This window comes from Actinoplanes sp. GCM10030250 (genome assembly GCF_042666575.1).
GTDB lineage: Bacteria > Actinomycetota > Actinomycetes > Mycobacteriales > Micromonosporaceae > Actinoplanes.
This window is the reverse complement of record NZ_JBHTDO010000052.1, coordinates 1-56634: the sequence shown is the minus strand read 5'-3', so window position 1 is coordinate 56634 and position 56634 is coordinate 1. Positions and strand designations below refer to the sequence as shown.

The 56634-nt window shown below is 69.8% G+C and carries 51 protein-coding genes and 1 pseudogene (1 of these 52 only partly in view); 22 read left to right on the top strand and 30 right to left on the bottom strand.

The window, feature by feature from the left end; translation table 11 throughout:
- Both ACFQV6_RS40700 and ACFQV6_RS40695 read left to right on the top strand, forming a co-directional pair.
- Positions 1–647, top strand: the end of a protein-coding gene (locus tag ACFQV6_RS40700; RefSeq protein WP_378033070.1) for a cellulase family glycosylhydrolase. Its footprint begins 862 nt before the window's first position; only the last 647 of its 1509 coding nucleotides appear in the window; the start codon falls outside the window, past its left edge; the stop codon is at positions 645–647.
- A 163-nt stretch (positions 648–810) separates the two neighbouring features.
- Positions 811–2340: a M1 family metallopeptidase gene (locus ACFQV6_RS40695; RefSeq protein ID WP_378033069.1), complete on the top strand. Its 1530-nt coding sequence runs from the start codon at positions 811–813 to the stop codon at positions 2338–2340.
- Positions 2341–2378: 38 nt separating this feature from the next.
- On the opposite strand, the gene ACFQV6_RS40690 is transcribed toward ACFQV6_RS40695, so the two are convergent.
- Together ACFQV6_RS40690 and glpK (ACFQV6_RS40685) are read right to left on the bottom strand one after the other, a co-directional pair.
- Complete coding sequence (locus tag ACFQV6_RS40690; protein WP_378033068.1) at positions 2379–4085, bottom strand: glycerol-3-phosphate dehydrogenase/oxidase; 1707 nt, start codon at positions 4083–4085, stop codon at positions 2379–2381.
- A gap of 28 nt (positions 4086–4113) precedes the next feature.
- A complete protein-coding gene (gene glpK / locus ACFQV6_RS40685; protein WP_378033074.1) occupies positions 4114–5595 on the bottom strand; it encodes a glycerol kinase GlpK in 1482 nt (493 codons plus the stop codon).
- A gap of 70 nt (positions 5596–5665) precedes the next feature.
- Here glpK (ACFQV6_RS40685) and ACFQV6_RS40680 point away from each other — a divergent pair, with 70 nt between their 5' ends.
- Positions 5666–6448, top strand: a complete 783-nt coding sequence (locus tag ACFQV6_RS40680) for an IclR family transcriptional regulator (protein ID WP_378033067.1) — start codon at positions 5666–5668, stop codon at positions 6446–6448.
- A complete protein-coding gene (gene glpK, locus ACFQV6_RS40675; protein ID WP_378033066.1) occupies positions 6445–7920 on the top strand; it encodes a glycerol kinase GlpK in 1476 nt (491 codons plus the stop codon). The genes ACFQV6_RS40680 and glpK (ACFQV6_RS40675) overlap by 4 nt, the downstream gene beginning before the upstream one ends.
- Positions 7921–7936: 16 nt before the next feature.
- On the opposite strand, the gene ACFQV6_RS40670 is transcribed toward glpK (ACFQV6_RS40675), so the two are convergent.
- Both ACFQV6_RS40670 and ACFQV6_RS40665 read right to left on the bottom strand, forming a co-directional pair.
- Positions 7937–9691 (bottom strand): alpha/beta hydrolase-fold protein, encoded by a 1755-nt coding sequence (locus ACFQV6_RS40670; protein ID WP_378033065.1) that lies wholly within the window; start codon positions 9689–9691, stop codon positions 7937–7939.
- Between the two features lie 79 nt (positions 9692–9770).
- Complete coding sequence (locus tag ACFQV6_RS40665; protein WP_378033064.1) at positions 9771–10031, bottom strand: hypothetical protein; 261 nt, start codon at positions 10029–10031, stop codon at positions 9771–9773.
- Positions 10032–10124: 93 nt separating this feature from the next.
- Here ACFQV6_RS40665 and ACFQV6_RS40660 point away from each other — a divergent pair, with 93 nt between their 5' ends.
- From ACFQV6_RS40660 to ACFQV6_RS40635, 6 genes are all read left to right on the top strand, one after another.
- Entirely contained in the window at positions 10125–11063 is a 939-nt protein-coding gene (locus ACFQV6_RS40660; protein WP_378033063.1) for a ParA family protein, read from the top strand.
- Positions 11060–11578: a hypothetical protein gene (locus ACFQV6_RS40655; protein ID WP_378033062.1), complete on the top strand. Its 519-nt coding sequence runs from the start codon at positions 11060–11062 to the stop codon at positions 11576–11578. Before ACFQV6_RS40660 ends, ACFQV6_RS40655 begins: the two co-directional genes overlap by 4 nt.
- A 2-nt stretch (positions 11579–11580) precedes the next feature.
- Positions 11581–12951 carry a hypothetical protein gene (locus tag ACFQV6_RS40650; protein ID WP_378033061.1) on the top strand — a complete coding sequence of 457 codons (1371 nt, stop codon included), beginning with the start codon at positions 11581–11583 and terminating at the stop codon, positions 12949–12951.
- 121 nt (positions 12952–13072) lie between these two features.
- Positions 13073–13933: a GDSL-type esterase/lipase family protein gene (locus tag ACFQV6_RS40645; RefSeq protein WP_378033060.1), complete on the top strand. Its 861-nt coding sequence runs from the start codon at positions 13073–13075 to the stop codon at positions 13931–13933.
- Positions 13934–14158: 225 nt separating this feature from the next.
- Positions 14159–14851 (top strand): hypothetical protein, encoded by a 693-nt coding sequence (locus ACFQV6_RS40640; protein ID WP_378033059.1) that lies wholly within the window; start codon positions 14159–14161, stop codon positions 14849–14851.
- Positions 14852–14995: 144 nt separating this feature from the next.
- Positions 14996–17878 (top strand): hypothetical protein, encoded by a 2883-nt coding sequence (locus ACFQV6_RS40635; RefSeq protein ID WP_378033058.1) that lies wholly within the window; start codon positions 14996–14998, stop codon positions 17876–17878.
- A gap of 63 nt (positions 17879–17941) precedes the next feature.
- Here ACFQV6_RS40635 and urtE read toward each other — a convergent pair whose 3' ends face one another.
- From urtE to urtA, 5 genes are read right to left on the bottom strand one after another with little or no spacing between them, the layout of a single operon-like run.
- A complete protein-coding gene (urtE, locus tag ACFQV6_RS40630; RefSeq protein WP_378033057.1) occupies positions 17942–18634 on the bottom strand; it encodes an urea ABC transporter ATP-binding subunit UrtE in 693 nt (230 codons plus the stop codon).
- Positions 18634–19377, bottom strand: a complete 744-nt coding sequence (gene urtD, locus ACFQV6_RS40625; RefSeq protein WP_378033056.1) for an urea ABC transporter ATP-binding protein UrtD — start codon at positions 19375–19377, stop codon at positions 18634–18636. The genes urtE and urtD overlap by 1 nt, the downstream gene beginning before the upstream one ends.
- Positions 19374–20480 carry an urea ABC transporter permease subunit UrtC gene (gene urtC / locus ACFQV6_RS40620; protein ID WP_378033055.1) on the bottom strand — a complete coding sequence of 369 codons (1107 nt, stop codon included), beginning with the start codon at positions 20478–20480 and terminating at the stop codon, positions 19374–19376. Before urtC ends, urtD begins: the two co-directional genes overlap by 4 nt.
- A complete protein-coding gene (gene urtB / locus ACFQV6_RS40615) occupies positions 20477–21364 on the bottom strand; it encodes an urea ABC transporter permease subunit UrtB (RefSeq protein ID WP_378033054.1) in 888 nt (295 codons plus the stop codon). Before urtB ends, urtC begins: the two co-directional genes overlap by 4 nt.
- 54 nt (positions 21365–21418) lie before the next feature.
- A complete protein-coding gene (gene urtA / locus ACFQV6_RS40610) occupies positions 21419–22666 on the bottom strand; it encodes an urea ABC transporter substrate-binding protein (protein WP_378033053.1) in 1248 nt (415 codons plus the stop codon).
- On the opposite strand from urtA, the gene ACFQV6_RS40605 reads away from it, so the two are divergent.
- The 3 genes from ACFQV6_RS40605 to ACFQV6_RS40595 all read left to right on the top strand — a co-directional run bounded on the left by ACFQV6_RS40605 (position 22641) and on the right by ACFQV6_RS40595 (position 24687).
- Complete coding sequence (locus ACFQV6_RS40605) at positions 22641–22895, top strand: hypothetical protein (RefSeq protein ID WP_378033052.1); 255 nt, start codon at positions 22641–22643, stop codon at positions 22893–22895. The two genes, urtA and ACFQV6_RS40605, sit on opposite strands and share 26 nt — an antisense overlap.
- Positions 22896–23029: 134 nt before the next feature.
- Positions 23030–24217 (top strand): ABC transporter-binding protein, encoded by a 1188-nt coding sequence (locus ACFQV6_RS40600; protein WP_378033051.1) that lies wholly within the window; start codon positions 23030–23032, stop codon positions 24215–24217.
- A complete protein-coding gene (locus tag ACFQV6_RS40595; protein ID WP_378033050.1) occupies positions 24214–24687 on the top strand; it encodes a hypothetical protein in 474 nt (157 codons plus the stop codon). The genes ACFQV6_RS40600 and ACFQV6_RS40595 overlap by 4 nt, the downstream gene beginning before the upstream one ends.
- Here ACFQV6_RS40595 and ACFQV6_RS40590 read toward each other — a convergent pair.
- Positions 24660–25097, bottom strand: coding sequence for a protein phosphatase (locus ACFQV6_RS40590; RefSeq protein WP_378033049.1), 438 nt, complete (start codon positions 25095–25097; stop codon positions 24660–24662). The genes ACFQV6_RS40595 and ACFQV6_RS40590 overlap by 28 nt on opposite strands.
- Before the next feature lie 50 nt (positions 25098–25147).
- On the opposite strand from ACFQV6_RS40590, the gene ACFQV6_RS40585 reads away from it, so the two are divergent.
- From ACFQV6_RS40585 to ACFQV6_RS40575, 3 genes are all read left to right on the top strand, one after another.
- Positions 25148–26383, top strand: coding sequence for an MFS transporter (locus ACFQV6_RS40585; protein WP_378033048.1), 1236 nt, complete (start codon positions 25148–25150; stop codon positions 26381–26383).
- Positions 26384–26529: 146 nt separating this feature from the next.
- Positions 26530–28167, top strand: coding sequence for an arginine--tRNA ligase (gene argS / locus ACFQV6_RS40580; protein WP_378033047.1), 1638 nt, complete (start codon positions 26530–26532; stop codon positions 28165–28167).
- A 60-nt stretch (positions 28168–28227) separates the two neighbouring features.
- Positions 28228–30021 carry a bifunctional metallophosphatase/5'-nucleotidase gene (locus ACFQV6_RS40575; protein ID WP_378033046.1) on the top strand — a complete coding sequence of 598 codons (1794 nt, stop codon included), beginning with the start codon at positions 28228–28230 and terminating at the stop codon, positions 30019–30021.
- A 51-nt stretch (positions 30022–30072) separates the two neighbouring features.
- On the opposite strand, the gene ACFQV6_RS40570 is transcribed toward ACFQV6_RS40575, so the two are convergent.
- The 4 genes from ACFQV6_RS40570 to ACFQV6_RS40555 form a co-directional block, all read right to left on the bottom strand.
- Positions 30073–30696, bottom strand: a complete 624-nt coding sequence (locus ACFQV6_RS40570) for a hypothetical protein (protein WP_378033045.1) — start codon at positions 30694–30696, stop codon at positions 30073–30075.
- Positions 30697–30775: 79 nt separating this feature from the next.
- The gene (locus tag ACFQV6_RS40565) at positions 30776–31636 is read right to left on the bottom strand and encodes a MerR family transcriptional regulator (RefSeq protein ID WP_378033044.1); all 861 of its coding nucleotides are present in this window, start codon (positions 31634–31636) and stop codon (positions 30776–30778) included.
- Positions 31637–31714: 78 nt separating this feature from the next.
- Positions 31715–33157 (bottom strand): serine/threonine-protein kinase, encoded by a 1443-nt coding sequence (locus ACFQV6_RS40560; protein ID WP_378033043.1) that lies wholly within the window; start codon positions 33155–33157, stop codon positions 31715–31717.
- Positions 33158–33411: 254 nt separating this feature from the next.
- Positions 33412–33837 (bottom strand): hypothetical protein, encoded by a 426-nt coding sequence (locus ACFQV6_RS40555; RefSeq protein ID WP_378033042.1) that lies wholly within the window; start codon positions 33835–33837, stop codon positions 33412–33414.
- Between the two features lie 292 nt (positions 33838–34129).
- Here ACFQV6_RS40555 and ACFQV6_RS40550 point away from each other — a divergent pair, with 292 nt between their 5' ends.
- On the top strand, positions 34130–34480 hold the full coding sequence (locus ACFQV6_RS40550) for an STAS domain-containing protein (protein ID WP_378033041.1): 351 nt from the start codon (positions 34130–34132) through the stop codon (positions 34478–34480).
- 160 nt (positions 34481–34640) lie between these two features.
- Here the strand turns inward: ACFQV6_RS40550 and surE are convergent, their stop codons facing one another.
- From surE to ACFQV6_RS40520, 6 genes are all read right to left on the bottom strand, one after another.
- Positions 34641–35477: a 5'/3'-nucleotidase SurE gene (gene surE, locus ACFQV6_RS40545; RefSeq protein WP_378033040.1), complete on the bottom strand. Its 837-nt coding sequence runs from the start codon at positions 35475–35477 to the stop codon at positions 34641–34643.
- A 26-nt stretch (positions 35478–35503) separates the two neighbouring features.
- A complete protein-coding gene (locus ACFQV6_RS40540; protein WP_378033039.1) occupies positions 35504–36445 on the bottom strand; it encodes a 1-phosphofructokinase family hexose kinase in 942 nt (313 codons plus the stop codon).
- A gap of 56 nt (positions 36446–36501) precedes the next feature.
- Positions 36502–36813: a hypothetical protein gene (locus ACFQV6_RS40535; RefSeq protein ID WP_378033038.1), complete on the bottom strand. Its 312-nt coding sequence runs from the start codon at positions 36811–36813 to the stop codon at positions 36502–36504.
- A 55-nt stretch (positions 36814–36868) separates the two neighbouring features.
- On the bottom strand, positions 36869–37783 hold the full coding sequence (locus ACFQV6_RS40530) for a cation diffusion facilitator family transporter (RefSeq protein WP_378033037.1): 915 nt from the start codon (positions 37781–37783) through the stop codon (positions 36869–36871).
- A 280-nt stretch (positions 37784–38063) separates the two neighbouring features.
- A complete protein-coding gene (locus tag ACFQV6_RS40525; protein WP_378033036.1) occupies positions 38064–40187 on the bottom strand; it encodes a HelD family protein in 2124 nt (707 codons plus the stop codon).
- Between the two features lie 328 nt (positions 40188–40515).
- The gene (locus tag ACFQV6_RS40520; protein WP_378033035.1) at positions 40516–41490 is read right to left on the bottom strand and encodes an alpha/beta fold hydrolase; all 975 of its coding nucleotides are present in this window, start codon (positions 41488–41490) and stop codon (positions 40516–40518) included.
- A gap of 170 nt (positions 41491–41660) precedes the next feature.
- Here ACFQV6_RS40520 and ACFQV6_RS40515 point away from each other — a divergent pair, with 170 nt between their 5' ends.
- Positions 41661–42293 (top strand): carbonic anhydrase, encoded by a 633-nt coding sequence (locus ACFQV6_RS40515; RefSeq protein WP_378033034.1) that lies wholly within the window; start codon positions 41661–41663, stop codon positions 42291–42293.
- 214 nt (positions 42294–42507) lie between these two features.
- Here ACFQV6_RS40515 and ACFQV6_RS40510 read toward each other — a convergent pair whose 3' ends face one another.
- Positions 42508–42834 (bottom strand): hypothetical protein, encoded by a 327-nt coding sequence (locus ACFQV6_RS40510; protein ID WP_378033033.1) that lies wholly within the window; start codon positions 42832–42834, stop codon positions 42508–42510.
- Between the two features lie 243 nt (positions 42835–43077).
- On the opposite strand from ACFQV6_RS40510, the gene ACFQV6_RS40505 reads away from it, so the two are divergent.
- Complete coding sequence (locus ACFQV6_RS40505) at positions 43078–43569, top strand: DUF3145 domain-containing protein (protein WP_378033032.1); 492 nt, start codon at positions 43078–43080, stop codon at positions 43567–43569.
- Positions 43570–43766: 197 nt separating this feature from the next.
- Complete coding sequence (locus ACFQV6_RS40500) at positions 43767–45500, top strand: glycoside hydrolase family 3 protein (protein WP_378033031.1); 1734 nt, start codon at positions 43767–43769, stop codon at positions 45498–45500.
- A 95-nt stretch (positions 45501–45595) separates the two neighbouring features.
- Here ACFQV6_RS40500 and fabF read toward each other — a convergent pair whose 3' ends face one another.
- From fabF to ACFQV6_RS40475, 5 genes are all read right to left on the bottom strand, one after another.
- On the bottom strand, positions 45596–46822 hold the full coding sequence (gene fabF / locus ACFQV6_RS40495) for a beta-ketoacyl-ACP synthase II (protein ID WP_378033030.1): 1227 nt from the start codon (positions 46820–46822) through the stop codon (positions 45596–45598).
- Between the two features lies 1 nt (position 46823).
- Positions 46824–47066 (bottom strand): acyl carrier protein, encoded by a 243-nt coding sequence (locus ACFQV6_RS40490; RefSeq protein WP_196417498.1) that lies wholly within the window; start codon positions 47064–47066, stop codon positions 46824–46826.
- 53 nt (positions 47067–47119) lie between these two features.
- The gene (locus ACFQV6_RS40485; protein ID WP_378033029.1) at positions 47120–48070 is read right to left on the bottom strand and encodes a beta-ketoacyl-ACP synthase III; all 951 of its coding nucleotides are present in this window, start codon (positions 48068–48070) and stop codon (positions 47120–47122) included.
- The gene (locus tag ACFQV6_RS40480; protein WP_378033028.1) at positions 48067–49026 is read right to left on the bottom strand and encodes an ACP S-malonyltransferase; all 960 of its coding nucleotides are present in this window, start codon (positions 49024–49026) and stop codon (positions 48067–48069) included. Before ACFQV6_RS40480 ends, ACFQV6_RS40485 begins: the two co-directional genes overlap by 4 nt.
- Positions 49027–49192: 166 nt before the next feature.
- A complete protein-coding gene (locus tag ACFQV6_RS40475) occupies positions 49193–50449 on the bottom strand; it encodes a PucR family transcriptional regulator (RefSeq protein ID WP_378033027.1) in 1257 nt (418 codons plus the stop codon).
- Between the two features lie 273 nt (positions 50450–50722).
- Here ACFQV6_RS40475 and ACFQV6_RS40470 point away from each other — a divergent pair, with 273 nt between their 5' ends.
- The gene (locus ACFQV6_RS40470) at positions 50723–50947 is read left to right on the top strand and encodes a hypothetical protein (RefSeq protein ID WP_378033026.1); all 225 of its coding nucleotides are present in this window, start codon (positions 50723–50725) and stop codon (positions 50945–50947) included.
- Between the two features lie 167 nt (positions 50948–51114).
- Entirely contained in the window at positions 51115–51753 is a 639-nt protein-coding gene (locus ACFQV6_RS40465) for a TetR/AcrR family transcriptional regulator (RefSeq protein ID WP_378033025.1), read from the top strand.
- Positions 51754–51836: 83 nt separating this feature from the next.
- Here ACFQV6_RS40465 and ACFQV6_RS40460 read toward each other — a convergent pair whose 3' ends face one another.
- The 4 genes and pseudogenes from ACFQV6_RS40460 to ACFQV6_RS40445 form a co-directional block, all read right to left on the bottom strand.
- Positions 51837–52502 (bottom strand): hypothetical protein, encoded by a 666-nt coding sequence (locus ACFQV6_RS40460; RefSeq protein WP_378033024.1) that lies wholly within the window; start codon positions 52500–52502, stop codon positions 51837–51839.
- 301 nt (positions 52503–52803) lie between these two features.
- Entirely contained in the window at positions 52804–54210 is a 1407-nt protein-coding gene (gltX, locus tag ACFQV6_RS40455; protein ID WP_378033023.1) for a glutamate--tRNA ligase, read from the bottom strand.
- A complete protein-coding gene (locus ACFQV6_RS40450; RefSeq protein ID WP_378033022.1) occupies positions 54207–55190 on the bottom strand; it encodes a DNA glycosylase AlkZ-like family protein in 984 nt (327 codons plus the stop codon). Before ACFQV6_RS40450 ends, gltX begins: the two co-directional genes overlap by 4 nt.
- A 64-nt stretch (positions 55191–55254) precedes the next feature.
- Positions 55255–56634 (bottom strand): annotated as a pseudogene (locus ACFQV6_RS40445) (pyruvate dehydrogenase (acetyl-transferring), homodimeric type); the annotation flags it as partial.

The following is a 56634-nucleotide window of genomic DNA, read 5'->3' as shown; positions in this document are numbered from 1 at the left end:
CGGCCAAGGAGGCGGGTGTCGGCTCGGTGGCGCCGTGGACGCTCAACGACTTCTCCGAGGGTGCCATCCCGAGCAACTCGGCGGTCTCCACGATGCCCGCCCAGTACAGGTTCGGGCTCTACCGCGCCGACGGCACACCGAAGCTCTCCGCCTCCGTGGCGCGTACGGCCTGGACGACCGGGACGATGCCGAACAGCTTCCTGAACCTGGGCTTCGAGGCGGCGGCGATCGACTCGCCGTGGCGGCAGAACGTTCCGGCGGCCGGCACCGCCGTGATCACCACCGGGATGGCGCGCTCCGGGTCGTACTCGGCCCGGTTCTCCGACACCACCCGCACGTCGGCCGGGCTGCCCTCGCTCGTCATCTCGCCGATCACACCGGTGCAGGCCGGCTATCGGTGGCGTGCCGAGGCGTTCGCTCGCGGCATCAACGCCACCGGCACCACCGAGATGGCTCTGAGCTGGTTCGACGTCAACGGCAAGTGGATCAGCCAGGATCTGTCCAACCGGCTGCCGGTCGGCAACACCAGCTGGACGAAGCTCGTCGTGGAGGCGATCGCCCCGGCCGGCGCGACAGCCGTGCAACTGCACCTGAAGTCAGGCGACAACACCGGCTCGGTGTGGTTCGACGACGTCGCGATGTCATAAAGGTCGCGACGTAATAAAAAGCTATGTCGTGGATCGGACGCACCGAACAAGGGAAAACCCTGCACGACGGGACACATTTTGTTAGACATCCTTCGATAGGTTGGCGGTGAATCTCGCCAACGTCGGATCGGGACCCGATCCGCCGACGGAAGGAAGTCCAACCGTGCGACGACTGCTAGTGGCGCTGACCGCCACAGCGTTGACCCTCGCCGGATCGGGCGTGGCCGCCGAGGCCACGCCCGCTCGCGTTTCCGCGCTGCCGCACCGTGCCGCCCCGGCGCCGGGCGGCCCGGGTGTGGGGGACGAGTACTACCCGGACTACGGCAACAGTGGATACGACGTTTCCCACTACGACATTCGGGTGCGTTACACGCCGGCGACCGACCGGCTCACCGGTACGACGACGATCCTGGCCACCGCGACGCAGGACCTCAGCCGGTTCAACCTCGACTTCCTGCTCGACGTCTCGTCGGTGCGGGTGAACAACCGCCCCGCCACGTTCACGCGTGTCGGTGAGCACGAGCTCGTCGTCACGCCGGCCCGCCCGGTGGCCGACGGTGGTGCGATGACCGTCGTCGTGCAGTACGCCGGTGTGCCGTCGACCGAGGTCGCCGCCGGCTTCACCGCGTGGATCAAGACGCCGGACGGCGCCATGGCCATCGGCGAGCCGGAGATCGCCTGGTGGTGGTACCCGAGCAACGACCACCCGTCCGACAAGGCCACCTTCGACGTCTCGGTCTCCGTGCCGGACGGCGTCGAGGCGATCAGCAACGGCGTCATGCCCCGCCCGCCGGTGCGTGAGACGCTCGGTTACACCCGGTGGAGCTGGCGCTCGCTCAAACCGCAGGCGACCTACCTGACGTTCATCACCATCGGCCAGTACGACGTCACGACCGACACCACCGAGGGCGGGGTGCCGGTTTACAACGCCTACTCCCAGCTGCTCAGCCAGGACTTCCGGGACGCCGCGCAGTCGAGCGTGGAGCGGACGGCCGAGGTCATCGAGTGGGAGAGCACGGTGTTCGGCCCGTACCCGTTCGAGGCGGTCGGTGGCATCGTGGCAGCGCCCGACACGCTCGGGTTCGCCCTGGAGAACCAGACCAGGCCGAACTACGCGGCGGGCTTCTTCCGCCGTGGCTCCAACACCTCGGTGGTCGTCCACGAGCTGGCTCACCAGTGGTTCGGTGACTCGCTGTCGGTGGAGCAGTGGAAGCACATCTGGCTGAACGAGGGCTTCGCCAGCTACGCCGAGTGGCTGTGGTCGGAGAAGAACGGTGAGGGCACGGCGCAGGAGATCTTCGACTTCCTGTACGCGACCAACCCCGACGACGCGCTGATCTGGACCACCGCACCGGCTGACCCGGGTGTCGCGCAGCTGTTCGGCGACGCCGTCTACGACCGTGGTGCGATGACCCTGCACCAGCTGCGGCTGGCGGTCGGCGACGACGACTTCTACGAGATCCTTCAGACGTGGACGGCCGACAACCGCTACGGCAACGTGACGACCGACGAGTTCATCGCGCTCGCCGAGAAGATCTCCGGCAAGGACCTCGGCGCGCTGTTCGACGCGTGGGTCTTCACCCCGGAGAAGCCGGTTGTCGCGGCCACCGCGGCTCTGGCCCGCAAGGCTCCGGTCGCCCCGAAGTCGTGGGCGAAGATCAGCGAGACGCACGAGCTGCTGCACCAGCACTGACGATGTGGTCCGGGGCGGGTGGACCCGCCCCGGACCGTTCAGGCAGCGAGGGGGACGGCCTCGCGTCGGGTCGCGTCCGCGCTCTCGTCGTCGGGTTGCTGTTGCGCCGCGAGCTCCGCGTCGATTCTCGCCCGGTATGCCGCGATCTCGCGCTCGGCTTCCGCCTCGCTCCACCCCAGGTGAGCCGCGACGATCTGGGCGGTGGTCCGGGCCGCGGCGACGCCCCGGTCGGTCGTTTCGAAAGATATCCGGGTACGCCGGACGAGCACATCCTCAAGATGGCGAGCCCCCTCATGGGTCACCGCGTAGAGGACCTCCGCCCGCAGGTAGTCCGGGGCACCCTCGAGCGGCTTGCCCAGTGACGGGTCTGCGTCGATCAGCGCGAGCACCTCGTCGATCAGGGTGCCGTACCGGCGGAGCAGGTGCTCGACCTTGCCGACGTGCAGACCGGCCCGGCGCGCGAGCAGGGCACGCCGGTTCCAGGCGGCCCGGAATCCGCCGGCGCCCAGCAGCGGAACCTGGTCGGTGCAGGACACCGGCACCCGGGACGTGAGTTCGCGGGCCGCCGCGTCCACCGCGTCCTTGGCCATCACCCGGTACGTCGTGTACTTACCGCCGGCCACCACGACCAGGCCGGGAACCGGGGTGCCGACCGCGTGCTCCCGGGACAGCTTCGCGGTGCCGGTCGCCGCCGCGGACAGCAGCGGGCGCAACCCGGCGTAGACGCCCTGCACGTCGTCGCGGGTGAGCGGGGTCGCCAGGGTCTTGTTGACCTCGTCGAGCAGGTAGTCGACGTCACCGCTGGAAACCGCCGGTTCCTCCTTGTCGAGGTCCCACCTGGTGTCGGTGGTTCCGATGATCCAGTGCCGCTCCCACGGAATCACGAAGAGGACACTGGTAGCCGTACGCAGAATGATGCCGGTGCGGCCCGCGATGCGGTCGCGTGGCACCACCAGATGGATCCCCTTGCTCGCGGTGATCGTGAACTGGCCGCGCTCGCCGGCCAGCAGCGCCTGGCTGTCACCGGTCCACACGCCGGTCGCGTTGATCACCGTGCGGGCACGGATCTCCAGCTCGGCGCCGGTCTCGGTGTCGCGGGCACGGACACCGACCACGCGACTGCCCTCACGCAGGAAGCCGACCACCTCGGTGCGGGCGGCCACGTGCGCGCCGTGCGCCATGGCGGTGCGCACCAGGAACATGGTGTGCCGCGCGTCGTCGACCTGGGCGTCGTAGTAGCGGATCGCACCGACCAGCGAGTCCGGGCGCAGCGACGGGAACGCCTTCAGCGCCTGGCCGCGGCTCAGGTGGCGGTGCCGCGGCAGGCCGGCCCCGTCGGCGGAGAGCGCGAGGGTGTCGTAGAGGGCGACGCCGGCTCCCACGTAGAACCGTTCCCAGGCCCGGTGCTGGAGCGGGTAGAGGAACGGAACCGGCCGGACCAGGTGCGGCGCGAGCCGCTGCAGGAGCAGGCCGCGTTCCCGCAGCGCCTCACGGACCAGGCCGAAGTCGAGCATCTCGAGGTAGCGCAGGCCGCCGTGGATCAGCTTGCTCGACCGGCTGGAGGTGCCGCTGGCGAAGTCGCGGGCCTCGAGCAGGCCGACGGCGAGCCCGCGGGTGGCCGCGTCGAGCGCCGCACCGGCACCGACCACGCCGGCACCGACGACCAGGACGTCCAGTTCGTCGCCGGTGGACATGGCGGCCAGCGCCGCCGCCCGCGTCTCTGGGGAGATCACTCCGGTGTTCATCAAAGTCCTCTTCTCCGGGCGGAAACGGTCAGCCGACGCTGACCCAGTCGAGGGTGCGGTCGATCGCCGCTCTCCAGCGGGTGGTGCCTTCGGTACGCCTGGCCGCGCTCCAGGCCGGCTGCCAGCGCCGGTCCTCGTGCCAGTTGGTACGCAGGTCGTCGACGGATTTCCAGAAGCCGACCGCCAGCCCGGCGGCGTACGCGGCACCCAGCGCCGTCGTCTCGGCAACGGCCGGACGACTCACCGGCACGCCGAGGATGTCCGCCTGGAGCTGCATGCACAGCGCGTTCGCGGTCACCCCGCCGTCCACCTGGAGGCAGTCGAGTGTGGTGCCGGAGTCCTGCGCCATGGCCTCGACCACGTCGCGGGTCTGGTAGCAGATCGCCTCGAGCGCGGCCCGGGTGATGTGCGCCGCGGTGTGGAAACGGGACATGCCGACGATGGCCGCCCGCGCGTCCGGCCGCCAGTACGGCGCGTACAGCCCGGAGAAGGCGGGGACGAAGCAGACGCCGGCGCTGTCCTCGACCTGTCCGGCGAGGGTCTCGCTCTCGGCCGCCGAGCCGAGGATGCCGAGCTGGTCGCGCAACCACTGCACCGCGGCACCGGCGGCGGCGATCGAGCCTTCCAGGGCGAACACCGGCGGCTGGTCGCCGAACTGGTACGCCACCGTCGTGAGAAGCCCGTGGCTGGAGCGGACCGGCGTGGTGCCGGTGTTCATCAGCAGGAAGCCGCCGGTGCCGTACGTGCATTTGGTCTTGCCGGGGTCGAAGCACGTCTGGCCGAAGAGCGCCGCCTGCTGATCCCCGATGGCCGCGGCGATCGGCACTCCCGGGAGGACCGCCTCCGCCGTGCCGTAGATCTCCGCCGACGACCTGATCTCCGGCAGCATGACCCGCGGTATGCCGAAGAGCTCGAGCAGCTCGGGGGCCCAGTCCAGGGTGGACAGGCTCATCAGCATGGTGCGGCTGGCGTTGGTGACGTCGGTCAGATGCCGCCCGGTGAGGTTCCAGATCAGCCAGCTGTCCATCGTCCCGAACAGGATCTCGCCGCGCTCCGCACGATCCCGCAGGCCGCCGTCCAGCAACCACTGGATCTTGGTGGCTGAGAAGTAGGTGGCCGGCGTCAGGCCGGTCCTCTCCCGGATCAGGGCCGCGTCCAGGCCGGCGACCAGGTGCTCGGTACGGGTGTCCTGCCACACGATCGCCGGAGCCACCGGCACCCCGGTCGCTCGGTCCCAGAGCACCACGGTCTCCCGCTGGTTGGTGATCCCCACGGCGGCCAGGTCGGACGGCACGAGACCGGCACCGGCCAGCGCGACGTCGATCGTCTTGAGGGTGTTCTCCCAGATCTCCACCGCGTCGTGCTCGACCCATCCGGACGCCGGCAGGATCTGCCGGTGCTCGATCTGGTGCCGGGCGATCTCCGCACCGGACCGGTCGAAGATCATGAATCGGGTGCTCGTGGTGCCCTGATCGATCGCGCCGACGAAGCCCACACGTACCTCCCGAATCCGTCTCCGGGCTCGGACGTTATGCAGCGCCGACCCTCGGGACAACGGTCGGCGTGCGACAATGTCGCACGTGCCCGGCTTGATCCAGTCCATCGAGCGGTCCTCGGCCGTGCTGCGGTTGCTCGCCGCGGTGCCGGACCGGCTGCGGGTCAAGGAGATCGCCGACGCTCTGGACCTGCCCAAGTCGACGGCGCACGGCATCCTGCGCACCCTCGAGCACGTCGGCTTCGTCGAGCAGGACCCGCTGACCAGCCGATACCGGCTCGGCAGTGGGCTGCTCGACCTCGGCGGGAACGAGCGGGGCGAGGGCGTCCTCGACGTCAACGAGCTGCGCGGGCGGGCGCTGACCTGGGCGGACGCGCTGGCGGCGCGCAGCGGCGAGGAGGTACGCATCGGAGCGCTCCGGGACGACCGGGTTCTCGTCGTCCACCACGTGTTCCGGCCGGACGACTCGGCCCAGTCGATGGAGACCGGGCGGCTGCTGCCGGCGCACGCCACCGCGCTCGGCAAGGTGCTGCTGGCGTACGACGTGACGGCGACACGATCCGTCATGGCGGCCGGGCTCGAGCCGTACACAAGAAGGTCTTTGACCACCCGCCCGGATCTCGCCCGATCCCTCACCGAGACCCGCGCCCGAGGCTGGGGTCTCTCCGTCGAGGAGCGTGAGCCGGGTCGTGCGGGGATCGCCGCGCCGGTGCGTGCCATCGGCGGCCTGGTCGTCGGGGCGATCGGCATCTCCGGTCCGGTCGAGCGGCTGTGTGACACCAGACGGCAGGCCCGGCCCGCGCTCGTCGAGCACGTGACCGCTGCCGCCCGCTCGATCTCCCGCGACCTGGCCGGGCCCCGCCGATGACCGAGCGTTACGTCCTGGCGATCGATCAGGGCACCACCTCGACCCGCTGCATCCTGTTCGACAGGCGCGCCACGGTGGTGTCGGCGGTCCGCAGCGAGCATCCGCAGTCCTACCCGAAGCCCGGCTGGGTGGAGCACGACGCCGCACGGATCTGGCGGGACGTGCGGCGGCTGATTCCGCTGGCGCTGCGGGAGGCCGGAATCGGTGCGGAGCAGGTGGCCGCGATCGGCATCGCCAACCAGCGGGAGACGGTCGTGGTGTGGGACCGGGTGACCGGCCGGCCGGTCGCACCCGCGATCGTCTGGCAGGACACTCGGACCGAGCACCTGGTCAGTGGCCTGGACAGCGCGGACATCTCGGAGCGGACGGGTTTGCGGCCGGCCACCTACTTCTCCGCCACCAAGATCCAGTGGCTGCTGGCGAACGGGCTAGGCGGCCGCGGTGATCTGCTGGTCGGGACGATGGACAGCTGGCTGATCTGGAACTTGACCGGTGGCCGGCACCTGACCGACGTCACCAACGCCAGCCGGACCATGCTGATGAACCTGTCCACGCTGGACTGGGATGCCGACCTGCTGCGGCTCTTCGGGATACCGCGGGACATGCTGCCGGAAATCCGGTCGTCGGCGGAGATCTACGGCACGGCGGAGGCGGTGCTGCCCGGTGTGCCGATCGCGGCGGCCATCGGGGATCAGCAGGCGGCGCTGTTCGGGCAGACGTGCTTCGAGCCCGGCGAGGCGAAGTGCACGTACGGGACCGGCGGCTTCCTGCTGATGAACACCGGCACCGAGCTGGTGCGCTCCAGCCACGGACTGATCACCACTGTCGGTTACCGGATCGGGGACGAGGAACCGGTCTTCGCCCTGGAGGGATCGATCGCCATCGCCGGTTCGCTGGTGCAGTGGGTCCGTGATGGACTGGGACTGATCAGCACCGCGTCGGAGATCGAGACGCTCGCCGGTACCGTGGCGGACAACGGCGGCTGCTACATCGTGCCCGCCTTCTCCGGCCTCTACGCGCCGTACTGGCACAGCGAGGCGCGTGGCGTCATCGTGGGCCTGACGTCGTACATCACCAAGGGCCACCTGGCCAGGGCGGTCCTGGAGGCGACCGGTTTCCAGACCCGCGACGTGGTCGACGCGATGAACGCCGACTCCGGCCTCAACCTCACCGGGCTCAACGTCGACGGCGGAATGACCGCCGACAACCTGCTCATGCAGATCGTCGCGGACGTCCTTCAGGTGCCGGTGACCCGCCCGATGGTCGCCGAGACGGTGTCGCTCGGTGCCGCGTACGCCGCCGGGCTGGCCGTCGGCTACTGGTCGGACCTGCGGGATCTGCGCGCCAACCGGCACCGGGCCGGCCGGTGGATGCCGGCCCTGGACGGGGAACGGCGCGCTGCCGAGTACGCGAACTGGCAACGCGCCGTGGATTCCGCCGTCTACTTCAGCTCGTCACGGCCAGGTGTCTGACGAACGCGGAAGCTCGTCACGGCCAGGTGTATGACGACCGTGGCGGCTTCGGCTCCCTCGGCTGCTTGACCGGGTGCGCCCGGAACTGCTCGGTGTGCAGCCCGAACGACCGGTCCAGCTTCGGCATCCAGTAGGCGTCTTCGTGCCGGCCGGCGCCGAGCTGGTAGTCGTGCCGGACACCCTTCGCAGCCAGCGCCGTGCTCATCTGCTGCGCCGCCGCACCGAACCGGTACTCGTCGGAGTCGCCGCCGTCGAAGTAGTACCGGTGCCGGCTCAGGTCGGCCACCGTCATCCCGGCGACCAGGGTGAGCGGCCGCAGCCCGGCGTTGGCGGCCCGCTCCTCGGCGGTGCCGATCAGCGGTGCCAGGCTCAGCGCGCCCATGTGGCTGGCGATCGAGCTGAACAGCGCCGGGTTCTTCAGGCCGAGCGTGAAGGCGCCCTGCCCGCCCATCGACACCCCGCTGATCCCGCGGTGGTCGCGGTCCGGGATCGTCCGGTAGACCCGGTCGACCATCGGCACGATCTCGTTCACGATCATCGAGCGGTAGTTACCCTCGGAGGTGTCCACATACCAGCCGCTGCCACCGTCCGGGAACACCACGATCGTCTCCTCGAGGCCCTTCTCCCTGATCAGCCTGTCGAGGACGGTGTCGATGTCGCGGGCTTCCCACTCGATGTTGCTGCCGTTGAAGCCGTTCAACATGTAGACCACCGGGAAGCGCTCGGCGGTCGTGCGGGTGTAGCTCTGCGGCAGGTAGACGTTGAACTGCGCCCTGCGCTTCATCGCGGCGGAGTCGTAGTCGTCGCGGAAGAACCGGGCGTGGTCACCGAGCTCGACGCCCTTGCGCGGGTCGATGTAGAGCAGTTCCCGGGTCGCCGGCAGGCCGGTCCAGGTGCGGATCGTGTCCACGACCAGCCGGCCCTGACTGTCGACGAAAACCTCGGCCTGCGCGTCGGTGAGCGTCACCTTTCCGGCCCTGAGCAGCGCCTTCACCTCGGTCAGCCGCCGGTCAGCGGTGTCGCCCTGGTGGAAGAAGCCAGGTGCGAGGGTCGCGGCATAACCGCGCAGATCTCCGGAGGCCACCGCGCGATGCTGCCGGCTGATCACCGCACAGGCAGAAGCCAATTGGGTACGGGAAGCCGCGGTACCGGTGATACCGGACAGTGCCCGCAGCCTGGCCTTCGAGAACAGGCCGACGGGCCCCTGATAGAAGCCGCCGCCACCGGTCCCGTCGTACACCCGCACCGCGAGAACGTTCGTGGCGCCCCACCGGAGCAGCCCGTCAGCGGGGTAGTACTCCCGCGGAACCTCCCACGTGGAGTCGAAGGTCGGCGGGAACCCGCCGGTGCGCCCGATCTGCTGTCCGTTGAGGAACGCCTGGTCAGCGTCGTCGATCTTGCCGAGGGCGGCGACAACCGCGGAGTCGGTGACGCCGGCGGGCCGCTCGGGCAGCGTGAAGGTCTTGCGGTACCAGGCGTACCCGTCGTAGGCGGACAGGTCGGGGTGATTGCCCCAGTTGTCCGGGACGCTCCAGTCGCGCCAGGCGGTGTCGGCGAACGCCGGGTCCGACCAGGCGGCGTCGTCGCCGGTCGTGAACTTCCAGCCGTCCCCGGCCAGATCAACGCCGAAATCGACGGACCCGGTGGTGGCGCACGAGGTGTCGGCGGGCGTCTTCGGTACTGCTGACGCGGATGTGGGAACGTTCACACACGCCAGCGAAATAAGTAGGGTGCCCAGCAGGGCACTGCTTTTGCGGAAGGTGGGTGACATCGAGCCCTCCTGGAGGACATGTTCACAAGATCACACAAGAAACGTGGTGGACGCACACTCGCAACATTCCCGAACGATGTCAATGGGTCTTGACCTCCTGGCCGGACCCCGATGGGCCATGTCGGAAAATGTGCGGATCGACTTCCACCTGCCGCTGGCAACCCCACGAAGGTGCTGGAATTTCCGGCCGATCATCCATGGTCGCCGAGCGAGGTTCCGCGATGCGATGATGGGCGATTTCGTACGCCGCCGACGGCGTTTCCGACACCTGTTTCAAGGTCCTGTTCACCGTTGCGGCCGTCGTGTCGAGCGCCGTCGAAAATGCGAGCACCAATTGCACGAACGGGGCATGTCGCCAAGCTGACACGCATTTTGCGCTGGTCGCACTGCCGTTAATGTCGCGATGTCCGGCTGCGACAGGTAGGGGCGCGAGATGCAGGTCATCGCTGTCATGAACTACAAAGGTGGCGTCGGCAAGACGACGCTGACCGCGAATCTGGGCGCCGCGGTCGCCGCCCGGGGTCATCGGGTCCTGCTGATAGACCTCGACCCACAGGCCAACCTGACATTCTCCTTCTACACCGTCGAGCAGTGGCGCGAGGAGTTGCGCAAAGACACCACGATAATGCGCTGGTACGAGGGTGACGCCCCCGGTCGCGAGGTCGACCTGCACCGCCTTGTCGTCACTCCTCCGCTGGTCAACCACCATCTCGCGGACACCGGTGGCCGCCTCGACCTGATCTCGTCGCACCTCAAGCTCATCGACATCGATCTTCGGCTCGCGGCGCGGCTGGGTGGTGGCACCACGCTCGGGGAGTCCAAGCGCAAATTCCTGGATCTGCACGGCTGCCTGGCGCGTGCCCTGCGGCACGAGTCATTCCAGGAATACGATCTTGTATTGATCGACTGTGCGCCGAACTTCGGCCTCGTCACCAAGACCGCGATCGTCGCGAGCGATCATGTGCTGGTGCCGGCGAAAGCCGATTATCTGTCAACGCTGGGCATTCACTACCTGGCCGGAAACTGCGACGACCTGGTCGCCGAGTACAACGACTACGTGAATCACGGCGGCCGGGACGGTGCCGATCAACCGATCCAGACGCGATTCCTCGGCGTCGTGTTCACCATGGTCAAGATTTATGCGGGCAAGCCGATCGGCACCCAGCAGTACTACATGCAGGACGTCCGCCTCAACGCCCAGATCGGCGTGCTGAACGGCATGGTCCGGGACAGCCCCCGGCACTTCGGCGACGCGGGGGAGGGCGGAGTTCCGGCGATGCTGCGCGCGCCGCTCACCGACGAGGTGGCGGTGGAGTTCGGGCGCCTCACCACCGAGATTCTCGATGCGGTCGAGGCGGGTGCCAAGCAGTGAGCGATCTGGCACTGATGCTGCGATTGCAGGCATGCGTGACCGTGTTCCTCGCGGACCTGTCACGGGATCGGCTGGTCGCGCTGATCGAGGGGCGCGCTCGTCTGAGCGTCGTCGACGGTGCCGCTTCCGCCGCTGCAGCTCCGGCAGCCGCTGCGGCTCCGGCAGCTGCTTCAGCTCCGGCAGCTGCTTCAGCTCCGGCAGCTGCTTCAGCTCCGGTTGTCGCGGGTGGGCCGGTTGTCGCGGCGGCCGCGCCGGTTGTCTCGCAGGGCCGCAGGAGGGCGCCGGCCGCCGCGCCGTTCGACGCGGACGCGGTCGCGGCCCGGCTGCGCGCCTGCGAGAACCTGGCCGAGGGCACCGAACTGCTGGCGGCTCTCAAGCTCAGCTCGGCGAACGTGAAGTTGCTGGCCAAGGTGCTGGAGATCCGGCCGGAGAGCCGGATGGCCGACACCACCAGGAAGATCCTCAACCTGACGCTCGCGTCCCGTACCAAGCACGCCGTCCTGCGGCAAGGCTGACCATGGGCGACGAGAGCAAGCGCTCCATGTATCTGCTGGGTGGCCGCCGGGTGCAGATTCGCGACCTCTTGGACGCTGGGCTGCTGAATCCCGGTGCGAAACTGCGGTTCCGCAGGCGCCGGGTCGGTGTCACCCACCACGCCGAGATCACTGTGACCGGCCGGGTCCGGTTGATCCCGGACGGCCAGGAGTTTCCGACGCCGTCGCGAGCCGCGATGGTGGCGGCCGGTATGCGGGCCGTGGACGGGTGGCTGGCATGGGTCGTTGTCGAGCTCGGCCGGCCGCTTGACGCCCTGCGGCAGGACCTGCTCGACCGCGCCGTGGCAACCGCCGCCGACGATCCGCGTGAGGAGCCGCTCGACGTGCGGGTTCACGAGCGGCTGCGGGAGGCGCGCAAGCGAGCCGACGGGAACCACCCGGAGGAGTTCTCGGTGCGGGAGCTGCTCAAACTGTGGGGCGCCAAGGATCGCGGCGACCAGATCAGCCGGATCGAGGCCGATCTCGCGAACCACGGCCTGGTCACCTCGCCGAGCTTCCGCAAGGTGACTCTCGACGCGACGGTCCGTCTGATCGTCGGCTCCAGCGGGGCCGAAGAACCGCCGGCGGCGGCCCCCGGCCGGGCACCCGCGGTGACCGACGACGAGGAGTCGGCAGAGGACCCGGTCGGCCTCACCGTGGGCAACCTGCGCTCGGCGCTGGGTGGCCTGACCTCTGTGGCGCCCAACGCGAGCTTCGACGAGGCCGTCACCAAGATGCTGCTCAACGATTTCTCGCAGCTGGCGGTGCTGAACGGTCCTCGCAACCTGCGCGGAGCGATCACCTGGCGCTCCATCGCGCACGCCCGGCACGCCGCCGCGGACGCGAAGCTGACGGATGCCATCGAGCCGGATGTTGTCGCGGTCCGTTACGACAAGGAACTGATAGACGTCCTGCCCGACCTTCAGCGGACCGGGTTCGTCTTCGTGCGCGACCTGGAGAACGTGGTGGCGGGCATCGTCACCACCGCCGACGTGGTCCAGGCGTACGGCGAGATGGCCATGCCGTTCTTCCAGATCGGCGAGCTTGACCGCAGCCTGCGCCGGGTCATCGCGCGAAACCTTGGACTCGACCAGGTGGTGGCACTCTGCCGAAGGCCGGTGCGATCGTTCGACGAGCTGTCGATGGGCGACTACCAGCGGGTGCTCGGCGATGCTCAGACCTGGACCGACCTCGGATGGCCGCTGGACCGATCGACCTTCATCGAACGCCTCGACGAGATCCGCAACATCCGCAACGACGTCATGCACTTCAAGCCCGACCCGCCGCCGGTCGGCACCATCGACCGGCTCCGCAAGCTCAACAGCCTCCTCCGCCAGTACGGGGAGCTTTCCTGATCTTCAACGCGGAATGGTCAACCGCAGGAGAGCGATTCGCGTGCGGTGATCGTTTTGTTGGTGGTGGGCGCACGATGACATATCGTGCCGGGATCGGTGCTCACCGTAATCGGGGAGGATGATGTTTCGCCGCTGGCACCTCGTCGTTCTGGCTTTGCTCGCCGTTTTCGCCATTGCCTGTGAGGGTGCCGGCGCGACGCCGGAGCCGACCGATGACGTGCCCACCGGCAAGCCGCCGGCCGGGCTGCCGTCGTCGATGGCGGCGCTGGGTGACTCGATAACCGCCGGTTTCGGCAGCTGCCTGGCCTTCGTCGCGTGCAGCCGCAACTCCTGGTCGACCGGGAGCGGATCCGCTGTGGACAGCCATTACCAGCGGATTCTCGAGGCCAACCCCAAGATCAAGGGGAAGGCCCGCAACTTCGCCGAGCCCGGCGCCGAGTCCGGGGCTCTCGCCGGCCAGGCGGCGCAGGCGGTCGAGATGAAGGCGCAGTACGTGACGATCCTGATCGGCGCGAACGACGCCTGCTCCCGGTCCGTGGCGGCCATGACGGGTGTGTCCGCCTTCCGCGGCGAGATCGACCGGGGCCTGGCCCGGCTGAAGAAGGGGCTGCCCAAGGCGCGGGTGCTGGTCGTGAGCATCCCCGACCTCTACCGGCTGTGGGAGCTCGGGCACGGCGACGAGCGTGCGGTGCGGGTCTGGGGTCAGGGCGGGATCTGCCCGTCGATGCTGGCCGAGCCGGCCTCCACCGACGAGGCGGACGATCAGCGGCGCAAGCGGGTGCGGGACCGGATCGACGCGTACAACGAGCAGTTGCGGAAGGCCTGCAAGGCGTACGGCAAGCGGTGCCGGTGGGACGGTGGCCGGGCGCACGGGATCCGCTTCTCCCTGGACCTGGTGAACCAGATCGACTACTTCCACCCCAACGTCGAGGGCCAGAGCGAGCTCGCCGAGGTGGTGTACCCCGACCGGTTCGGGTGGTGACCGCCGTCACATTCACCGAAATTGGCACATCCGCTGAATCTTGCGCGGACCAGGGCATTCACGTTTCTCTTCACCGTGGGTAGTGAAACCGCCCCCATTCGGACAGTGGAGATGGCGTTTTATTGGGCCGCACGGGCGGTATGGAATGGATGTGTCTCCCGCCGTCGGGACTTGCGGGAATCAACCGTGCAGTCAACCGAAGAGAGCGCTGAGAGGACCCCGCGAATGGCCAATTGGGTTCTGGTGCCGTGCCTCGTGCAGTTACGGACCGAGCTGAACCGCATAGCTCCGGGCCGCGACCGCACCAGCGACGGCACCATCGGTGACGCGGCACATCAGTCGTCGGTGTCCGATCACAACGACGACGAGGTCGGGCGGGTGCCGATCCACGACGCGGACAGCAAGCACGAGGTGCACGCGTTCGACGCCGACGCCGACCTGCGCACACCGAATCTGACGATGGAGATGGTGGTCCAGCACATCCTCGCCCGCTGCCGCAGTGGCGCCGAGGTGCGGTTGCGGTACATCATCTACAACCGCCGGATCTGGGAGGCCTCGAACAGCTGGAAACAGCGCACCTACACCGGCGCCAGCCCGCACACCGAACACGCGCACTTCTCCTCCTCGTACGTGACCGCGCGCGAGGCCAACACCGCATCCTGGCATCTGGAGGACATTCCTGTGGCACTCACCGACGCCGACAAGACGTGGCTCTCCGCCCAGATCGACGCCGCGGCGACCCGTGCCGCCGAACGGGTCTGGAAGCAGAAGCTGAACATCGCCGTTCAGCCCGGCGCCGCCCCGAACCTGCAGGAGGCCGGCTCCATCCTGCGGTACACGTCGAGCGAGCACTACCGCATCGAGAGCAAGGTCGACGACCTCAGCACCGAGGTGGAGAAGGCCCTCGCCGAGGGCTGATCATCGGCTCGGCACAGCCCCGGAGAGGAGAGCCTCGCCGGGGCTGTGCACTGTGGAAAACGCGACTCCGCCAACGCATCGACGCTGTTAAGATCGTGCGACCTTGCCCGGACGTCCACTCCCGGGCGAGCTTCGGGGAGAATCATGCGTCTGTTCCGCAAATCCATGCTGTCCGCAACCGTCCTCGCCCTGAGCACCGCCGCGGTCGTCACCGTCACCGCGCAACCGGCTCAGGCGCAGACCTATACCTCCGCTCCTCTGACGGCCTGGGCCTACACCGATGCGGCCCGGCCCACCACCGCGGATCCCAACCCCTCCGGTGACGCGCCGATCGGTGCGTCCGACGATGCGGGCACCCGGCACGTCCGCCGTGCCTACTTCACCTTCGACATCACGGCATACCGGTCCCAGATCCTGCACCGGGCCACTCTGTACTCATCGGAGCGCACGGTGCGGGACTGCACCGCGGCCGCGCCGATCGAGGTCTGGCGCACCAAGCCGGTCACCGCGACCACCACCTGGGCCAAGGCGCCGAAAGCGCTGGAGCTCGTCGGGCAGTACACCCTCGGCAAGGGGATCATCTGCCCCGGCGCCTACCTCGGCATCGACGTGATCCCCGCGATCGAGGCGGCGCTGGACCGGCGCGAGAAGACGATCACCTTCGAGGTACGGGTGGCGGCCTCCGCGGAGAACGACCTCGCGGTGGCCCGCACCATGCGCCAGTTCGCCCTGAGCACGGCCTCCAACCACGCACCGGTGGTCAGCGCGCCCAAGCTGCTCAACCCGGACCGGCCCTGCGGAACCCTGGAGAAGCACCCGTTCGCCGGTGGGCCGTACACCAGGTTCAACGTTCAGGCGGCCGACGCCGACGGTGACTACGCGCGGATCACCTACGCGACCTGGCCGGTCGCCGAGCCGGAGAAACGGGTCGAGTCGACCTCGATCGAGCGTGACCTGCGCGAGTTCCCGGACGGCACGGTGATCGCCTGGCAGGCGCAGGCGCGTGACAACGACGACGCCGGGCCGTGGAGCAGGACCTGCTACCTCACCGTGGACAACACCGCTCCCGCCAAGGCGCCGGTGGTGTTCTCGAAGAAGTACAACGTCCCCGGTTATCCGGGCTCGGGCGGGCAGGGTGTGGCCGGCGCGTTCGTCTTCGACGCCGAGGGCGACCGGGACATCGTCAGCTTCGAGTATCGGTTGAGCAGCGGCTTCCTCCAGTCCGCCAAGGCGGGCCGGCCGGGCGGCCGGGCCCGGGTCGAGCTCACACCCGCCAACGACGGCCGTCAGCGCGTGGAGGCCCGCTCGGTTGACCGCGCCGGCAACCGCGGTCCGTTCCAGACCTACGAGTTCTGGGTCCGCGACACCGCGCCGTTCGCCGAGATCGACGTCGCCGGAGTGAACCTCACCAGCCACATCACGCTGGGCTCGCGGGCCGCTGAGGCGACCTCCTTCGGGTACGCCCTCAACGGCGGCACCGAGGTCCGGGTCGCGGTGGTGGACGGCAAGGGCACTGGGGAGATCGTCTTCCCGTCGGCCGGCTCGCACACCGTCGCCCTGCGCGCCTACGCCGGCAACAAGCTGCTCGGAGCCGACACCGAGACCGTCCGGGTCAGTGACGCACCCGGTATCGCCTCCGAGGAGTTCAACTGGCTGTCGTCGCCGCTGAGCGGCGAGCCCGGAAGCTTCCGGTTCACCCCGCGGACCACGGACGTGGTGGCCTATCGCTACGAGTTCGACAACGGTGAGCAGGGAACGGTCGACGCCGGCGCGGACGGGACAGCGGTGCTGGAGTGGACGCCGCAGGACGGGCGCTACTACGAGATCACGGTGGTGTCGGTCCGGGCCGACGGTTCGGTCACCGAGCCGGCTCGCGAGCAGTTCTTCGTCATCAGCACCAAGCCGTACCTGTCCTCCGACTACGGCACGAACTGGCCGGACACGGACGGCGTCGGCCGCCCGGTCACCGTCTCCATCGACAGTGACCTGCCGGGCGTCACCGGCTTCGTCTACAGCTTCGACGGCGGGGCGGAGAAGGAGACCACCGACGGTGCCCACGCGTACGTCGACGTGGTCCCGCGGCACGCCGGGGAGAACACCTTCACGGCGCGGGCACGACGCTCCGACGGCACGCTCTCACCGGCGGCCACCCTCACGTTCACCGTCACCGACGCGCCGGTGGTCGACGTCAAGGGCCCGTACGGGCAGACGCCGATGATCGGCCGGGAGGCCACCTTCACCATCGCCCCGGCGGTGCCCGGCATCGTCGGTTACCGGTACAACTGGGGTGGCTGGGGCGAGGAGCAGCAGCTCGCCGCGGACGCGGACGGCAACGCCACGCTGGTCTGGACCCCGGAGTCCGGCTCGTACGAGATGCTGGTCATCTATGGCGTGACCGCCGACGGCACGGTCACCGAGAGCCGTACGGTCGGCTTCGGCATCGACGACCAGAACGTCTCGGTCTCCGCGACCTGGAGCGAGTGGTGGCCGAGCGGCGGCATGGGCGTACCGGGCCGGATCGGCTTCCACGCCTCACCGTCCGAGGCCACCAAGCGCTACCTGTGGCGGGTCGGTGACGGCCCGATGCAGGCGGTCGACCGTGACCCGGACGCGCTGGTCACCGACGTGCCCTACACCCCGGACTCCTCCGGTGAGCTGGTCGTCCAGGTGCAGCGGGAGTTCGTCGACGGTGTGCTGTCGACGATCTCCGAGCACCGGCTGCTCGTCGGCACCATGCCGCTGGTGGAGGCGGACCGCCTTCAGGACAACCAGTGGAACGGCGAGCCCGGTGAGGCAGGCGTCTTCCGGTTCAGCGGTGGCACGACGGGGATCGTCTCGTACGACTACCGGGTGGAGGACTACACCGCGGGCACCGAGGCGGCCACCGGCACGGTGGCGGCCGACGGCACCGGAGCCGCCCAGGTGAGCTTCACCCCGGCCGAGTCGCACTACTACATCGTGACGGTCACCGGCCGTACGGCGGACGGCACCGTCACCGACCAGGGCCGACTGTCCTTCTCGGTCTGAACCTGACAGCACGGATCCCCGGTGAGCCGCACGGCTCACCGGGGATCCGTGTCTCCGGGCGGATCAGACGGTCAGGGCCTGACGGACGCTGGCCTCCGCCGCGGACCCGCCGTCGCCGGTCGAGGTGACCCGGCCCGCCTCGAGCACGTGGTAGCTCTGCGCCGCCCGCAGGGCGAAACCGACGTGCTGCTCCACCAGCAGCACTGACATGCCGCCGCGCGCGGCAAGCCCGAGGATGGTCTGCTCGATCTCGGCGACCACGGACGGCTGGATGCCCTCGGTGGGCTCGTCGAGCAGCAGCAGTCTCGGGCGGGTGATCAGCGCGCGGGCCAGCGCGAGCTGCTGGCGCTGGCCGCCGGAGAGCAGACCGGCCCGGCGGCCCATCAGGTCCTTGAGGGCCGGGAAGAGGTCGAGCGACTCGGCCATCGCGGCCCTGCCGGCCTTGCGGCCGTCGGCGACGAGCTGCAGGTTCTCCGCGGTGGTCAGGTGCGGGAAACTCTGCTGTCCCTGCGGGACGTACGCCACGCCACGCGCCACCCGCTCGTGCGGCGCCAGCCTGGTGATGTCCTCGCCGTCCAGCAGGATCAGCCCGGTCCGCGGTTTGATCAGCCCGATCGCGACCCGCAGCAGTGTGCTCTTGCCGGCGCCGTTGTGCCCGAGGACGGCGGCGACACCGTCGGTAGGCACGGTGAGGTTCACGCCGTGCAGGACGATGCTGCGGCCGTACCCGGCGTGGATGTCCTCGAATCGCAGCATCACGCCTCCTGCTTCTCCACCGAGTGTCCGAGATAGACCTCCTGCACCTTCGGGTCGGCCTGGACCTGCGCGACGGTGCCCTCGGAGAGGATCTTCCCGGCGTGCATGACCGTGACCGTACGGGCGAACCGCCGCAGGAAATCCATGTCGTGCTCGATCACCACAACGGTGTGGTCCCTGCTCAGCTGGCCGAGAAGCTCGCCGGTGGCGTCGCGCTCGTCGTGGCTCATCCCGGCGACCGGCTCGTCGAGCAGGAACAGCTGGGCGTTCTGGACCAGCAGCATGCCGATCTCCAGCCACTGTTTCTGACCGTGCGCCAGCGTGCCGGCGAGCTTGTCGCGGACCCCGGTCAGCCGGACCGTCTCGAGAGCCTGCTCCACTTCGGGCGGGATGCCCCGGCGGGTGCGCAGCATGGTGAGCGGCCCGCGCGACCATCCGGCGGCGATGTCCAGGTTCTGCAGGACGGTCAGCTCCTCGAAGACCGACGCCGTCTGGAAGGTCCGGCCGACACCCAGCCGGGCGATCTTGTGAACCTTCCGGCCCAGCAACTCGTGGCCGGCGAAGGTGACCGAGCCGCCGGCCTTCGCCAGGCCGGTCACGGCGTCGATCAGCGTCGTCTTGCCGGCGCCGTTCGGCCCGATGACGAACCGCACATCACCGGCGGGCACGTCCAGATCGACGCCACCGACGGCCACGAATCCGTCGAAGACGACCCGCAAGTCGCGGATGGAAAGTCCGCTCATGTCGTCACCTCCACGGGAGTCTTCTCGACGGGTGTGTGCGGAGGCGGACCGGCGGGCGTCGCCGCCCGGCGGCGCCGGATCATGCCGGCCAGTGAGGCCAGGCCGCCGGGCAGGAACACGATCGGCAGGATGAAGAGCAGACCTTCGAAGTACGTCCACGCGGACGGCACCCGCTCGGACAGTGCGGTCTTCGCCCAGGCCACCGCGATGGCACCCAGGGCCGGGCCCACCAGGCTCGCCCGGCCGCCCACCGCCACGCCGATGACGAACTCGATCGAGGGGACCACACCGATCATCGCGGGCGAGATGATGCCGACGGCCGGGACGAAGAGGGCTCCGGCCAGTCCGGCCATGCCGGCGGCGGCGACGTACGCGACGAGTTTGACGTTCGCCGGGTCGTAGCCGAGGAACCGGACCCGCTCCTCACCGTCGCGGACCGCCACCAGCAGCTCGCCGTAGCGGCTGCGCATCAGCTGCCAGGTCAGGCCGAGCACGGCCAGGAGGCTCCCGGCGATGATGAAGTAGACCATCCGGCGGTTGATCGGGTCGTTCAGGTCGTACCCGAAGAAGCCCTGGATGTCGGTGAGCCCGTTGGTGCCGCCGGTGGTGCCCTGCTGGCCGATCAGCAGGATCGCGAAGGCCGCGCAGAGCGCCTGGGAGAGGATCGCGAAGTAGGCGCCCCGTACCCGCCGCCGGAAGATCAGCAGACCGAGGAGCAGGGCCACCAGCATCGGCAGCAGGATGGTGGCGGCCAGCGCGAACAGCGGGCTGGCGAACGGTTTCCACCACCACGGCAGGGTATCGAGTTGCCCGTACAGCTGCATGAAATCCGGCAGACTGCCGGGGCCCGCGTCGGCGAGCTTGAGATGCATGGCCATCGCGTAGCCGCCCAGGCCGAAGAACACGCCCTGACCGAGGGTGAGCATGCCGCCGCGGCCCCAGGCCAGGCCGATGCCGACCGCGACGAGTGCGAAGCAGAGGTATTTGGACAGCAGGTTCAGCCGGAAGTCGCCGAGCGCCGCCGGCGCGACCGCGAAGAGCAGCACGGCGGCGATGCCGAAGCCCCACGCCGCCCGGAACCGCCCCTGGAGGATGGACTTCATGCCAGGCTCCTCGTTCGGAGGGTGAACAGGCCCTGCGGCCGCCACTGGAGGAAGGCAACGATCGCGACGAAGACGATCACGCTGGCGACGCTGACGGTGGTCGTGTACTCCACCATGGACTGGAGGATGCCGAGGACGAACGCCACGATGACGGTTCCCTTCAGCTGACCGATACCGCCCACGACGACGACCAGGAACGCGTTGACGATGATGTTGGTGCCCATGGTCGGGCCGATCGGGCCGATCAGGGTCAGCGCGACACCGGCGATGCCGGCCAGCCCGGAGCCGATGAAGAAGGTCAGCCGGTCCACCCGGCCGGTGGCCAGGCCGGAGACCGCGGCCAGGTCCCGGTTCTGGACGACGGCCCGGATCCGGCGGCCCAGCGAGGTGGTCTTCAGCACCACCGTCAGGGCGGCGACCGCGGTGAGGGCCAGGATCAGGATGAACAGCCGGCTGCTGGAGATCACCAGGTCGCCGAAGACGGTGATGCTGCCGGTGAGGAACTCCGGGGCGCGGGTCTGCACGTTCGGTGCGCCGAAGACGTCCCGGGCGAGTTGCTGGAGGATCAGCGAGACCCCCCAGGTGACCAGCAGGGTGTCCAGCGGGCGCGCGTAGAGGCGGCGGATGAGCAGCACCTCCAGCAGCACACCCATCAGGCCGGCCACGGCGAACGCGATCGGCAGCGCGACCAGCAACGACAGGCCGGCACCGGTGATCACCTGCTGCAGGACGTACACGGTGTAGGCGCCGACCATGATCAGCTCGCCGTGCGCCATGTTGATGACGCCCATCTGACCGAAGGTCAGCGACAGGCCGAGGGCGATGAGCAGCAGCACCGCGCCGATGCTGATGCCGGTGAAGAGTTGGCTGAGGACGAGAGTCATTTCCGAACCCTTCCGGCGGGCCGCCCGGTGACCCGGGCGACCCGCCTACGACGGTCAGGCGAGGGATCCGGCCCAGCTGTAGCCCTTGAGGTACGGGTCCGGCTTGATCGGCTCGCCGGAGTTCCACACCTCCTTGATCAGGCCGTCGTCGCCGATCCTGCCGATCCGGGCGGTCTTGGAGATGTGCTGCGTGGCGCCGTCCACGCTGACCTTGCCCTCGGGGGCGTCGAAGGTGATGCCGTCGGCCGCCGCCTTGACCTTTTCGACGTCGAACGAGCCGGCCTTCTCGACCATCGCCTTCCACAGGTAGACCGAGACGTAGGCGGCCTCCATCGGGTCACTCGTCGGCTTGTCCGCGCCGTACTTCGCCTTGTAGGCCTTGACGAACTTGTCGTTCGCCGCGCCCTCGGTGGTCTGGTAGTAGTTCCAAGCCGTGAGCTGCCCGGCCAGGTACTGCGTGCCGATGCTCTTGACCTCCTCCTCGGCGATCGAGACGGAGACCACCGGCATGCCGGTGGCGGTCAGCCCGGCCGCCTTGTACTCCTTGAAGAAGGCCACGTTGCTGTCGCCGTTGAGCGTGTTGAACACCGCCGAGGCACCGGAGGCCTTCACCTTGTTGACGATCGTGGAGAACTCGGTGGAGCCCAGCGGCGCGTAGTCCTCGCCGAGCACCTTCATGCCGTTCGCCGCCGCGTACGCCTTGATGATCTTGTTCGCGGTCCGCGGGAACACGTAGTCCGAGCCGACCAGGTAGACCGATGTCTTGCCCTGCGCCTTCAGGTAGTCCAGACCGGGAACGATCTGCTGGTTCGTGGTGGCGCCGGTGTAGAAGATGTACGGCGACTGCTCCAGGCCCTCGTACTGCACGGGGTAGAAGAGCAGCGACTTGTTCTTCTCGAAGACGGGCTTGACCGCCTTGCGGCTGGCCGAGGTCCAGCAGCCGAAGACCGCGGCGACCTTGTCCTCGCTGATCAGCTTCTGCGACTTCTCGGCGAACGTGGGCCAGTCGGACGCGCCGTCCTCGCTGACCGGCTCGATCTTCTTGCCGAGTACGCCACCCGCGGTGTTGATCTCCTCGATGGCCAGCTGGAGCGAGTCCCGCACGGTCACCTCGCTGATCGCCATGGTGCCGGAGAGCGAGTTCAGCAGGCCGACCTTGACGGTGTCACCGGACGTGTCGATCACCGCGCCGGCCGCCGGAGCGGATTCGTCGCTGGTCTTGGCTCCGCAGGCGGTGAGGGCCGCGAGGGCGGCAACTGTCGCGATAGTGGCCGCGGTGCGCCGGCCGGAAATCCTGAACATGAAACCTCCGCTTGGAAATCAGCAGAATGAATTGACGCCGATGGAGTCCATGCCGCCGGGTTCGCCGGTCGTTGCGCTGAAGGACGGTGCCCTGACCGGCAGCTCTGCCGCTCAGCTAGGCAGGATTAGTTTCATGTCCTTCGATTTCAATGCCGTTTCCCGTGCCTTAATACGGCGTTTCCTGGGTTACCGGCAGAAAACAAAAAGCCGACCTCGAAAGGTCGGCTGAAAGAGGTACTTGATATTGACGGCAGTTTGTCGGGCGGGTCGGCGGACTGTCAAGGCGTCCGGGTCGGCACGTCGAGTCCCCGCTGACCGTCCGCAGGCCGACGGCGACAGCGTGTATCGAGTAATGTGGATCACATGGCTGAGCGGTACTCGCGGCGATCCTTCATGGTCGGTGCCCTGACCACCGGGCTGCTGTCCTCCGCCGCCGGATATTCGCTCACCCGCCGGGAGCCGGTCACGCTGACCCTGGCGACCGGCGCCGAGCCGACCGGCGGCGGGCGCAAGCTCCTGATCAACCTGTGGAACGACATGCACCCGGACATCCGGATCGAGCTACTGGAGATCAACAGCTCCACTCAGGACCAGTATGCGAAGTTCACCGAGAACCGGGCGGATATCTACAACCTGGACGTCATCCACATCCCCCGGTTCGCCGCCGCGGAGCGCATCGAGCCGATCGTCCCGCGCAGCGACCTCTCGCTGCTCGATCCGGTGCGCCGGGTCTGCCAGGTCGGCGACGAGAAGGACCGGCTCTGGGCGGTCCCGTTCAACTCCGACGTCGGGATGCTCTACCGGCGGATCACCGACAAGAGCGCCGCGGACAGCGAGCCGGCGCTGAGCGACGTGCTGGACCAGGGTGGGTTCACCGGCCAGCTGAACACCGTCGGCACCCAGACCGACGAGGCTTTCGTGGTCAACGTGCTGGAGCACGCCCTCGCGCAGGACGACGCGATCCTCGACGAGCAGGGAGTCGTGTCCTACAGCCTCGGTCAGTGGCGGACCGCCCTCGAGCCGCTGGCCGGGGCGATGCGGGCCCGCCGGATCCAGGCCGAGACCGGCGAGGAGGGCAGCATCCGGGCGTTCGGGCGCAACAACCTGCGCTACATGCGGAACTGGCCGGTCTGGTTCCCCGGCGTGGACCGGGAGGAGCGGGCCGAGCCCGACACCGCGGAGATCCGTCTCGGCAGGCTCCCGGTCGGCATCCTCGGCGGGCAGTGCCTCGCGGTGGACCGGGAGACACCGCACCGGGACGCCGCCGAACAGGTGATCCACTTCCTCACCGACATCCCCGCGCAGAAGCTGCTGGCCACCTACGGGTTCGCGCCGCCGGGGCGGGACGCCTACATCGACCCCGGGCTCCAGAACTCCGCACCGCAGCTCACCATCGTGCGGTACGCCGTCGAGGCCGCCCGTCCCCGGCCGGTGAACCCCGGATACGCCGACTTCGCCCAGCGGTTCAAGGAGCACACCTACGCGTACCTCTACGAGGGCGAACAGCTCACCCAGCGGTTCGTCCAGGACATGCAGGAGGCGCTGCGATGACCGATTCGGGCCTCCAGGGCTGGCACGTCTCCCTCTTCGTGACCCTGCTTGTCCTGCTGATCCAGTGGCTGGCACACCAGGTCCTCCCGGCCGGCCGATCGGGTGCCGCGACCGGGGTCCGGCCGGCCGGCAAGTCGCAGGCCGCGGGCCGGGCGGCGGGCGAGCCGGAGACCACCGAGCCTCGGCGGCGCGAGCTGGCGGGCAAGCGCCTGCGGGCCGGATACCTGGCGGCGCTGGGCGCCATCGCCGTGGTGATCGTGGCGGTGAGCCTGCTCGGCCCGACCCTCGCCGACCAGTTGGCGGGCGTCACCGCCACCGCGCTCGGCAGCATCACGCTCTGGCTGGCCTGGCTCTCCTACAAGGAGTCGGTGAAGCTCTCGGCCATGATTCAGACCGGTGCGACGCCCGAGGAGATCGAGACCGGGGCCAAGACCGAGACCGATCAGTCGACGCGGAACCGCGCCACGTAGCGCCGCTGCCAGGGCGTCTCCACCGCGTGCGGGTGATATTCGCGGCGCACGAACGCGACGGCCAGCGCCGGTGGCACGCCGTCCAGCACGGCGAGGCAGGCCAGCGCGGTGCCGGTGCGGCCACGACCGCCATGACATGCCACCTCCACCCGCTCACGTCCGGCGCGGTGCAGGGCTTCGATCAAGACCTCTTTCGCGTACGCGGAATCGGCCGGCAGCCGGAAGTCGGGCCACCTGATCCACCGGCTGGTCCACCCGAACTCGGGCGGCGCGGAGCCGAGCAGGTACACGCCGAACTGCGGTGGATGCCCGGACGGCATGGGTTCCCGCAGCCCACGGCCCCGGATCAGCCGCCCCGACGGCAGCGCCAGCACCCCGGCGCCACCCTTCTCCCAGCCCTGCGTCGTCATGGCGTAAATGATGTCGCGAATCCGCCGCGGCGACGTAGGGTGCTCACCTTGTGAGTACGCTCGTCCAGACCCTGGTCCCCGCTCGGCTCGGCACCGGTTTCCGGTGGTTGCTCGCCTCCTCCTGGACGACGAACCTCGGTGACGGGATCGCCGCGGCGGCCGGTCCGCTGCTTGTCGCCTCGCTCACCGACGACCCCTTCCTGATCTCCCTGGCCGCGCTGCTGACCTGGGCACCGCCGCTGGTCTGCGGCCTGTGGGCCGGTGTGCTGTCGGATCGCCACAACCGCCGGCTGATCCTGCTCGGCGCCAACGCGTTCCGAGGCGTGGTGCTGCTGGCGATGATCGCCGCGCTGGCCGCCGGCCGGTTGACCGTCGAGGCCGCTCTGATCGGCCTCGGGCTGATCAGCACGGCCGAGGTCTTCGCCGACAACACCAGCGGGACGCTCGCCCCGATGCTGGTGCACCGCGACGATCTGGCACTGGCCAACGCCCGCCTGCAAACCGGCTTCATCACCCTGAATCAGCTGGCCGGCCCGCCGCTCGGCGCGGCGCTGTTCACCGTCGGCCGGGCCTGGCCGCTGGTGTCCGAAGTGCTGCTGGTGGGCGCGGGGATGCTCCTGGTGAGCCGGATGACCCTCCCGCCGCACGGCCGCGACCGGGCCGCGGGTGCGCGCCGCAACGTGTGGCACGAGATCGTCGAGGGCCTGCGCTGGGTGCGGCACCATCCGCCGGTGCGCACGCTGTGCCTGATCGTGCTCGTCTTCAACCTCGCCTTCGGTGCCGCCTGGTCGGTGCTGGTGCTCTACGCGAGCGACCGGCTCGGCCTGGGTGCCTTCGGGTTCGGGCTGGTCACCGGCGTGGCCGCGGTCGGTGGCGTGGTCGGCACCGTGGCGTACGGGCGGCTCACCGCCCGGATCAGCCTCGGCAACCTGATGCGGATCGGCCTGATCATCGAGACGCTGACCCATCTGGTCCTGGCGGCCACCACCTCGCCGTGGGTGGCGCTGCCGATGTTCTTCGTTTTCGGCGTGCACGAGTTCGTCTGGGGCACCACCTCCGCCACGGTCCGGCAGCGGGCCGTGCCGACCGAGTTGCAGGGCAGGGTGAACGCGGTCAACACGATCTGCATGTTCGGCGGGCTGGTGATCGGCGCGGCTGCCGGTGGTGTGCTGGCGAAGCAGTACGGGATCGCCGCCCCGTTCTGGGCCGCGTTCGGCGCGTCGGCCGTCTTCGTGGTCCTGCTCTGGCCGCAGATGACCAGGATCGCGCACGACGATCAGCTATAGTCCCGGCATGTTCAGCTTCAGCGTGCGACGCCGGCGTCCCGAGGGCCGCCGCTGAAGTTCTGCTTCCCACCCGGCGGGTCGTCACCCGCCGGCGCTGGACAGCAGTCGGTTCGACCCGTCTGACGTAACTCTCGATGGGGTCGACGATGAATCTCGAATCACTCCTGCACGACCGGCTCGCGCCCGCCCTCGAGGCGGTCGCCGGCTCTCCCGCGGACCCGGCCGTCCGCGTCTCCCCGCATGCCGACTTCCAGTCCGCCGCCCCGCTGGCCCTGGCCCGGCAACTGGGCCGGCCGCCCCGCGAGGTGGCCGCCGAGGTGGCCGGAAAGGTGGATCTCACCGGCCTCGCCGCGATCACCGTCTCCGGTCCGGGCTTCCTCAACCTCACCGTCGCCGACGACCTGATCACCACCTCGCTGGACGCGCTGGCCGGCGATGCCCGGCTCGGCGTACCGCCGGTCGCCGAGCCGGAGCGGATCGTGCTCGACTACTCCAGTCCGAACGTGGCCAAGGAGATGCACGTCGGCCACCTCCGCTCGACGATCATCGGGGACGCCCTGGCCCGGGTCCTCGAGTGGCAGGGCCACCACGTTCACCGGGTCAACCACCTCGGCGACTGGGGCACCCCGTTCGGGATGCTGATCGAGCACCTGGCCGGTGCCGAGGGTGAGTACTCGCTGGGTGACCTCACCGGCTTCTACCAGGCGGCGCGCGTCAGGTTCGACACCGACGAGGGCTTCCGGGACCGGGCCCGGCTGCGGGTGGTGGCGCTCCAGGCCGGCGACGGGCCGACCCGGGCGCTGTGGCGGAAACTGGTCGCCCAGTCCGAGCGGGTGTTCCTGGCCGTCTACGACCGGCTCGGTGTCACCCTCGGGCCGGGCGACTTCGCGGGGGAGAGCCAGTACCAGGACGACTTGGCGGGCGTTGTCGCCGATCTGAGCGAGAAGGGCCTGCTGCGGGAGAGCGACGGCGCCCTCTGCGCGTTCCCGGCGGGTTTCACCGGCCGCGACGGCGGTCCGCTTCCGCTCATCGTCCGCAAGGGCGACGGCGGTTTCGGGTACGCGGCAACCGACCTCGCCGCCCTGCGCAGGCGGGTGAACGACCTGCGGGCGACCCAGCTGCTCTACGTCGTCGGCACACCGCAGCGGATCCACTTCCAGATGGTGTTCGCGGTCGCCCGGGAGGCGGGCTGGCTGCCGGGCACGGTCACCGCCGAGCACATCGGCTTCGGGTCGATCCTCGGCACCGACGGCCGGATGCTGAGGACCCGGACCGGTGACACGGTCCGGCTCGCCGGCCTGCTCGACGAGGCGGACGCCCGCGCGTCGGCACCGGAGATCGGCCTGGCGGCGATCAAGTACGCCGACCTGTCCAGCGACCGGCGCAGCGATTACGTCTTCGACTGGGATCGGATGCTCGCGTCGACCGGGAACACCGGACCCTACCTTCAGTACGCGTACGCCAGAATCTCCTCGCTGTACCGCAAAGCCGGCGCCGAGCCCGGTCCGATCGTGCTGACCGGCCCGGAGGAACGTGCCCTCGGCCTCGCGCTGCTCGGGTTCGAACCGGCCGTGCGCAGCGCGGCCACCCTGCGGGAACCGCACCGGCTCACCGCCTACCTGCACGACCTGGCCGTCGCGTTCTCCACCTTCTACGAGTCCTGTCCGGTGCTCCGCTCCGAGGGCCCGGTCCGCGCGAGCCGGCTCGCCCTGGCCGACCTGACCGGCCGCACCCTGCACCGGGGAATGGATCTGCTGGGTCTTCCGGTGGTCACCGAGATTTGATCATCCCGCAATACCGCTTCGATCGACCGATTCCTTTATCGAGCGTTAGGGTTCCTCGTTATGAGCCTTCCCAACGGTGTATCGCGGCGCGGCGTGCTGGCCGCGTCCGCGGCGACTGTCGCCGCACCGCTCGTCCTCGGCGAGCCGGCCACCGCCGGCCCGCGGGGCGGCGGCAAGCCCCCGCAGACGTACCGGCTGACCGTCCTGGGCACTTCGGACACGCACGGCAACGTCTACAACTGGGACTACTACAAGGACGCGGAGTACGACGACGCCGGCCACAACGACGTCGGCGTTGCCAAGCTGGCCGCGCTGGTGAACAAGCTGCGTGCCGAGGCGACCGGTCCGGTGCTGGTCCTCGACGCGGGCGACACCATCCAGGGCACGCCGCTGGCGACGTACTTCGCCAAGCAGGAGCCGATCACCTCCACCGGTGAGAAGCACCCGATGGCCCGCGCCATGAACGTGCTGCACTACGACGCGGTCACCCTGGGCAACCACGAGTTCAACTACGGCCTGCCGCTGCTGAACCTGTGGATCCGCCAGCTCGGTTTCCCCGCTCTGGCCGCCAACGCGATCAGTGTCCGGACCGGAAAGCCGGCCTTCACCCCGTACGTCATCAAGAAGGTGCCGGTCGGCCGGCACGGTCCGGCGCTGCGCGTCGGCATCCTGGGCCTGACCAACCCGGGCTCGGCCATCTGGGACCGCGCCAACGTCGAAGGCAAGATCCAGTTCACCGACATGATCGCGTCGGCGGCGAAGTGGGTGCCGATCATGCGCGCCCGCGGCGCGGACGTCGTCCTCATCTCGGCGCACGGCGGCGACAGCGGCACCTCCAGTTACGGCCCGGAGCTGCCGAACGAGAACCCGACAGCGCTGATCGCCGAGCAGGTCCCCGGCATCGACGCGATCCTCTTCGGTCACGCGCACCGAGAGGTGCCGGAGCGGTTCGTCACCAACCTGACGACCGGGCAGCAGGTTCTGCTCTCCGAGCCGTCCCGGTGGGGTCAGCGGCTCACCAGGATGGACTTCGACCTGGTCCGGGAGAAGGGCCGCTGGAAGATCACCACCAAGGCCGCGACGACGCTGAACACCAACACGGTCGAGGCCGACCCGAAGGTGCTCGCGGCCGTCAGGAAGCAGCACGACAAGACCGTGGCCTATGTGAACCAGGTCGTCGCGACCTCGACCGAGACGCTCTCCGCCGAGACCTCCCGGTACGAGGACACCCCGATCCTCGACTACATCAACAAGGTGCAGACCGATACCGTCACGGCGGCGCTGGCCGGCACCGCGTACGCGAGTCTGCCGGTCCTGTCGATCGCCGCGCCGTTCAGCCGTACCGCGGTGTTCCCGCAGGGCGAGGTCAAGATCAAGGATGTGGCCGGGCTCTACATCTACGACAACACCCTGGAAGCGGTCGTGATGACCGGTGCCGAGGTGAAGGCGTACCTCGAGTACTCGGCGAAGTACTTCGTCACGCTCGCCCCGGGCGCACCGGTCGACCTGGCGGCGATCAGCGACCCGGCGGTGCCGGATTACAACTACGACGTGTTCTCCGGCGTCGACTACGACATCGACATCGCGCAGCCGGTGGGCAGCCGCATCACCAGGCTCCAGATCGGTGGCGTGGACGTGGACCCGGCCGCCCAGTTCGTGGTGGCGGTGAACAACTACCGGCGCTCCGGCGGCGGGGGCTTCCCCGGCATCGTGAAGACCCAGGTCTACAACGAGCAGCAGGAGATCCGCCAGCTGCTGATCGACTGGGCGCAGGCCAGGGGCACGATCGACCCGGCCGACTTCTTCGTCAAGAACTGGCAGCTCGTCCGCGCCGGCGTGCCGATCGCGTTCTGACCTCAGTCACCGGCGGGCCGGGCTGCCCAGCCCGCCGGTGACTGATCGAATTCATTTCGCCAGCTCCCAGTTGCCGCGTTCGTCGGCCTTGATGAACAGCGACTGCCGGCCGCCCTCCGCCTTGAACGTGCAGAGGTAGGTGCGCAGCCCGTCCGTGCGGTCGCCGTCCGGCGTGCACGTGGGGTCGGAGACGTCGAGGGCGAGCGCCTTCTCGACCCGCCCGTCGTTGAGGATCGCCTCCTGCACGACCTTGGTGATCGCCTGCTCCCGGTAGTCCAGGTAGACCGGGACCGCCACCCTGAACAGGGCCAGCCAGAACACGGTCGCGAGCACCAGCGTCACGCCGAACGCGATCCAGTACGGGGCTCGCTTGTGGCCGTACCGACGGGCCTTTCCGGCGCGCCGGAATGCCGACACCGCGCCCAGCAGGCTGAAGAAGAACGTCAGGACCACCACCGGGCGCCACGAGGGTGTCTCCGGCCGGCCGCCGAGGTGCACCTCCTCGGGGTACTGGACCAGCAACTGGCCGTGCCTGTTCTCCGGATCGCCGTACGGAGGGACCAGCCCTCCGTACAGCGGTTCGGCCGCCTCCGCCGCGGGGACGGGAGCCGCCGGGCTCGCCCACGGTGGAGCCGTCGGGTAGTGCCCGGGCTCCGGTGGAGTCTGGACTGTCATGTGCGGGCCTCTCGGTCGCGGCACGGTTGTGATCCCGCGCCGACGGAGCAGATCGGCCGTGCGCACGCCGAGTTGAGGGTTAGTTTTCGCGAGTTGCGAATGCGGTGCCGTCGAGGGGTACCTGCATCTCGGTGACCCATTTGTCGAAGTCGTCCGGCGGGCAGTCGAGGTAGACCTCGCGGGCGAAGCCGGGGCCGGCCGTCCGGTAGCCGTTGTCCTCGATCCAGGTGCCGATCTGCTGCCCGGTGCGGAAGGCCTCCGACATCGAGCCGTGGTGCAGGGCGGTCGCCGCGTCGATCGGCGGGAGCTCCACCACGTCGAAACCGGCGCCCGGAGCCACCTCCCCGCTGATCGGGAACGCCGCGTGCACGGTGATCGTCTCGTCGCCCGGACCGGTCGGCGCGGGTTGGTAGTAGGCGATCGGCGATCCGGTCATCGGTACGCCGGCCTGCTCCATGAGTTCCATCAGCCGGGGGTAGAGCGGGCTGAGGTTCTCCGTTATCGAACTCGGGTGGTCGTAGCCCGCGGCGGTCGCGGACAGCTCCGCGACCCTGATCGCCGGGATGTGCTTGAGGACGACGTCAGCGGTGTCCATGTGTCCCTCCGTCTCGATCAGCCGGAGACGTGCGTCGACCAGGGCCAGGCGCGCGGTGTCGCGATGGACCTGTGCGGCCAGTTCGGCCCGCCGCAGCCGCAGCATCCCGCGCAGCTCGCCCAGCTCCAGCTTCTCGTCGATCATCGACTGCACCTCGGTGAGGCTGAAGCCGAGATCCTTGAGAGCCAGCACCCGGTTGAGGACGCTGAGTTGCTCGGCCGCGTACCAGCGGTAGCCGCTGTGCGGGTCGACGTGGGCGGGGCGCAGCAGGCCGATGGCGTCGTAGTGACGCAGCATGCGAACCGACACGCGACCCAGACCGGCGAAGTCTCCGATGCTCAACATGATCGGTCCACCGTCCTCCCTGACACTGTGTCAGGGTCAAGCGCCGTGAGGGTCAAGCGCCGTGAGGGTCGAGCGCCGTCAGGCGCCGCCGCCGGTTCCCGGCAGCTCCGGGTCGATGGTCGGCACCGTGGTGGGCACCGTTGTGGGCGCCGTGGTGGTCGGCTGCGTCGTGGGCGCTGTCGTCGTCGGCTCGGTGGTCGGCTCGGTCGGCGTCGGCGGCTCACTGGGGGTCGGCGACGCCGAGGACGGGCTCGGCGACGAGCTGGACGACGAGTTGCGTGTCCTGTTCGGCTTCTTCACCGGGTTCTTCGTGGGCTCGCTGGAGAACTCGACCTCCTCGCTCACCTCCGGCACCGGCGGCGTCTCCCGCACCTCGGCCTGCTGCCCCGGATTGCTGGTGGGGTCGCTGCCCCGGTCCTGCAACGCGAAGATCAGGCCCAGGCCGCCGGCCACCGCGAAGAGCGCCAGAATCGCGATCATCAGGAACCGCTGGGTGGACGACTGCCCGCCGCGCGAACCCGAGAAGGACGCCCCGGCCGGGACCGGTCGTGGCGGAGGGTTGTGCGGCATCGGCACGGGCCGGGGCGGTGTGGCCGGATTCAGCGGGGTGGTCGGGAACTGGCCGGTGCCGAACCGCGCCGCCGGGCTGACCGGTGCGGTCAGCGAGGTGCCGGTCAGCCGTTTCCAGTCCAGTGGACCGGCGGCGGCGAACGCGGCCTCGGCGAACTCGGCGGCGCTCTGGAAACGGTCGGACGGCTGTTTCGCCATCGCCCGGGAGATCAGCTCACGAACCTCGTACGGCACGTCGTCGGGCAGCGGGGCCGCCTCGTCCTCCAGGTGGCGAAGCGCGACCTGGAGCGCGTTGTCACCGTCGAACGGCGGCCGCCCGGCGATGCAGTGGTAGGCCACCGCGCCGAGTGCGTAGATGTCGGTGGCCGGCGTCAGGTTGCCCTTGGCGACCTGCTCGGGAGCCATGTAGAGGGCGGTGCCGACGATCGCGTTGAGACCGGTGACGCTGGTCATCGCGTTCGACCGGGCGACGCCGAAATCCACCAGGATCACCGCGCCGGTCGGCTTGACGATCAGGTTGCCGGGCTTCACGTCGCGGTGCACGATGCCGTTCTCGTGGGCGGCGTGCAGCGCGTCGGCGGCCTGCGCCACGATCGACATGGTCTCGGTGACCGGGATCGGGCCCTCTTTGACCCGGTTGGAGAGCGGCTCGCCCTCCACGAAGGCCATCACCAGATAGGCGACCTTCTCCGGGCCGTCGTAGTCGCCGTCGCTGGCGTAGTCGTAGACCTCGACGACGCCGGGGTGCCGGAACGCGGCCATCATCCGGGCCTCGCCGTAGAACCGGGTGGCGAACTCCGGGTCCTCCAGCATCGCCGTGCGCAGCACCTTCACCGCGACGACACGGCCGAGCACCACGTCGGTGCCCCGCCAGACGTCACCCATCCCGCCGGTGGCGACCCGCTCGTCCAACCGGTACCGGTTGTCGAGGAGATTTCCCGCACTGAGCACCAGCGGACCTATCTGATCGGGCGGCCCGGTCAGGGTCCGCGGTAGCAAGCCGAATGCCGCTCAAGAGTACAGATGCGTGCCCATCAGCGGGAGGTCAGCGGGGGTACCCGCGCGGCCGGCCGAGGGCACCGGCGCGTGGCGGCACGACAGTACGGCGGTGACTGTGTCCGAGGCCACTCCGATCGACCGGCGCGGGACATGGCCATGGGGGCAGGCCGGCCTGCCCCCATGGTTGTTCCCGCTGTCCGGACCGGTCAGGTCTCGTCGTAGGTCGGTGTGACCACGATCGCCGTCTCGGCGAGTTCGAGCTCCTCGTCCTCGGCCTGCCGCTCCAGGGCGGCGCGAGCCGTACCGGCGACGACCCAGCCGAGGGCGAGCCCGAGCAGGCCCACGCCGGCGATCAGGCCCCATGGCCGCCGCGGCCGGTGGCCGGCCAGGGCGTTCGCGGCCGCGTTCGCCCGGTACCAGGCCTCGTCTGTGACGTTGCTGACCCGATCGCTCGTCCGATCGGCCAGTTTCCTGCTCTTACGGCTTGCCTTGCCGGCCAGATCGGACGCGGTGCCGGCCGCCGAGTCCGCGGTATGTTTCCCGGCCTCACCGGCGGACGACATGGCCGTGGAAAGGTACTCCCAGGCCTGGTTCGCCGTCCGCTCGGCCCGGTTCTTCCTGTTCGAGAACATCTCGGTTACCTCCTGCGGTGGCCCTTCGGGGTCGCCATACCCCTCAGGGGAATCGGGCAAACGTCCGTTGTGGACGCCATCACGGTTGAGAAACGATTTGACGTCCCGCAGTACTCTTGACCACGTTCACACGGGCCACTCAGGTGTCTAACAGGTTCGGCGCCTAACCTTGCGGTCAGTTTCACCGAACCTTCCGGGGGTAGTCGGTCCGCCCTGCTCAGCAGGGGTGGGCCGGTGGCCCGCGAACAGAGGAACAACGCCCGGAGATGCTGGGCGGGTGGAGGGAAGAGGCGTGACGCTGTCGATAACGACGTCGACGCTGGCCGACGGCGCGGTTGAGGTCTCGCCGCGTGGCGAGATCGATGTCGAGAATGCGTATGAGATTCGTGAAGCGGTGGCTGCTCAGCTGGCCGAGGCCGGGCGTACCCGGATCGAGCTCGACATGCGGCACGTGACCTTCATCGACTCGGTGGGTATCAGCGCCCTCGTGGCCGCTTTCCAGCTCGCCGGGGTCAGCGGCGTCAAGCTGATCGTCACCCGGCCCAGCCGGTTCGCGCACCGTCAGCTCTGGGTTACCGGGCTGCTCGGCCTCTTCGGCAACCCGCAGCCCTACGAGGAGGCCGTGACCGCCGCCGGCGCCTGACACCGCCAGGGCCGCGCAGCCGCCAGTGCCTGACGCCGCCGGGGCCGTGCAGCCGCCAGTGCCTGACGCCGCCGGGGCCGCGCAACCGCCTGACACCGCGAGGGCTGCGCTCCCGGCTGACACCGCCAGGGCTACGCAGCCGCCTGACATGGCCGGGGCCTTACCGGGCCGGGCTCTGTACCCGGATCGCGTCCACGTTGATCCGGACGCTGGTGTCCTCGTGTGGTGCCCTGATCGGCGTGATCACCGCGAAGTTGTCGGCGAGGGCGGCCAGGTCGCTCCCCGGGTCGAGATCCTCCTCCGCGGCCTGCACCGCTGTCCGTACGAAACCGTCGCCGGCTTCGGCGATGCTCATCTGCACCTGGCCGAACCGGGCCAGGGACGCCTGGCGCAGCCCGCGGATGCCATCCACGTGCAGGTCCGGCACGTTCAGGTTGAAGATCGTCCCGGGTGGCGTGTGCAGCAGCGACGGCAGCACCCGTACCGCCAGGTCGGCCCCGCTCGCCCAGTGGTGCTGCTCGTCGTCGATCCGGTCCAGGGCGGCGATGGCGGCGCCCCCGCTCGCCGCTGTCGCGGCCGCGGGGGTGAGCACGTCCAGGGACACGGCCAGCCCGTAGAGGCCGGCGTGCGAGGCGGTGAGGGTGGCTCCCACGGTGCCGGAGTGCACCACTGCCGCTCCGGCGTTGGCGCCGCGGTTGATGCCGGAGAGCACCACGTCCGGCGCCGGCCCGAACGCCTCCCGCAGGGCCAGGAGCACGATGTACGCCGGTGACGCCGCTACGCCGTACGCCGCAATGTTCTTGGCGCCGGCCAGCTCGCGCTCCTCGAAGCAGATCTTGCCGTCCTGGACGACAGCCGTCATCGAGGCGCTGCTGCCGCTGGACTCGCTCAGCGGCGCCGCCACCACCACGTCGTAACCCGCGTGCGCGACCGCCCGTGCCAGCCAGCGGATACCCGGGGCCTCGATGCCGTCGTCGTTGGTGATGAGAATCCTCATTGGCACCTGATTGCCCGGTTCGCCGCTCATGATGCCTTCCGGAGAGGGGTCAGCTGGACCCGTTCGGTCAAAACGCGCACCGCGTCCACGTGGCCGGTGCCGAGCCCGTGCCGGGTGACGTTCAGCGCGCCCGCCGCCGCCCCGGTCCGGACCGCCTCGTCCATCGGGCCGCCGTTCGCCAGGGTCGCCGCCACCCCGGCCGTCATCGAGTCGCCGGCGCCGCGGTGCTCGGCGGGCGTGAGCCGGGGGAGCGCGACGCTGTAGATCTCGTCGTTGAACAGGGCCAGCGCGCCCATGTCGGCCCGGGAGACCAGCACCGACTCGGCGCCCCGCTCGTGCAGGTGGATCAGCGCCTTGGTCAGCGACTCGGTGGAACCGTCGGCCGCGGTCCCGTCCGCGATCAGCTCCTCGTGGCTGATCTTCAGGACCGAGATGCCGGACTCCAGGACCGCGGAGAGGTGCCGGCTGCACAGGTCGGCGATCACCTTGCAGCCGTTGGCCCGCAGGTCGGCGGCGAGGCGGCCGTAGACCTCCGGCTTGATCACGGAGGGGTGTGCCGGGCCGCTCAGGATCGCGATGCCGGCCCGCAGGCCCTCGGCGAGCGTCAGGTTGTAGAGCTCGTCGAGCTCGTGCCGGGACAGCGGGGTACCCGGCCGCTCGGCGATCTCCTGGCGGCTGCCGCCGCGGCGGTCGTGCACGTACCACCCGCTGCCGTGCTCGCGCATGACCAGGCGCAGCGTCACGCCGGGCAGCTCCAGCAGGGGGCTCAGCACCCGGCCGACCTCCCCGCCGGCGGCCGCGCACAGCGTCACCTTCGCTCCCAGCGATGTGATCATCCGCGTCTGCCAGATGCCCTGCCCGCCCGGGTGGACGTGCAGTTCGGGCTCGTCGTGATGTTGTTCGATGGTCACCGTCAGCTGGGGCGCCGGTGCGAAGACCATGACACGGCCGTCACTCATGTCTCGCATTGTCATCTTTTTGCGCATCCGGTGTGGCGGATCGCAAAAAGAACAGATGCCCCGTTCTATGACTCGAGCCCCCGGGCCGTCAGGTCCCGGAGAGCGCCGATCAGCTCGGGGTGAGCGCGGAGCAGCTCCTCCAGGCGGATCCGCCATTTGCCCGCTTCCAGGTCGTACACACCGCGGTCGCCACCGGTGCGGGCGGACTCGGTCAGCAGCCGCTGCCGGGTGTCGTTGAGCGCCTCGTGGATGTCGGGGCCGAGGAGGTCGAGGACCAGGGCGGCGAAGGCGCCGGACTGCGACCCGCCGGCGGCACGCACGAAGGCACGCGCGCCGTCCCAGACCACCCGCGGCTGATGTATGACCGTCTGTGACATGGGCAGATCTTCTCCCACCGGATGTGATGATCGCCATACCCAGGGCGGGCGACGATCACCAGCCGGTCGGGATGCAGTGCCGGCCGCCACCGGCGGGCTCCACCTGAAGCGTGGCGTGGTCGATCGCGAAGTCCTCGTGCAGCGCCTCGCGGGCCACCGTCAGTACCGCGCCGAGCTCGGCCGCCGCGTCCAGGCTCAGGTGTGCCGAGGCGACGTCCATGCCCGAGGTCAGCGTCCAGACGTGCAGGTCGTGGACGTCGCAGACGCCCGGGACGGCGGCGAGCCGCTCGCGCACGGCGGTGATGTCGACGTGCTCCGGTGCGGCCTGGACCAGGATCCGGACCGCGGAGCGGCCCAGCGACCAGGTGCGGGGGAGGATCATCAGGGCCACCACGACGGCGACGATCGGGTCCGCGTACGCCCAGCCGGTGCCCCAGATGACCAGGGCCGCCACGATCACCCCGACCGACCCGAGCAGGTCACCGAGCACCTCCAGGTACGCACCGCGAACCGCGATGTTCTCCTTCGCCCCGGATCGCAGCAGCGCGAAGGCGGCGATGTTGGCGACCAGGCCACCGATCGCGACCAGGAGCATCCAGCCGGCCGGGACCTCGGGCGGGTCGGAGAACCGGCGCACCGCCTGCACCAGCACGAACCCGGCGACACCGGCGAGCAGCAGCGCGTTGGCGAGGGCCGCCAGCACCTCCAGCCGGTACAGCCCGAAGGTGCGGCGCGAGTCGGTGCCGGCCCGGCCCGCGGCGGTGATGGCGGCCAGGGTCATGGCGATGGCGAGGACGTCGGTGAACATGTGCCCGGCGTCGGAGAGCAGGGCGAGCGAGCCGGTGAGCCCGGCCGCCACCGCCTCGACGACCATGAAGACGGTGAGCAGGCCGGCCGCCCACCAGAGGTTCTTGCGGTGCCGGGCGCCGCCGTGCAGTGCCCGGGTGCCGTGGTCATGGCCGGCTCCCATGGTGTCCACCTTCCGTCGTCGCGCGGGCCGTCGCCAATGTATGCGCACATTGCTATATATGCAATCGGTGCTGCGGAGCACTCCGGCGCGTGGGAATCCGGAGGACCCGTTACGCGGCGGAAAGGAAGTTTCGTGCTTCGGCGTACCCTTGCGGCCGTTTTCTCTCCACCGTCCTGGCGGTGACCGTAGCCGCCCAGCCCGCCACCGCGGCGCGGACCAGCGCACCGCCCGGCACAATCACCCTGCCGGGCGGTTTCCCGCCCGAGGGCGTCGCGACTCCCTAACCCAGCCACCCGGGGTCCGTGCCCACCGTGGTCAGCCGCTGCGTCGCGCGCGACAGCGCCACGTACAGGGTGCGCACCCCGGCCTGGTCGGTGGCGATCTGCGCCGGCTCGACAAGAACCACCGCGTCGTACTCCATGCCCTTGGCCTCCAGCGCGGTGACCACCTGGACCCGCTCCGGCAGCCCGGCCACCCAGCCGGCCACCTCGTCCCGGCGGGGCACCGGCATGATCACGCCGATCGTGCCGTCGACCTCGGTGATCTGCTTCTCGGTCAGTTCCCGCACACAGTCCGGCAGGCTCTGCGTGGTGGTCACCACATCGGCCGGCTCGACGCCGGTGCTGCGCACGGCCGAGGGCAGCGGCAGGTCCGGCATGATCGTGCGGATCACCTTCGCCGCCACCTCGAAGATCTCCGAGGAGTTGCGGTAGTTGGTGGTCAGCGCGTAACTGTTGCGCTTGCGGGTGCCAAGGGCACGCTCACGGGAGCGGTCCAGCTCGGTGGGATCGCCCGACCAGGCGGTCTGCGCCGGGTCACCGACAACGGTCCAGGACGCGTACGACCCACGGCGCCCGATCATTCGCCACTGCATCGGTGACACGTCCTGGGACTCGTCGACCACCACATGGGCGTACTCGCGGTAGTCCTCCTCGCGCTGCACCTGCTGCGCACGGGCCGCGGCCTGACGGTCCGCGAACGTGCTGACCTCCTGGATGCCGTCCCGCACGTGGAACGGGTTCTTGTTCTTGCGCTGCGGCTGGCGGGGACGGCCCATCAGCTCGTCCAGCTCGTCCAGCAGCGCCACGTCGGCGATGGTCGGTCCCTCGGCGGCGAGCGCGTCGAACGAGCCCTGGAGGGCGGCGATCTCGTCTCGGGACAGAACACCGTTCGCGTACGCCCGGAGCCGCTTCGGATCGGACAGCCACCGCAGCACCCGCATCGGGGTGAACCGCGGCCACCAGGCCTTCAGGAACTCCCGGAAGTCCGTCCGGTCGGCCAGCTCCGCCTCGAACTCGCGCTTCTCCGGCAGCCCGCTGACCCGGTGCTCCCGAGCCTGGGCCCAGAGCGCGTCGAACACCTTGTTGAAGCCGTGCCCGCGGACCTCGTTGCGGCGTGCGCCCCGGGGCAGCGCCTGGCGCCGGATCCGGTCCAGATCGGCCGCGGCCAGCCGCAGCAGCGTTCCGCGGTAGAGCATGCGGAACTCGGTCGGCGCGTCCGGCACCGCGTCGTGCGAGGCGCGTTCCAGCACGCGCCGCATCCGCAGGGAGCCCTTCACCGCGGCCACCGCGCCGGAGTCCACCCTCGTCGCGTCGTGACCGGGCACCAGCGATCCCAGCGACCGCAGCGTGGCGGTCTCCTCGCCGAGCGAGGGCAGGACCGTCGCGATGTACTCGACGAAGACGCCGGACGGGCCCACCACCAGGATGCCGCCACCGGCGAACCGGCTGCGGTCCGAGTAGAGCAGGTACGCCGCGCGGTGCAGGGCGACAGCGGTCTTGCCTGTACCCGGGCCGCCGGTCACGATCGTCACCCCGCCGGCGGGGGAGCGGATCGCCTCGTCCTGCTCCCGCTGGATGGTCGCGACGATGTCCCGCATGCCGCGGCCGGTCGCCTTCGCCAGGCTCGCCAGCAGCGCGCCGTCGCCGACCACCCGCATCTCCGCCGGGGCGGCGTCCGGGTCGAGAAGGTCGTCCTCGATGCCGATGACCCGTTCCCGGCTGGACTGGATCATGCGGCGGCGGATCACGCCGAGCGGCTCGGCCGCGGTGGCCCGGTAGAACGCGGCGGCGGCCGGCGCGCGCCAGTCGACAACCAGCGGCCGTGACTCCCGGTCGCGGATGCCCATCCGGCCCACGTAGTGGGTGGCGTCGGACTTCAGATCCAGCCGGCCGAAGACCAGGCCCTCGTACTCGGTGTCCAGGGTGTGCCGGCGGCGGGCCGCGTGGTAGACCATCGCGTCGCGTTCCACCAGGGCGCCGAAGGTGCCCACGCCGGCCAGTTGGTAACCCTCCTTCTCGGCCCGGGACGCGTCCTGGCGCAGCTCGGCGAGGCGGGTGTAGACCCGATCCACGTGCTGCTGCTCGACCGCGATCTCCTGCTGAAGGACGGTGGCGTCGCTCAAGTCGCCTTATCTCCCTTGTATGCGCACCGAGAGCGCTTGCGCCGCCTGCACGGCGGCGCCGCTCCCCGGTTCGCTGTCTTCCTGCTCGCGTGCCACCAGCGCTGGGGGTCCGCTTGATTACCTGCCATCACCTGCAACCAGGGGGCAATCGAATCTACTCCTGGGAGGCTGTCCAAGTCGACGGCACCTCCCCTCGTCCGCCGGTCACCCCCGTCGGCGGACCTTCCACGATCGTCGCCGAGGCGTTGCGCGGTGCCGGTTTCTGCGGAAATAGTCCGATGTCTGAACGAGCAAGTGGCCCGGTGGCATCGGGTGCGCGCCCCGGGTTTCAGGCGGCTTTCCGGCAGTCGGTGCCGGTGGATTCCCCGCGCACCATCCGGCGCCGGGAGCGCTTCGCGTCGCGGGCGACCCGGCGGACGATCGTGACCAGTGCCTGGGAGACCCGCTCCGGGCGCTCCAGCGGGAGCATGTGGCCGGCGCCGGGCAGGACCTCCAGCTCGGCGCAGGGCAGCGCCTCGGCGATCGAGTCGGCGCAGGCCGTCGGGGTCAGCCGGTCCCGGTCACCGACGAGCACGGCGGCCGGCATGTCGCCGCGCTCGGCGAGGGTGGCCAGGGTGGCGAGGCGCTGCTGGGCGCCGATCGACGCGCGGAAGCCGCCGATCGAGCGGAGCGGGGCCCGGCCCACGCTGCGCATGGTCAGCCGCAGCGACTCCTCGGTGCAGTCGTCGCCGAAGAGCAGCCAGCGCAGTGCCGGGCGCAGGGCGGGCAGCACGGCCCGGTGCGGGCACCAGGCGCCGGAGCGGGCGAGCAGGCCGGCACCGAGGGTCTCACCGGCGCGCAGGACGGTCGCCACGTGGGGTGGCAACCCGTACCGCGTGTGGGTGTGGCCCTCGGCGGTCGTGGAGACGAAGCACAGGCCGGAGACCCGGGTGGCGAAGTCGTCGGGGTGGCGGTGGGCGTACTCCATGATCGTCATGCCGCCCATCGAGTGACCCGCCAGAACGACCGGGCCGGACGGAGCGAACCGGCGAATGACCTCCGCCAGGTCGTCACCGAGCTGGCTCAGGGTGGCGGAGCGGCGCCGGGTGGCACCGGAGCGGCCGTGGCCCCGGGTGTCGTAGGCGATCACGCGGGGCGCCTTGCGTCCCATCGCGCCGAGCGCCGCCACCTGGTGCTGCCAGGTGCGCCGGTCCAGGCACCAGCCGTGCAACAGCACGACGGTCACCGGCGCGTCGGCCGGGCCGGACACGTCGACGTGCAGCCTGACACCGTCAGAGAGCGTGATCTCCGTACGCTCGGACATGGGCACCTCCGTGTGGTCCACGGCCCCGCTGTACCCACGGGTAATAATCATCACTCGCGATCACCGGCTTCGCCACATTTTTCGGTTCGGGACTTCCGGCCCTGGCGGACAGACAGTGAGTTACCTCGCAATCACTTTCCACCCGCGCCAGGAAGGCCAAAATCTTCCTCATGACGCCAACGCGTGATGCCCAGGTCATCAGCCCCGCCGAAGCCTTCAGCAAGCTCATCACGGGCAACAAGCGTTTCGTCTACGGCACCCCGCGCTACGGGCACGACGTCACGCAGGCCGCCGCCACGGCGGGCGGACAGCAGCCGCACTCGGTGGTGCTCGGCTGCATCGACTCGCGGGTGCCCCTCGAAGCGATCTTCGACCAGTCCTTCGGTTCGATCTGCGTGGTCCGCTCCGGCGCGCACGTGCTGGACCGATCGCTCATCGGCTCGGTCGGTTTCGCCGTGGCGAAGCTGGGCGTCTCGTTGATACTGGTCGTCGGGCACAAGCGCTGCGGCGCCGTGCACGCCACTGTCGAGGCGCTGCGCTCCGGTGAGATCTCCGAGGGCGAGGTCGGCTATCTGGTTGACCAGCTGGCGCCGGCGGTGCACGAGGTGGGGCTCGACGACCCGGACGCCGCCGAGAAGGCTGTGACGGCGCACGTGGCCCGGACCGTCGAGCGGCTGCGCCGGGTCGACAGCCTGGCGGCCGCGATCGCGGCCGGCACGGTGAAGGTCGAGGGCGCCGTCTACGACCTCGACAGCGGCCGGGTGGAGTTCCTCTCACCGCCCAGCGAAGATCCTTCGATCTGATCATCACCGGGCGCGATCTTTCGACCCGGCCGTCATCGGGCTTGATCTTCGACCCGGCCGTCATCGGGCTTGATCTTCGACCCGATCACCATCGGGCTTGATCTTCGACCCATCGCATCGGGTGCAATCTTTTGACCTGATCATCATCAGACGCGAAAAGGCGCCTCCCGGTCATCGACCGGCAGGCGCCTTTCGTGGAACGAGAGCGGCTTGCTCAGCCCTCGAAGATGCCCGCGTCGGCGAGCCGCTTCTCGGTGGCGTCCCAGCCGTCCTGCGGGCTGGCGCTGTGCAGGCTGTTGAGCTCGGCGCGAATCTTGGCACCGTGACCTGCGGCGGCCAGCACCCGGATCTCCTCGACGAAGGCGTCCGAGTTGGTCTGGAGGTGGGTCGTCTTGCCATTGGTCAGATTGCGCACATACGCGAAGCGGCCATTGGCGAGCGGGATGAGGTATTTGTACTCACCGAGCACGCTGAGGGCGCCACCGGCGCTCTGTCCGGCGCGGACTGATGCGCGCGCGGTCTTTGAGGTGTTGCTCGCCACGGCGGTACTCCTTGGAGAAAGCAGAAACGCATAAAAAAGGCCGTAGCAACTCTACACGATGACCCGTGGCCCGTGCCGTCGGAGCAGGTAAGGCCGTTGCACAAGGTATGCCACTACGGCAGCTCCCATAGTCGATGTTGCGGATTCTCTGGCGCACCATCCGTACCAACCGGCATCATGGAGCACGATCAACCGCGGTCGAGGTCGTAGGGGAAGACGCACCTCGGTCTCCGGGAGGTCACCGTGCCAACGTGTGGCGTCGTATACGTCCACTCGACCCCACTCGCCGTGTGCCAGCATGTCGAGTGGGCGATCGCGCGCGTCCTGACAGCGCCGGTCAATCTGCAATGGACCGTGCAACCGGTCGATCCCAGCATGCGCCGAGCTGAGTGCAGCTGGACCGGCCGAGCCGGTACTGGTGCCGAGCTGGCTGCTGCCCTCCGGCAGTGGCCCATGATCCGTTTCGAGGTCACCGAGGAGCCCAGTGCGGGCGTCGACGGGGAGCGCTTCATGCACGTCCCCGGCCGCGGTCTCTTCCACGGAGTCATGGGCGCGTCGGGCGACATCCAGATCGGCGAGGACCGGCTGCGCTCCCTGATGGCCTCGGCCCGCGCGCCCGAGGCCCTGGCGCATGCCCTGGAAAAGGCACTCGGCACCGCCTGGGACGCCGAGTTGGAGCCATACCGTTACGCCGGCGACGGCGCACCGGTCACGCTCCTGACCCGGGTCGGCTGAGGCCGGCCCGTCCAGGGCGCACCCGACGCACCGGCGCGAAGCCGGTGCGGCGACCCCGCACGGGCCCTGACCGGAGCCGGCTGGTGGCGAACTCGGCACACTCGTGCCCCCACACGGGCGAAAGCCGCGAGTCGTGACAGCTCGGGGAGATGTGCAACCCGGGGATAAAGTGGCGACCTCCCCCGCGAACTGGTTCGATGACGATCGTGAAAAACCTCGTGCGCGCTGCTTTCGTCGTACCCATGCTGGTTGCTCTGACCTCAGCCTGTGGTGACGATCAGCCCGCGTCGAAGGCACCCACCGCCGCGCCGGCTGCGCCCAGCGCGGCGCCCTCGGCCGCCAGTCCGTCGGCGACCGGTGATCCGGCCGCGCGAGCTGCCGCGACGGTGGCCCGGCTCAGCGACGAAGACCTGGCCGGGCAGGTTCTGATCCCCTACGCCTACGGCAGTGCCGCTACCACGGTGGACAAGGCCGCCGCAGCGGGCAACCAGAAGCTGGCCGGGGTGAACACCCCCGCCGAGATGATCGCGAAATACCGGCTCGGTGGGCTGATCCTGGTCGGATTCAAGCCGGACGACCCGACCGGCTCCACCAACCCGACCTCGAACGTGGAGAACCCGAAGCAGGTCCGCGCCCTCACCGCCGGGCTCCAGGACGCCGCCGCGAAACTGCCGGCCGCCGCGCCGCTGGTCATCGGCACCGACCAGGAGTACGGGGTGGTGACCCGGATCACCGAGGGCGTGACCATGCTGCCTTCGGCGCTCGCGTTCGGCGCGGCGGGTCAGCCGAGCCTCACCGAGGCCGCCTGGCACGCGGCCGGCCGGGAACTCGGCGCCATGGGGATCAACGTCGACTTCGCGCCGGTGGCCGACACCCTCGGCGCCCAGGGCAGCTCGGTCATCGGGTCCCGTGCGTTCGGCTCGGACACCACCGCCAACGCCGCTCAGGTCGCCGCTGCGGTCCGCGGACTGCAGGCTGCTGGGGTCGCCGCCACCCTGAAGCACTTTCCCGGCCACGGGCACACCACCGGCGACAGCCACAACGAGCTTCCGCTGATCGCACAGGACCGCAAGGCGTGGGAGTCGCAGGACCTGCCGCCGTTCCGCTCCGGCATCGAGGCCGGTGCCGGGCTGGTGATGTCCGGTCACCTGAACCTGCAGGCCGTGGACAAGGGTGTCGCCGCGACCTTCTCCCGCAAGGTGATGACCGACGTGCTCCGCGGGCAGCTCAAGTTCACCGGTGTGGCGGTCAGCGACGCGATGAACATGGCACCGGCGCAGAAGTGGCCGGCCGGTGAGGCGGCGGTGCGGGCGCTGAACGCCGGCAACGACATGCTGCTGATGCCGCCGGAGATCGGCGCCGCCCGGGACGGCATCGTGGCCGCGGTGAAGAACGGCACCCTGAAGCGGGAGCGGCTGGTCGAGGCGGTGACCCGGATCCTGACGCTGAAGTTCCGCACCGGCGGCACCGCCCAGCCGGAGCTCGACGCGGTCGGTGCGGAGGAGAACGCGCGGGCGGTGGCGGCCCTCGACGCGGCGTCGATCACCGTGCTGCGTGGCCGCTGTGCCGGCCCGCTCGCGACCGGGCCGGTCACCGTGACCGCTCCGGCCTCCCGTGAGGTGGCCCGGGTCAACCTGGTCAAGGCACTGCAAGGGGCGGGCGTGAACGTCCAGGCGGCCGGGGGAGCGGGGATCCACCTGGTGGGGTACGGCGACAAGCAGGTCGACCTGGACGACGCCGCCGCGATCACGGTGATGATGGACAGCCCGGGGCTGCTGGCCTGGTCCAAGTCGCCGACGCTGATCGCCACCTACTCGTCGAGCAGGCTCTCCCTGACCGCCCTGGCAGCGGTGATCGCGGGCAAGGCGAAGGCGCCGGGCAAGTCACCGGTGGCGGTCGGCAAACTGCCTCGCAGCGCCTGCGTCAAATAGCGGGCACTGCGAGGCAGATCGGCGGATCACGCGTGAGTTCGACGCTCGCGCGCTGGTTCGACGCTCGCGCGTGAGTTCGACGCTTACGCGTGAGCTCAGGCGCGGGTGAAGACCAGCGCCACGTTGTGGCCGCCGAAGCCGAACGAGTTGTTCATCGCGGCCTGTAGCTCCGCGGGCCGCGCCTTGTGCGCCGCCACCTCGAGGTCGAGGCGCTCGTCCGGGTCGTCGAGGTTGATGGTCGGAGGGATGACGCCGTCCCGGAGGGCCAGGATGGTGGCGATGGACTCGAGCGCGCCGGCCGCGCCGAGCAGGTGACCTGACATCGACTTGGTCGAGGTCAGGATCGGGTGGTTGCCGATCGCGGCCTTGATGCCCTTGATCTCGCCCATGTCGCCGACCGGGGTCGAGGTCGCGTGGGCGTTGACGTGCTGGATGTCGGCACCGGTCAGCCCGGCGTCCTGGATGGCCATCCGCATGGCACGGATGCCGCCCTTGCACTCCGGGTCCGGCTGGACGATGTCGAAGCCGTCCGAGGTGATCCCGGCGCCGGCGAGACGCGCGTACACCCGGGCGCCACGGGCGGCGGCGTGATCCGCCCGTTCCAGGATCAGCGCGCCGGCACCCTCACCGAGGACGAAGCCGTCACGGTTCTTGTCCCACGGACGCGAGGCCTTCTGCGGTTCGTCGTTGCGGGTGGACATGGCACGCATCGAGGCGAAACCGGCGATCGGCAGCGGGTGCACCACGGCTTCGGTGCTGCCTGCCACCACCACGTCGGCACGGCCCAGCCGGATCAGGTCGAGGCCGAGGGCGACGGCTTCAGCACCGGTGGCGCAGGCACTGGCCATGGCCCGGACACCGGCGCGAGCGCCGAGTTCCAGACCGATGTACGCGGCGGGGCCGTTCGGCATCAGCATCGGTACGGTGTGCGGGCTGACCCGCCGCGGACCCGACTTCTCCAGGATGTCGTCCTGGTCGAGCAGGGTGATCGCACCGCCTATTCCGGTGCCGTAGCTCACCGCGAGCCGCTCGGGGTCCGGGCCGTTCTCGGCCAGCCCGGCATCCGCCCAGGCTTCCCGGGCCGCGATCACGGCCATCGCCTCGGCGCGGTCCATCCTGCGCAGTTTGACCCGCTCGATCACCTCGGAGGGTTCGACGGCGAGCTGAGCCGCGATGCGCACGGAGAGTTGACCAGCCCACTCCTGGGTGAGAGGACCCACCCCGGAGCGGCCGGCGAGCAAGGCGTCCCAGGTGGACGCGACGTCCCCGCCCAGCGGGGTCGTCGCGCCCAGCCCGGTGACGACGACGTCTACGCTGCTCATGTCAGTGATTCGCCTCGATGTAGGTGACGGCGTCGCCGACGGTCTTGAGGTTCTGGACCTCGTTGTCGGGGATCTTCACGCCGAACTTCTCCTCGGCGGCCACCACGACCTCGACCATGGACAGCGAGTCGACGTCCAGGTCGTCGGTGAAGGACTTCTCCTCGGCGACGTCCTCGGGGTTCACCCCGGCGACCTCTTCGAGGATCTCGGCCAGGCCGGAGGTGATCTCTTCGCGAGTAGCCATTTCTGAGTTCTTTCCTTTCGGTGATGGGTTGTGCGACGGCCGGATGCCGCTGCTCAGGGGCAGCGGACGACCTGGCCGGCGTAGGTGAGGCCGCCGCCGAAGCCGAACAGCAGCACCGGCGCCCCGGAGGGCACCTCCCGGCGCTCGATCAGCTTGGACAGGGCCAGGGGGACGCTCGCCGCGGACGTGTTGCCCGACTCGACGAGGTCCTTCGCGACGATCGCGTCCGGGCTCAGGCCGAGCCGCTTGACGATGCCGTCGATGATCCGGGTGTTGGCCTGGTGCGGCACGAAGGCGGCCAGTTCGGACGGCTCGATGCCGGCCCGCCTGCAGACCTCGATCGCGAACGGGGCCAGGGCGGTGGTCGCCCAGCGGAAGACCGTCTGGCCCTCCTGCTTGATGTACGGCTGCCAGCCCTCGATCGTCAGCGCGTCGCCCTTGTCCGGTGCGGATCCCCAGAGCACCGGTCCGATCGCCGCTTCCTCGCCGTCCGGTACCGCGCTGACCACGGCGGCGCCTGCGGCGTCACCGAAGAGCACGGCAGTCGTACGGTCGGACCAGTCGACGACGTCGGAGAGTTTCTCCGCGCCGATCACCAGGGCGTTGCGGGAGGCGCCGGCGCGGATCGCGTGGTCGGCGGTGCCGAGCGCGTACGAGAAGCCGGAGCAGGCGGTGTTCAGGTCGAACGCGGCCGGCGCGGCGATGCCGAGCCGGGCGGCGACCCGGGTGGCAACGTTCGGGCAGCGGTCGATCGCGGAGCACGTCGCGACGACCACCATGTCGATGTCGGACGCGGTACGCCCGGAGGCGGCGAGCGCCTTCTCCGCCGCGTACGTGGCCATGTCGGCGACCGACTCGGTGTCGGCGACCCGCCGCTCGGCGATGCCGACCCGGTCCCGGATCCACGCGTCGTTGGTGTCCAGGTTGCTGGCCAGGTCGTTGTTGGTGACCACGCGAGAGGGCTGGTAATGGCCCATCGCGACGATGCGGGAACCCGCGGTCATCGTGCTCCTCCTTGGTGTCCGGCGGGCCGGTCTTGGCGTCCGGCGTGCCGGGCGATCAGGTCGCGGGCGGCCGGCAGGTCGTCCGGCGTGTTCAAGGTGACGATCTCGGGAGCGCCCTCGCCCTTCAGCTCCCGCTTGATCAGACCGGCCAGGGTGCCGGCCGGGGCGAGTTCGACGACGCCGGTCACGCCGAGGCCGGCGAGCGTACGCATGCACTGGTCCCAGCGGACCGGAGCGGTCACCTGGCGGACCAGGCGGTCCAGCATCTCCTGGCCGTTCGTGACAGCCGTCCCGTCCAGGTTCGACAACAGCGTGCGTGCCGGGTCGGTGACGGTCACCCCGGCCGCGACGGTGGCCAGTGCGGTCTCCGCCGGTGCCATGTACGGCGTGTGGAAGGCGCCCGCCACGGCCAGCGGGATGACCCGGGCCCTGGTCGGAGGCGCGGCGGCGAACTCGGCCAGAGCGCTCTGCGCACCGGCGGCGACGATCTGGCCGGCGCCGTTGCGGTTGGCCGCGAACAGGCCGTGCTTCTCGATGGTGGCGACCACCTCGTCCGGGTCGCCGCCGAGCACCGCGCTCATTCCGGTCGGTTCGAGTGCGCAGGCGGCGGCCATCTCCCGGCCGCGAACCCCGGCCAGGGTGACCGCGGCCTCACCGGAGAACACCCCGGCGAGCGCGGCGGCACTGAGCTCACCGACGCTGTGCCCGGCGATCACGCCGGCGTCCTCGATCGGCAGCTGCTCTGCGGCGAGCAGGGCCGCGGCGACCAGCAGCGGCTGGGTCCGAGCGGTGTCCTTGATCTCCTCGGCGTCGGCCTGCGCGCCGAGGTGGACCAGGTCGACCCCGGCGAGCGCGGAGAACCAGCGGAGGCGGGCCTCGGCACCGGGGATTTCGAGCCAGGGGGTCAGGAAGCCGGGCTTCTGGGAACCCTGGCCGGGCGAGAGTACGGCGAGCACGTCCTCGACTCTTCCGGATGGGAGGGCAATAAGGGGTTGCCGGGCACGACCAAACCCTACGACCTGGGTTGTAGGGTTCCTACAAAAAGGGGGTCAACATGGGCGTATTTGACCCGGTTTATAGTGCAAGTCGTTAGTTGCCTCAGCGGTGTGTTCCCGGCCACTGTCAGGCGGCCGGATCCAGTCTCCCGATGGTCAGCGCCATCCGCAGCGCGAACGCGTCGCGTCCATCCAGGGGGGACAAACTGGTTACTTCGGCCACGCGGCGGAGCCGGTACCGGACCGTGTTCGGATGCACGAACAGCTCGCGAGCGGCACTCTCCAGCACGCCACCGGAGGCGAAGAACGCGTCGAGGGTCTCGATCAGGCCGCTGCCGGCCCGGGTGAGAGCGCCGTAGACGTCGTGCCGCAGCTTGCGCCGGGCGTCCATGTCGCCGGAGAGCACCCGCTCCGGCAGCAGGTCGTCGGCGGCGACCGGCGTCGGCACACCGGGCCAGGCGGATGCCGCCCGGAACCCGGCCAGCGCCGCCCGGGCCGACTCGGTCGCCTGGTCCAGCGACGGCACCGCTGGTCCGACCACGATCGGCCCCTCGCCGAAGCTCGAGCTCAGCGCGACAGCGGTGGCCACCGGGTCGGTCGCGTGCCCCACCACGACCACCAGGCGGTCGCCGTGCACCCCGCCGATCACCTCGAGCCGGGCGCGGCGGGCGGCCCGGTAGACCGCGTGCAGCACCGCGGTGATGTCCCCCCCCGGGGAGCGGCCCACCACCACCGTCACCGGCGGCGCGTCGGCCCAGCCCAGCGCTGCCGCCCGGCTGGCCAGGACGTCCGACGAGTCACCACGCAGCAGGGCGTCGACCAGGAGAGCCTGGAGCCGCGCGTCCCAGGCGCCCCGTGACTCGGCCGCCCGCGCGTAGACCCGGGCCGCGGAGAAGGCGATCTCCCGGGAGAACCGCAGGATCGCCTGGAGCAGCGCGTCCTGCTCGCCGGCCTCGGCGAACCCGGGCACCTCGGTCTCGGCCACGTCGATGGTGACCTTGACCAGCTGCACCGTCTGGGTCAGCGTGATCGCGCGGGCCAGCGCACGCGGTGCGGCCGCGAACACCTCGTCCGAAATCTCCTGTGTGGCGGCCACTGTGCCTCCGGACCGAAGCCACTCCACCAGCGACCGGACGCCCGCTTGTGCGACGAGCATCACCCAGGACCGCTGGTCGGCCGGCAGCTCCCGGAACCACGGCAACGTCTCGTCCATGCGCACCACTGCCGCGCTGGCCAGCGCCCCGGCCTGCCGCTCGATGCGCCGCAGAGTGCCCGGGAGCAGCGGGTTCGCCGGGGCGTCGGTGCGCGACGGATCGACCGGAGCCGTTTTCCTGCCGGTGCGGGCGGGTGCTGGCGCGCTGGGCGGCCGGGCCGTTTCTGCCACGCCTCAGCCTGACACGCCGGGCTGTCTCACGGCTCGGCGGCGGCCCGGCGACGACCGGGTGGTGCGTCCGGCATCCGGATGACACGATTCAGAACGCCGGACAGCGCGGCTTTTTGGGTTGTTTTATAACTTTTGACCGCCGTAGCGGTGCGCCTCTCCCGCGATTCCAGTCGGTGACCTGGCATCGTGTCGGACTAGTGCCGGCCGGGCGAGAGTTGTTAACAACCGGCGCAGTCGTGCCGATGAACAGACGTGCCGAACCGAGGAGGCGAGATGATGGAACGGGACGACGCGTTCACGCGTACCGAAAGTGATCCCGCTTCCGAAGAGTTGCCGGTGTCCGCACCGGTGGACGAGGAACCGATCACCGACCCCGGCCTGGGCCGGGTCGGATGCCGTACCGACCTGCGCGGCTGGGCCGGCGCCCACCTGCACGGCGCCGTACGCCCCCGCCGCCGCGCCGCGGGCCGTGGCCGCCCGCCGGGCCGCTGGTGCTGACCGCCGGCGGTTGACCGTCCGCGTGTGCACTCGCTCGCCTCGGCGGGTGGGGTCAGCTCGCATTGTCCCGTTCGCGGCGGCTCGGAAGCGCCTCGTATGGGTGAGAGGGCTCCGTGCTGTGGGCGCGTTTCGGGCGTGGCGGCGTCCGGGCTGGTCAGGTTGGATCGGTGGACGACAAACGACGGCTGATCCTCGACCAGGCTCTCGCGCTCGTGGACGAGCGCGGACTCGCGGCGATGTCGATGCGGGCGGTGGCTGAGCGGGTCGGGCTCACCTCGATGGCGCTCTACCCGTACGTCGGGGGCAAGGACGCTCTGCTCGACGGGCTCGTCGACCTGCTCCACCTCGAGCTGGGAACAGTGGCCGGCGGCGATCCGACCGATATTGATTGGCGGGATCGGCTGCGGGCGGTGGGCCGGGCCGTACGTTCACTCGCCCACGCTCACCCGAGCGCCTTCCCCCTGTTGCTGAACCGGTCCGCCGCCGGGGCCTCGGCGTCCTGGCTGACCGCGGCGTTGCGCGGCATCCTGCACGACGCCGGGGTGCCGGTCGGCGAGGTACCCCGGCTGGCCCGGCTGATCTGCGCCTTCCTGCTCGGCTACACGACCGGCGAGGTGACCGGCGGCCTACCCCGGGTACGCGACGACAACGGCATCCCGCAACCGGCCGGCGAGGAGGACCACGACCCAGCCGAAGCGCCGCGGCCCGGCGGGGGAGCGGCGGCCGACGAGGAGTACGACGCCGACCTGGACGATCTTGTGGCATCAGTCGAGAACACCGTACGGACAAAAGCCTCTAAACCATAGAAACAGCGAAGACGGCCCCGCCTCCCGCTGGCTAGAACAAGCCGAGCGAGAACGGGGCCGATGAGATCGACGGAAAGCCGGGATCAGACCCGGCGGCGGATCAGGAACGCCATGCCGGCCAGGCCGACGAGGATGATCAGCAGGACCGCGCCGTTGAGCAGGAACAGGCGGCGCATCTCGGTGAACGCCTCGGTCATGCTCTCCATCGCGTTGACCTCGCCGGCGCTGAGGTCCTCGCCGACACCGCCACCGATACCGCCGTTGACCACGTCGGGCTTGGCCTTCAGCGGTGCGCCGCTCAGCCGCAGGGACTCCGACATGGAGAGCCGGCCGTAGAACCACCCGGCCGCCTTCTTGCCGGTCGGCTGCTTGGACGGGCGGTAGGCCCGGGGGCCGCCGGCCGCCTGCGGGTACAGGTCGTAGATCTGGTGGGGTGCGTCCTTGACGAGCAGCCGGACCGTGTATTTCGGGCCGAGCTTGTCCGCTTTGGGTGCCGATGTCTGCGGTGACTCAGCGGCGAGCCAGCTGACCTCGTTGAGCACCATCTGGAACAGTTTCGGCTCGTTCTCCTGTCGGATCACGATCGGCGACGAGATGCCCTTGCCGGCCACTTCCACGGCGGTCGGTTTGGCTGCTTTCGGCGCGCCCTCGGCTTGAGCCGCGGACGGCATGACGCCGACCGCGAGCGCGGCCGCGACGGCCACCGCTCCGGTTGCTGTCAGCAGCCGTTTGATCGTCCTTCGCACCATCCGACCTCCCCCGCCCGTGGATGGACATGGACCAGTGAACCCGCTGCTCGGAACGCGGCGGTGGAACCGCGGTACGGCCCCGGTCTCCAGCCTTCCCAAACACCGGCTCCTCCGCATCTTGAGGCGGGGTGAATCGGAACCGTTCGGGGGACAGCTGAGGAGACGGCATGACCGTTGATCAGCGGCCGAACAGTACCAAGTCCCGGCAAACCCCGGGGGTGGAGGCCACCCCTGCAGAGGAAGGCTTCACCGCATCCGACGACCGGTTGTGGTCACCGGCCGCCGAATGCGGTAATGGGGGTCAGAGACGCGCGCGAGCTGCGGCGATGCGGGAGAGGGTCCGGTCGCGGCCGAGCATCTCCAGCGACTCGAAGAGCGGTAGACCGACCGTGCGGCCGGTTGCTGCCACCCGTACAGGAGCCTGGGTCTTGCCCAATTTGAGACCTCGCGCCTCACCGACTGCCTCGAGCGCGGCCTTGAGCGCCTCGGCGTTCCACTCCTCGAGGGCGCCGAAGGCGGCCGCCGTCGCGTCCAGAATGTCGGCCGCGCCCTCCTTCATAGCTTTTGCCCAGGATGCCTCGTCGGTCGCGGGCTGATCGAGGAAGAGGAAGTCCACGTACTCGACGATCTCGGAGAGCACGGCGATGCGGGTCTGCGCGAGCGGGGCGATCTCCGCGAAGGTGTCGATGTTGAACGCCTCGGCCGGCCACGGCGGAGCCGCGATGGTCTCGGTCCCGGTCAGCCACGGCGCGCAGACCTGGGTGAACTCACTCGGCGTGAGCGCGCGGATGTACTCACCGTTGAAGGCCCGGAGCTTCTTGACGTCGAAGAAGGCCGGCGCGTGACTGACATCACCGATCCGGTACTCCTCCTCGATCACCGACCACGGGACGATCTCCCGGTCGCCGTCGGGCGACCAGCCGAGCAGCATCAGGTAGTTGCGCATGGCCGCGGCGAGATAACCCTCGTCCCGGTACGACTCGAGGGCGACCTTGTCGCGCCGCTTGGACAGTTTCTGCCGCTTCTCGTTCACGATCACCGGAACGTGGCCCCAGATCGGCGGCGTCACGCCGAGCGCCTCCCAGAGCAGCTGCTGCTTCGGGGTGTTGGGCAGGTGCTCCTCGGCGCGGAAGACGTGGGTGATGCCCATGCTCATGTCGTCGACGACGTTGGCCAGCAGGAACACGGCCGAGCCGTCACTGCGGGCGATGACGAAGTCCTCGATCAGCTTGTTCTCGAACGTCGGCTTGCCGCGGACCAGGTCCTCGACGACGGTTTCGCCCTCGTCAGGCGTACGGAAGCGCAGTGCGCGCCCCTCGCCGGGGCCGAGCGCACGCTCCCGGCAGAAACCGTCGTAGCCGGTGTGGGTGTTGCCGGAGCGGGCGACCACGTCCTCGCGCTTGCAGTCGCAGTAGTAGGCCTTGCCCTCGGCGTAGAGCTTGGTGGCGGCCGCGGTGTGGTCGGCCGCGTAGGAGGACTGGAAATATGGCCCCTCGTACGTCCCGCGCTCGATACCGATCCAGTCGAGCGCCGAGATGATGCCCTCGGTCCACTCGGGCCGGTTGCGGGCCGCGTCGGTGTCCTCGATCCGGAGCACGAAGACACCGCCGTGCTGCTGGGCGTAGATCCAGTTCTGCAGCGCCGAGCGGGCGCCGCCCACGTGGAACATGCCGGTGGGTGAGGGGGCGAAACGTACGCGAACAGTCACGGTCCCAGACTACCGAGGTCCGCGATCGCTTTCCGGACCCAGTCCGGCTGCTCCCGGAACGGGGTGATCACCGGGCCCGGTTCCCAGGTCCCCTCGATGCGCCCGTTCACCAGCAGAACCGGCGAGATCCAGCCCTGCGGCCGTGACACCGCGGCCTTGGGACCGCTGCTCACGCTCTCCAGTTGGCGAAGAACCCCGATCGTGTACGGGTCGAAAGCCGGCAGCAACCGGACAGTGTCCCGGGCGGCCACCGGCGCGAACTCCACCGGCCCGATCCGCTTGAAGGACTGCTTGGCCAGGGGCGGCCGCAGGTCGAACCACCTGGCGAACTCCTCCGGTCCGGCCGGCCCGTAGGTGCCCAGATAGTCCGTGGCCAGCCGGTCGATCGCCGCCTCGGTCCCGACCGGCTCCCAGTCGCCGAGCCAGGCGCGCGGTGCCACGAACGTGACGTTGCGCCCCCGCGGCGGCCCGGAGCAGAGCAGCCCGCGGAAGGCGAGCGGCTTGAGGATCGCCCCGAAGCCCTGGGTGAGCGGGCCGCGCAGGTCCTCGTGCCCGGTGGCCTTGATGATCGACTCGGCGAGTTCCTCCCGGGTCATCGGCTCGGCGCCGAGCACGTCGGGTACCGCCCGGAAGATGTCGGCCATCTGGTCCGCGGTCACGCCGTGAAACTTGAGCCACGACCCCTTGGTCTCGCGGTCGCGGGTGCTCATCGCGGCCACCCAGAGCGGCAGGTCGGCCGCCGGGAGGAGGTGCAGGGTGCCGCGGGCGGCCCAGGTGCGTACCAGCGTGCGGTCGGCGTACAGCGCCTTGTCGAGGTCGGGTGGCCCGGTCATCCGCAGGTCCGCCGCCGCCTGCGCGGACGAGGCCACCTGGGCGTGGATGCCGCAGAGCCGGCGGGCCAGCGCCACGACGTCGGTGGCCTTCTCGTCGCCGAGGTGGTGCCGTTCCACCCGCCACCGCAGTACGTCGTCCAGGGTCACCCGACAGACCCTAGCGGCCCGCCGCTGATGCGACGGGCCGCCCGGTGTCACCTGTGTCGGGCGATCAGCTGTCGCCGCCGGTCTCGCCAACGGGCGCGGCGTTGACGTCGTCGATCGCGTACTTCTTCGCGGCCTCGGCCGGGATGTGTGCCGCCACCTGGCCCCGCAGTGCCAGCTCGCGCAGCGTCGCCACGGTGACCGACTCGCCGTCCACGTGGAAGTGGCGGCGCAGCGCGTGCCGGGTGTCGCTCATGCCGAACCCGTCGGTGCCCAGCGAGGTGTAGCCGTTGGGTACCCAGCGGCTGATCAGGTCGGGTACCGCCCGCATCCAGTCGCTGACCGCGACCGACGGGCCCTGCGCGTCCTCCAGCTTCTGCTGGATGTACGGCTTGCGGGGCTTGTCACCCGGGTGGAGCAGGTTGAACTCCTCCGCCTCGATGGCGTCGCGGCGCAGCTCGGTCCACGAGGTGACCGACCAGACGTCGGCGCTCACGCCCCAGTCCTGGGCGAGCAGCTCCTGCGCCTTGAGCGCCCACCGCATGCCGGTGCCGGACGCCAGCAGGTTCGCCTTCGGCCCGTTCGTCGGCCGGCCCTCGGCGAATCGGTAGATGCCCTTGAGCAGGCCTTCCACGTCGACACCCGCGGGCTCGGCGGGCTGCACGGCCGGCTCGTTGTAGATGGTGAGGTAGTAGAAGATGTTCTCCTGCTTCTCGCCGTACATCCGGTGCAGGCCGTTCTCGACGATGTGCGCGATCTCGAACGCGAACGCCGGGTCGTAGGCCACCACCGCGGGGTTCGTCGCCGCGATCAGCATCGAGTGCCCGTCCTCGTGCTGCAGGCCCTCACCGTTGAGCGTGGTCCGCCCGGCAGTCGCCCCGAGCAGGAAGCCCCGGGTCATCTGGTCGGCGGCAGCCCACAGCTCGTCCGCGGTCCGCTGGAAGCCGAACATCGAGTAGAAGATGTACAGCGGGATCATCGGCTCGTCGTGCGTGGCGTACGAGGTGCCGGCCGCGATGAAGCTCGCCGTGGAACCGGCCTCGTTGATGCCCTCGTGCAGGATCTGACCGTTCGTCGCCTCCTTGTAGGACAGGAACAGCTCCCGGTCCACGGAGGTGTAGGTCTGGCCGTGCGGCGAGTAGATCTTCTTGGTCGGGAAGAGCGAGTCCATGCCGAACGTGCGGGCCTCGTCCGGGATGATCGGCACCCAGCGGGCACCGAACTCCTTGTCCTTCATGAGGTCCTTGAGCAGGCGGACGAACGCCATCGTGGTGGCGACCTTCTGCTTGCCGCTGCCGCGCTTGATGTCGCCGAACACCTTCGAGTCCGGGATCGCCAGCGACTTGGCCTTGGTCCGCCGGGACGGCACGTAACCGCCCAGCTCGCGGCGGCGCTCCTGGAGGTACTGGATCTCGTCGGACTTCTCGCCGGGGTGGTAGTACGGCGG

Excerpts from the sequence above, each read along its gene's own strand:
- ACFQV6_RS40530 (WP_378033037.1), bottom strand. The coding sequence starts at position 37,783 with ATGGGAGCCGGCCATGACCACGGCACCCGGGCACTGCACGGCGGCGCC.
- ACFQV6_RS40500 (WP_378033031.1), top strand. The coding sequence starts at position 43,767 with ATGACGATCGTGAAAAACCTCGTGCGCGCTGCTTTCGTCGTACCCATG.
- ACFQV6_RS40555 (WP_378033042.1), bottom strand. The coding sequence starts at position 33,837 with ATGTTCTCGAACAGGAAGAACCGGGCCGAGCGGACGGCGAACCAGGCC.
- argS (WP_378033047.1), top strand. The coding sequence starts at position 26,530 with ATGAATCTCGAATCACTCCTGCACGACCGGCTCGCGCCCGCCCTCGAG.
- glpK (WP_378033066.1), top strand. The coding sequence starts at position 6,445 with ATGACCGAGCGTTACGTCCTGGCGATCGATCAGGGCACCACCTCGACC.
- ACFQV6_RS40520 (WP_378033035.1), bottom strand. The coding sequence starts at position 41,490 with ATGTCCGAGCGTACGGAGATCACGCTCTCTGACGGTGTCAGGCTGCAC.
- ACFQV6_RS40575 (WP_378033046.1), top strand. The coding sequence starts at position 28,228 with ATGAGCCTTCCCAACGGTGTATCGCGGCGCGGCGTGCTGGCCGCGTCC.
- ACFQV6_RS40470 (WP_378033026.1), top strand. The coding sequence starts at position 50,723 with ATGATGGAACGGGACGACGCGTTCACGCGTACCGAAAGTGATCCCGCT.
- urtC (WP_378033055.1), bottom strand. The coding sequence starts at position 20,480 with ATGAAGTCCATCCTCCAGGGGCGGTTCCGGGCGGCGTGGGGCTTCGGC.
- ACFQV6_RS40535 (WP_378033038.1), bottom strand. The coding sequence starts at position 36,813 with ATGTCACAGACGGTCATACATCAGCCGCGGGTGGTCTGGGACGGCGCG.
- ACFQV6_RS40490 (WP_196417498.1), bottom strand. The coding sequence starts at position 47,066 with ATGGCTACTCGCGAAGAGATCACCTCCGGCCTGGCCGAGATCCTCGAA.
- fabF (WP_378033030.1), bottom strand. The coding sequence starts at position 46,822 with ATGAGCAGCGTAGACGTCGTCGTCACCGGGCTGGGCGCGACGACCCCG.
- ACFQV6_RS40460 (WP_378033024.1), bottom strand. The coding sequence starts at position 52,502 with ATGGTGCGAAGGACGATCAAACGGCTGCTGACAGCAACCGGAGCGGTG.
- surE (WP_378033040.1), bottom strand. The coding sequence starts at position 35,477 with ATGAGGATTCTCATCACCAACGACGACGGCATCGAGGCCCCGGGTATC.
- ACFQV6_RS40670 (WP_378033065.1), bottom strand. The coding sequence starts at position 9,691 with ATGTCACCCACCTTCCGCAAAAGCAGTGCCCTGCTGGGCACCCTACTT.
- urtE (WP_378033057.1), bottom strand. The coding sequence starts at position 18,634 with ATGCTGCGATTCGAGGACATCCACGCCGGGTACGGCCGCAGCATCGTC.
- ACFQV6_RS40635 (WP_378033058.1), top strand. The coding sequence starts at position 14,996 with ATGCGTCTGTTCCGCAAATCCATGCTGTCCGCAACCGTCCTCGCCCTG.
- ACFQV6_RS40595 (WP_378033050.1), top strand. The coding sequence starts at position 24,214 with ATGACCGATTCGGGCCTCCAGGGCTGGCACGTCTCCCTCTTCGTGACC.
- ACFQV6_RS40540 (WP_378033039.1), bottom strand. The coding sequence starts at position 36,445 with ATGCGAGACATGAGTGACGGCCGTGTCATGGTCTTCGCACCGGCGCCC.
- ACFQV6_RS40515 (WP_378033034.1), top strand. The coding sequence starts at position 41,661 with ATGACGCCAACGCGTGATGCCCAGGTCATCAGCCCCGCCGAAGCCTTC.
- ACFQV6_RS40640 (WP_378033059.1), top strand. The coding sequence starts at position 14,159 with ATGGCCAATTGGGTTCTGGTGCCGTGCCTCGTGCAGTTACGGACCGAG.
- ACFQV6_RS40650 (WP_378033061.1), top strand. The coding sequence starts at position 11,581 with ATGGGCGACGAGAGCAAGCGCTCCATGTATCTGCTGGGTGGCCGCCGG.
- ACFQV6_RS40660 (WP_378033063.1), top strand. The coding sequence starts at position 10,125 with ATGCAGGTCATCGCTGTCATGAACTACAAAGGTGGCGTCGGCAAGACG.
- ACFQV6_RS40600 (WP_378033051.1), top strand. The coding sequence starts at position 23,030 with ATGGCTGAGCGGTACTCGCGGCGATCCTTCATGGTCGGTGCCCTGACC.
- ACFQV6_RS40590 (WP_378033049.1), bottom strand. The coding sequence starts at position 25,097 with ATGACGACGCAGGGCTGGGAGAAGGGTGGCGCCGGGGTGCTGGCGCTG.
- ACFQV6_RS40645 (WP_378033060.1), top strand. The coding sequence starts at position 13,073 with ATGTTTCGCCGCTGGCACCTCGTCGTTCTGGCTTTGCTCGCCGTTTTC.
- ACFQV6_RS40565 (WP_378033044.1), bottom strand. The coding sequence starts at position 31,636 with ATGTTGAGCATCGGAGACTTCGCCGGTCTGGGTCGCGTGTCGGTTCGC.
- urtB (WP_378033054.1), bottom strand. The coding sequence starts at position 21,364 with ATGACTCTCGTCCTCAGCCAACTCTTCACCGGCATCAGCATCGGCGCG.
- urtA (WP_378033053.1), bottom strand. The coding sequence starts at position 22,666 with ATGTTCAGGATTTCCGGCCGGCGCACCGCGGCCACTATCGCGACAGTT.
- urtD (WP_378033056.1), bottom strand. The coding sequence starts at position 19,377 with ATGAGCGGACTTTCCATCCGCGACTTGCGGGTCGTCTTCGACGGATTC.
- ACFQV6_RS40570 (WP_378033045.1), bottom strand. The coding sequence starts at position 30,696 with ATGACAGTCCAGACTCCACCGGAGCCCGGGCACTACCCGACGGCTCCA.
- ACFQV6_RS40485 (WP_378033029.1), bottom strand. The coding sequence starts at position 48,070 with ATGACCGCGGGTTCCCGCATCGTCGCGATGGGCCATTACCAGCCCTCT.
- ACFQV6_RS40690 (WP_378033068.1), bottom strand. The coding sequence starts at position 4,085 with ATGAACACCGGAGTGATCTCCCCAGAGACGCGGGCGGCGGCGCTGGCC.